Genomic DNA, 55,355 nt, shown 5'->3' on the forward strand with positions numbered 1-55,355 from the left:
GCGTGATTCGGGCCGAGGTGCCCTTGAACTTCTTCTTGTCGACGACGACGTTGGTGATCGTGCCCGGCCGCGGATCGACTTCGATCTGGCCCGAGACCGGGAAGCTGATGGTTCCGGAAGCGGCTCATCGGCCGCGGCGGTCGCCATGGGGGCGACCGCCGCTCCGACAGCGAGTGCGGCCAGCGCCGCGCCCTTGACGAGCATTCGGTACATCTGACGCACCGTTGTCAGAAGACTTTGGTGATGCCGTAGTACGCGACGATGTCGTCGGCGTCGGTCCCGGAGCTGGTCAGTACCGCGTACGAGCGCAGCGACGAAGCGCCGACACAGTTGTCGATCTTGATGTGGATGTCCTTGAGCGTGATTCGGGCCGAGGTGCCCTTGAACTTCTTCTTGTCGACGACGACGTTGGTGATCGTGCCCGGCCGCGGATCGACTTCGATCTGGCCCGAGACCGGGAAGCTGATGGTTCCGGGTAGCGAGAGACCACCGGTGCCGAGGCTGGCGTTGCCCAAGCTGGCGCCCACCGAGCCGATGAGCTTGACCTTGTCCATTTCGACGCCGCACCCGACCTGGTAGCCCGCCTCCAGCGTTCCGCCGGACACCGAACCGGTGGTGGTGCCGGTGAACGTCGCACCGACCACCCAGTCGCGAGACGACAGGGACGTCGTGAGCGGGGCAACCGGCACCTGCGTCTCATCCTTGGCGACCACCGTCAGCGTCCGGCCGTCGGGTGTCTTGGCGATACCGGGAACCGAGGAGGCGACCACGCCGGTGTCCGGTGGTGGTGGGGGAGCGCCTGCGTCGACGACGGGCGGCGCCGCCGGATCCGCCGGGTCCGCCAATGCGAGCGGGGTCGCTCCCATCGGGATCAGCATGCAAACTGCAGCCGCGGTGGCAAAGCGATGCAACATGTCCTGTCGGCGCCTTCCGTCTCAATACATTGGATTCTGAGGAATGATCGATTGGTGGTGTGTCCAATTGATGAACGGGGCACCAACGCTGCGCACCCGATGCTCATCCACTGGGCGTTCCCGCGGAGGTTTCCGGTGGTGCATTTCGGCTGCCCACCACCACGTCGATGACGGGCAGCCGAGTGCGGGAACGGCGATGTGAAGTTGTTAAACAGCTTTCGTGACGCCGAGGTAGGTCACCACGTCGTCGGTGTTGTCGGTGGAGCTGGTCAGCGTTGCGTACGACCGGATGAAGGACTGGCCAGCGCAACCGTCGATCTTGATGCGGAATCCGGTGATGGAGATTCGGGGGGCGGTGCCCTTGAATTCCTTCTTGCCGACCGGAACGATGTTCACCACGCCGGGCTTGAGGTCGATCTTCATCTGATACGACGCCGACAGGCCGAGCGTGACGGGCAGCAGCGAGCCGTTCACGAAGGGGATTCCCACGCCCGGGGTGATACCACCGGTGGCGATGGATTCGATGTCGTCCTGGATGATGCCGCAGCCGATCTGGTAGCCGGCCTCCAGGGTGCCGCCGGCCAGTTTGGTGTCGCCGCCGCCGGTCACCGAACCGTTAAAGGTCCCGTCGACGAGGTATTCCCGCGACCACGGCGAATTCGTCAGCGAGGCAACGGGTTCGATCGACTCGTCTTTGCCCGACACGCTGAGAGACCAGCCGTCGGGCGTCTTGAGAACTCCGGGCGCCGCGGAGGGTACCGGTCCTGCAGGGCCGCCGGGCACCGGTCCGGCGTTGGCGACAGGTGCCACGTTGGGATCGGCCGGCGGGTCGGCGAGCGCGAGCGGGGCCGCTCCGATCGGTGCCAGCAGGCATACTCCAGCCAGTGCGGCAAAGCGTTTCAACATGTCGTGTTGGCGCCTCTCGTAGTTGATAACCACTGTGTCGTTCGGAGGAATCATTGAGTTGGAGGGTGTCTCGCCGGTAAACACCACCCCAATAACTCTCGCCCGATTACCGTCTACCGAGCGTCATGCGCGCCCGCGGACCGTCATCCGGGCGGTTTTCGGTCTCAAGGCGGTATCAACTGGGCGCGAAGCCGGTGAAGGTGACACCCGATCGATCCTTGGACGGTGCCCGGCGTTCGTTGCTTGTTAACCATTGAGTCAGCTATCCCACCCATGATCACTTCGTCCTGACCCTGCGCAACCCTGACGTCACGGGTGCGGGTTGGGCTGGTTTGGACCATCCAGCCGGGACGGTTCGGGGGAGCCCACGATCCAGGAGGACGCGATGAGATCACCGCTGAGACAAGGCAAGACACTGACTGCAGCGTTGGTGGTGTCCGGGTTGGCCCTGTTTGCTGCGCCTGTCGCCGCGGCCGACCCCGACGAGCAGACCGAACAACCAGCCCCCGCGCCGGGCCCTGTGCCCGTCATGGTGGCCGCGGCCCCGCCGGATGCGCCAGAGGCTTCTGCGGTGCCCGACGCCTGTAAGCAATTCGGGGCGGCGCTGGACCACGCGGCGACGTATTACGAGGACTTCGCCTACGATTCCGCCGGCAACGGAAACAGCGTCAACTACGACGACCCGAACGTCGCGAATGCGAATGTCTACGGCCGAACCGCGCTGCGCGAGTCCGCCGCTGCCGCCATGTCGGCGGCGTCGACGCCGGGGCTTCCCGGCGATATTGCAGCGCCGATGCGGTCCTGGTCACTGCGGGCGGCAAAGCTGTTGCTGATCATGGGGATTCGTGGTGGTGGTGACTCGCTGAACGCGACGGCCGACGATATGAACACCGATGCCAACAATGCGCAGATGGCGTGTGCGCTCAACGGCGCACGTGCCTGACCTCTAACTGCCAACTGCCCCAACGAAATCGGCCCCCTCCTTTCGGAGGGGGCCGATTCGATTGTTGAGGAAGGGATTACCCGCCGGCGCCGCCGGTACCGCCCTTGCCCGGGTTGCCGCCGATCGAGCCCGAGCCGCCCTGGCCGGCGCTGCCTGCGGTGGCGCCACCCTTGCCGCCGGTGCCGCCGTTGCCACCCTTGCCGCCGCTGATGACGCTGCCGCCGCCGGTGCCACCGTTACCGCCCTTGCCGCCGGTGCCGGTCGTGGCGCCGTCGCCGCCGGTGCCTCCGCCCGCGCCCGCACCACCGCTGAAGCCGCCGAAGCCGCCGGTGCCGCCGTTGCCGCCAACACCGCCGGTGGCACCCTTGCCGCCCTTGCCGCCAGCTGCGCCTGCGCCACCGTTGTTGCCGCCCAGGCCGCCGGTGCCGCCGGTGCCGCCGTTGCCCCCGGCGCCGGTCGTGCTCGTGCCGCCATCGCCACCGGCCGCTCCCGCGCCACCGTTACCGGTCGCGCCGCCGGCGCCGCCACTACCGCCGGTGCCGCCGTTGCCGCCGGCCCCGGTGCCGCCGGTTCCGCCGACACCACCGACACCACCGGCGCCACCGTTACCGGATACCAGACCGCCGGTTCCGCCGGTGCCGCCCGAGCCGCCGTTGCCACCGGTCGCCGTGCCCGCACCGCCGGCACCGCCGGCGCCACCGGCACCGCCCGCCGCGTTGCCGTAGAAGCCGCCCTTGCCGCCATTGCCGCCGGCGCCGCCGTCGGTGCCAGTAGCACCGCCGCCGTAGCCGGCCCCGCCCGCGCCCCCGGCACCGGCGCTGCCGCTACCTGCGATGGGCGCGCTGGCGGCGTTGCCGCCGTTACCGCCCGCGCCGCCGGCCACACCGGCCGTCGTGCTGGCGCCACCCGCACCACCGGTGCCACCGCTACCGGACAGGGCACCGGCGTTGCCGCCATTGCCGCCGGCGCCGCCGGCGATACCCTTGCCGCCGTTGCCGCCGCCGCCGCCGAAGAGCGCGCCGGACGAGGAACTGCCGGCGAGCAGCCCGCCGTTGCCGCCGTTGCCGCCCTTGCCGCCGTTGACGGAGGCACTCAGGGCGTCGCCGCCGTTACCGCCGTTCCCGTACAGCCCGGCGCTGCCGCCGTTGCCGCCGTTGTAGCCGTTGCCGCCGTTGCCCATCAGCAGGCCGCCGCGGCCACCGTTGCACGCGCTGGTGCACTGCGCGGCGTCGGCTGCGCTGTAGCTGTAGCCGTTGCCGATGAGCAAGCCGCCGTTGGGGTTTTCGGCGGTGCCGTTGCCGATGAACATGGAGACGAGGTCACCAGCGGCATTGGCCGAGGCGGCACCCGTGACGGTCTTCAGGCTGACGGGGCCGCAACCGGCCTCCCCGATCGTGCAGTCGACCGACGTCAGCGTGTAAGCCGGCGCTGCTGCGGGGACAGGAGCATCGGTGGTCGCGAACAGAACACCCGCGCCCACCATCGCCGCACCGGCGATACCCGTGGTCATGAAGGCTGGGGTCACCACACGGGGCGATTTCTTGCGGTGTTTGGACAAGATCGGAATTCCCTTCGGAGAAGAAGATCAACCGGCAAAGGCGCCGAGTGGTTCACTGCCAGGGAAATCCAAGGAGACGCCCATTGCTGCGGGCTGGCCCCCACTTGGCGCACTGCCGAACTTCGTGCAAACGCCAGCTGAACCCAACCTGTAAAACTCGCCGTAGTGGCTATTTACAGAGTTCGGCGATCCGGGTGTTGAGCGACTCGGCGTTGCGCAGGCGGTCCGCCTGTGCCGTGTCGGTGTTGGGCACCCCGGCTAACGCGTTCATCGAAATATCCTGCAACCCGGCCGCGAAGGTGCGAATCGCATCGGCGAGGTCCGCCGGCGTGCCGGGATTCAGGTGGGCCAACAGGTAGGTCGCGCCGCCGGACATCGCCAGCCGGGCGTTCGCCGCCACGCCCTGCACCTCGGCTCCCGGGTCGGCGTGGCTCTGCAGCGAAATCGCCGTACTCACGGTGCGGTGGGCGGTGCAGGCGTTGGTCTTGGGGTCGCCGCTCTGCGATGCGACGGTGGGCGACGGGGTCTTGGGCGTCGGCCGCAGGAGCGCCCAGCCGGCCAGGCCTGCCGCGATCAGCGCGACCACCAACGCCGCGACGGCGATCCAATTCGTCGATCGGGATGGGCGGGCGGAACGGTGAGACGAGGGCGATTCGTAGGCTGCGGTCGTCTCTTCGGTCGGCTCCGACATGACGACGATACTAATCACGAGCTCTGGCAATGCTTCAAGAGCGTAGTCTGGCTGCGGAAAGGCAAACTGTGGTTGCGATATTGACGCGCACGAGTGTGGTGCTTGCGTGCGCAGTCCTGGCGACGGGGATCGTCGCGTCGCCCCATGCGACAGCGCAGGGATGTCCGCCGGGCCACATCAACAACCAGTACACCGGGCAGTGCTATCTGCAGGGAAGTGCCCCCACGATCAACGGCATTCCGTGCGTGGCCAGCAATACCGGCCTGTGCCAATCATTTCGGCAGAATCAACAGCCGCCGAGGAAGCCCTACACCGCTATCGGCTGATGTCGGCCGCGAAACTACGTCCGCGCCAACATCTTTGTGAGCAACCGCTGCATCCAGTTCGGGGTCACCTGCGACATCGCCGCCAGCACGCTGGTCTGGCGGCCGACGGGATAGTGCACCCTGGGCAGCCGGCGCCGACCGCGACGGGTTGCCGAAAAGACGGCCTTGGCCACATCGTCGGGCCCGAGGTTGATCCCGAGCGACTTCGTACTGCCGGTTTCGACGCCGTCGGTCATGGCAGTGTTGACGAACAGCGGCCACATCGCCAGCACACGGATGTCATAACGCCGCCACTCCAACTCGAGTGCCTCGGTCAGCGCACGCAGCGCGAACTTGGTGGCCGAATACGTGGCGAGTTCGGGTTGGCCGTAGAGTGCCGACGCCGAGCACATGTTGACCACCTGGGCGTCTGCGGTATCGCGCAGGTAGGGGAACGCGGCGTGCAGACCGGCGAGCGCGCCATAGACGTTGATATCGATCATCTGGCGGTGCGCGGTCAGCGGGACGTCCTGGAACGCGCCGGCGGTCAGCACCCCGGCGTTGTTCACCAGGATGTCGAGTTTTCCTGCCGCGCCGGCGAATTCGGCCAGACACGCCGACCAAGCGCTGGCGTCGGTGACATCGAGTTCACCGATCACGATCTCACCGCCGCGTGCGGCGATCTCGTCGCGCAGCGAGGCCAGCCCGCCGAGGTCGACGTCGTAGGCGCCGACGCGGTAGCCGTTCGCGGCGAACCTCAGCGCGGTCGCCCGGCCGATGCCCGCTGCGGCTCCGGTGATGAAGACGCCGGGGGCGCTCATACGACTTTCAGATGCGGCGCCCCGACCGCCGGCTCCGAGGCGATGCGGTCGTTGGCCGCGGCCATCGCGGTGTCGACCCGCACGGCAGCGGTCTGGCAGGCCGCGGTGGCCTTGCGGCCCAGCCCGTCGAGGTCGTCGGCGGCGTTGCGCAGGTATGACGTGAGCGTGATGCGCAGCCGTTCACCGGCGCGAGCCAGACGGTTGCGAACCCGGTCGTCGATCGTCACGGTGACGTAGGGCAGTTCGAGTGAGATCATGTGCGCGCCTCCAGAGCCGTTCAGTCGAATGTAGACGAACCGCTCAGGATGCGGAGACGCGTACGGCGGCCGGGCCGCGGACGGCGTAGTTGGTGCCGAAGTCGATCGGAGCGTGGACCTGCCAGTCCGGCAGGGCATCGATGAGTTCGTCGAGGAAGACCTGAGCTTCCAACCGAGCGAGGTTCATGCCAAGGCAGCTGTGCAACCCGAACGCGTAGCCGAGGTGGGACAGCTTGGGCCGGCGCACGTCGAACTGATCGGGCCGCTCCCACCGCAGCGGATCGCGGTTGGCCGCACCGAGCAGCAGCGTGATGCGTGCACCGGCCGGGATGGCGACCCCGGCCACCGTGACGTCGTCGGCGATCACGTCGCGGAACACCGAGTGCGTGATTGTCTCGTACCGGTGCACCTCCTCGACCGCAGCGGGGATCAACGACCGGTCCGCCCGCACGGCGCGACGCTGGGCGGGGTGCTCGGCGAACGTCGCGACGATCTGGGCGAGCAGCTTGGCGGTCGTCTCGTTACCGGCGAAGACCAGTTGAGTATTGCCCGCGACCACTTCCTGCTCGGTCATGTGACTGCGCGCGTAGGAATGCCGGACCATCGTGGCGATCAGCCCCGGCTCGAAGCCCGGTGAATCCCGCAGCCTGGCGATCTCGTCGCGCAGGTAGGCGTTGAGCTCCGCGGTCGCTTTCCGGCCCGCGGCGATCAGTTCCGCACCGCGCTTTCCGGGATTCGTATATCCCTCGGCCGAGGCGCCCATCGCGTCGCTCCACGCCGAGAACTGGTCGACCATGGCCGACTCGATGCCCAGCATCCGCGCGATCACTTCGGTGGGGATGCCGCGGGTCAGTTCGGTGACGATCTCGACCGTCTCGCCGGCCCGCAACCGGGCCAGCACCGGCTCCAGGCGGCGACGGACGATGTCGGTGACCATCGGGCGCAGTGCGGCCAGGTCCTTCGCACGGAAGTCGTGCGACCAGATCGATCGGATCCGGTCGTGATGCGGGCCGTCGTAGAACTCCATCGTCGGGCCACCGAACACACCGGCCTGTTCGGCCTGCCCCTTTTCCGAGCCGAACCGTTCGGTGTCGGTGAGGATCATCTTGGCGGGGCCGAAATCGCTGACCATCCACCGGTTCACCCGCTCATTGAAGATCACCCCGCCGCTGGCGCGGATCTCTTCGTAGCGCGCCCACGGAAGCCGCACGAATTCCGGGTCCGCGGTGTCGAATGCGAGCCGAGGAGGGCTGGCTGCGGTCATCGGCCAGATCGTTCCAGAATTTACAACCTTGTGCAATTGTGTAACGCGTGACTGCTGACTTCAAGGACCTCGGCGCCGAACTCTCCAACTGGGGCCGGTGGGGTCCCGAGGACCAGCTCGGCACCCTGAATCTGGTCGGTCCGCAGCACGTCCGCTCCGCCGCCGCCGAGGTCAGCGCCGGTAAGGTCTTCCAGCTGAGCATCGCCGTCGGCAAGGACGGCCCACAGAGCGGAATGGGCGGTCGGCTCAATCCCGTACACCTGATGTCCATGCAGCCGCAGGATTGGGATCCGCACGGGCTGCAAGTGTCCGACGACTGGATCATCATGCCGCTACAGTCGGGCACCCAGTGGGATGGCTTGTCGCACATCGGCTATGACGGCAAGCTCTACAACGGCTATTCCGCCGACGACGTCAGCACCCGGTTCGGGGCGCGCCGACTGGCCGTCGACGCGATGACCGACAGGATCGCCGGTCGCGGTGTGCTGCTGGACATCGCCCGGCTGCACGGCGTCGATTGGCTCGAATCCGGGACTGCCATCACCCCGGCCGATCTCGAGGCCGCCGAACGTGCGCAGGGCGTCACAGTGGGGGAGGCGGACTTCCTTCTGGTCCGGACCGGCTGGCGGACACGCTTTGTGGCGCAGGGGCGGGACGGCTGGATGAGCGGTGAACCCGGCCTGGGGCTGGACTGCGCCGGCTGGCTTCATCAGCGCGCGGTGGCAGCGGTCGGTTCGGACAACTGGGGTATCGAGGTCATGCCCAGCGGGATCGACGGCGCGATCATGCCGTTGCACTGTGTGTTGATCCGCGACATGGGCATGCCGCTGGCCGAGATCTTGGACCTGGAGGCGCTCGCCGACGACTGTGCGGCCGATGGACGCTGGAGCTTTCTGTTCGTCGCGCCGCCGCTGCACATCAGTAATGCGGTCGGGTCGCCGACCACGCCGATCGCCATCAAATGAGTCCGGCATTCCAATATCGGTTGCGGACCTCGCGGCCGCTGGTCTGCGTCGAGGACTATCGGCGCGCGGCGCTGCGTGCGCTGCCCACGATGGTGTGGGCCTACCTCGACGGCGGCGCCGAGGATGAGCGGACCCTGCGGGCCAACCGGGACGCATTCTCGAGATGGCTTTTGCGGCAACGGGTTCTGGTCGGCAATGCAGGAGTCGACATGTCGGTGACGCTGGGCGGGGAACGCCTGGGGCTACCGGTGGTACTGGCGCCCACCGGACTGGCGGGCTTGGCGCATTGGTCGGGGGAACTCGGCGCCGCCCGCGCCGCCGAGCGCGCAGGTACCCGGTCGATCCTGAGCACGGCGTCGTCGTATTCGATCGAAGAGGTGGCCGCCGGCACACAGGCCAGCCATTGGTTCCAGCTGTACCCGTGGGGTGACCGCGCGGTGCCGGGGTCGTCGTTCATGGACTCGATGCTCGACCGCGCCCGCGACTGCGGGTACCGGACCGCGGTTGTCACCGTGGATGTTCCGGTGCAGGGCAACCGAATCGGGGAGCGGCGCACCGGAATGGGGCATCCGCCGATTCTCACGCCGCGCCGGATTGCCGACGCCGCGATCCGGCCACGGTGGTGGTACGGCCTGTTGCGATATCGCCGGATGACGATGCGCAGCATCACCGACGTGCCGGGTGCGGCCGGAGCCGTCCAATCAGTGGCGCTGCACAACCGTCAGATCCGCCCGGACATCAACTGGGGTGACGTGGCCTCGTTGCGTGACAGGTGGGACGGACCATTTGTGGTCAAGGGCATCCTGGATCCCCACGACGCGGTTCGCGCGGTCGACGAGGTCGGCGCCACCGGCGTGGTGGTGTCCAATCACGGTGGGCGCCAACTCAATGCGGCCGCCGCATCGCTGGACGCGCTGCCCGCCGTCGCCGACGCGGTCGGCGACCGGGCGACGGTCCTGCTCGACGGCGGAATCCGCTGCGGCACCGATGTGGTGACCGCACTGGCGCTGGGCGCCGACGCGGTGCTGATCGGGCGGCCGTTCCTCTACGGTCTCGCCGTCGCCGGTGAAGCGGGCGTCGATGCCGTGCTGGACATCCTCGCTGCCGAGATCAGGCAGACGCTGCTGCTGATGGGTGTCGCAGCCGTGGGGGATCTGGGCCGCGAGCACGTGTCGCGGCAGAACCCTTAGGGCCGCACGCCGATGGTCTTGGAGTTCAGGTACTCCCGGTAGCCCTCGTCGCCGTTGCGATGCCCCAGGCCGCTCTGCTTGGTACCGCCGAACGGGCTGGTGATGCCGAAGAACGAGTGGCCGTTGGTGGTGACGCTGCCGGTTCGCAGCCGCAGCGCGATGTTCAACGCGCGTTCGTCGTCACCGCTGGTGACATCGCCGGAAAGACCGTAGATGGTGTTGTTCGAGATCGCCACGGCCTCGTCGTCGGTGTCGTACGGGGTCACCGTGATCACCGGCCCGAAGATCTCGGTCTGGGCGATCTCGGAGGTGGGGTCGACGTCGGCGAGCAGGGTCGGCTGCACGTAGTAGCCGGTTGGCAGGTTCTCCGGGATGCCGCCCCCGGTGATCAGCCGGGCGCCGTCGGCGATACCGGAGGCGATCAGGCCCAGCGTCTTCTCGCGTTGCATTCCACTGATCTGCGGGCCCTGCATGATGCCCGGCGTCCACGGATCACCGACCGGAAAGTTCTCCATCATGGTCTTGAGGATCTCCAGACCCTCGTCATAACGGCTGCGGGGCAACAGGACTCGGCTGCTCAAAATGCAGCTCTGACCGGACATCACGCAGGCGAACATCGCCGCCATCGGCAGGCAGGCGTTGAAATCGGCGTCATCGCAGACGATGTGGGTCGACTTGCCGCCGAGTTCGAGCAGGGTTTTCTTGACGGTCGAGGCGCCGGCGGCCAGGATCGCCCGACCGGTGGCCGTCGAGCCGGTGAATGTGATCATGTCCACCCGCGGATCGGCGGACAGCGCCGCACCGACCTCGTTGGCGTTGGAGGTGACGACGTTGAACACCCCGGCCGGGATGTCGGTCTTCTCGGCGATGATCCGGCCGAGCTCGGTGCCCGACCAGGGCGTCAGCTGGGCCGGCTTGAGCACCACCGTGTTGCCTGCCATCAGCGCCGGGACCGTCTCGGCGATGTTGAGGTAGAACGGCACGTTCCACGGGGTGATCGCGCCGACGACGCCGACCGCGTCGTACTGGATCTTGCGCCGCGCGGGGCCGAGCTGGGTTTCGTGGATCCCCGTGTCCACCAGGTAGTCGAATTCGCGACCGTGGTCGGCCCAGTGCTTCACCTCGGCGATCGGGCTTTCGATCTGCGAGCCACTGACCGAAACCGGACAACCGACTTCGGTGATCACGATGCGCCGCAGCCGTTCCTGCTCGGCGGTCAACGCCTCGTGCAGTTGATTCAGGCAGTGGTAGCGGAACTCCAGATCACGTGACCAGTCGGTCGTGTCGAACGCCCGGCGCGCGGCGGTGGTGGCCCGCTCGACGTCGGTGACGGTGCCGTCGGTGGCCTGACCGACAACCTCCTCGGAGGCCGGGTGGACGACGTCGAACGTCGCCCCGGAGTCGGTGAGCCGAAGTTCCCCGTCGATGAGCATCCGCTGCTCGCCTGCCAGCACACCCGTGTCAGCGTCGACATTGGTCATTGCAATTACCCCTAGTTGCGTGGAAATCTGTCACTCGAAATTCGAGAACCTGATTCTCGCATGAGAGGAGCGCCATGCCCAAGGGATATGTCATCTTGACCGAGGACATCAAAGACCCGGACGGGATGAAGGCCTACGGCAAAGCTGCCGGCGCGGCGATGGGTGGCGTCAAGGTGCTCGCCGTCGAGACCAAACCGCAAGTGCTCGAAGGCAACTGGCACGGCCATCAGACGGTGGTACTGGAGTTCGAATCGGTCGAGGCCGCCCGGGCGTGGTACGACTCGGACGCCTACCGCGCCGCGCGTGAACTGCGGCAGGCCGCCGCCGACACCAACGCGGTGATCCTGTCTGGCTTCTGATCTCCTAGCCGGAGAGCTCGACCGTCAGCTCGGGCTCGGTCGCCGCGATGATGTCGTCCGCCGCGACGCCGGGAGCCAGCTCGCGCAGCACCAGGGTGCCGTCACCGACGACGTCGATGATGCCCAGGTTGGTGATGATCCGGTCGACGACGCCAACGCCCGTCAGCGGCAGCGAGCACTGCTTGACGATTTTGGGGTTGCCGGCGCGGTCGGTGTGTTCCATCAGCACGATGACGCGCGCCGCGCCGTGCACGAGGTCCATCGCGCCGCCCATACCCTTGACCATTTTTCCGGGGACCATCCAGTTGGCGAGGTCGCCCGTCTGGGACACCTCCATACCGCCGAGCACCGCGGTGTCGATGTGGCCGCCGCGGATCATCCCGAACGACAGCGCGGAATCGAAGAATGCCGCCCCGGGCAGAACCGTCACGGTCTCCTTGCCCGCGTTGATGAGATCGGCGTCGACCGCGTCTTCGGTGGGGTAGGGGCCGGTGCCCAGGATGCCGTTCTCGGAGTGCAGGGTCACCCGCACATCGGACCGGAGATAGTTCGGGATGAGCGTGGGCAACCCGATCCCGAGGTTCACGTACTCGCCGTCGATCATCTCCGCGGCCGCACGGGCGGCCATCTGATCGCGGTTCCACCCTGCCGGGGCTGCTGCGTCAGTCATCAGTTCGCTTCCTGTGCCGAGCGGACGGTTCGCTTCTCGATGCGTTTGTCCTGCGTTCCGGTGTGCACGATGCGGTTGATGAACACCCCGGGCAGATGCACCGTCGCGGGATCGATGTCGCCAGGTTCGACCAGGTCCTCGACCTGGGCGATCGCAATGCGGCCTGCCATCGCGCACAACGGGTTGAAGTTCATCGCTGACCTGTTGAAGACCAGGTTGCCGTTGGTGTCGCCGCGCAGGGCGTGCACGAGGGCGAAGTCGGCGTTGATCGACTCTTCCAGGACGTAGCGTTTGTCGCCGAACACGCGGGTTTCCTTGGGCGGCGAGGCGATCGTCACCGAGCCGTCCCCGGCGTAGCGCCAGGGCAGCCCCCCGTCGGAGACGACGCTGCCGACGCCGGCGGGTGTGTAGAAGGCGGGGATCCCGGCGCCGCCGGCACGCAGTCGTTCGGCCAGGGTGCCCTGCGGGGTCAGCTCGACTTCGAGTTCACCGGCCAGATATTGCCGGGCGAACTCCTTGTTCTCCCCGACATACGAGGCGGTGATGCGACGGATACGCTTGTCGGACAAAAGGATTCCCAGCCCGTAGTCGTCGACGCCGCAGTTGTTGGAGAACACCTCCAGGTCGGTCACTCCCGCATCGAGGAGTGCTCGGATCAGCATGTCGGGGATCCCGCACAGGCCGAACCCGCCGACGGCCAGCGTCGCGCCGCTGGTGATATCGGCCACCGCGCTGGCAGCCGATTCATACACCTTCGATGTCATCGTCCCTTCCCAAAGCCAGCAGGCGTTCACTCTGTAAACGCAAACTTTTGGTGGGTATCCACTCAACAAGTACCACCCTGAGCAGTCAACCGTTCGCGGCGATCCACCACGAAGGTGTTCGCAGTGCGATAGCCGTTCGCAAAGGCGTTCATTGAATGAACGCCTAGGATCTTCTCTCGTGCCCGCCCGCCCGGACCGCTCGCCCGTTGTCGCGCGGGTCGCCGCGCTACTGAGCGCGGTCAGTGCCGCCGAACCCGCGGGCGCGTCCACGACCGAGCTCGGAAAGGTCGCCGGCCTCGCCCGTCCTACCGCCCACCGGCTCCTCGCCTCGCTGACCGAGGTGGGGCTGATCGACCGCGATACCAAGTCCGGCCGGTGGACCCTGGGGCCGGAGATGTATCTGCTGGGCGCCGTCGCCGCCAACCGGTATGACGTCAGCGGCCATGCCCGCGACGTGGTCAACCGGCTCGCGGCGGAAACCGGGGAGAGCGCCTTTCTGTCCGCCCGCCGCGGCGATGAAACCGTGTGCATCTTGAGCGTGGAGGGCAGCTTTCCGCTGCGCTCGCACGTCCTGCGGGAGGGCATTCGATTCCCGCTCGGCGTGGCATCGGCCGGGCTGGCCATCCTGAGTCACCTGCCCCCAGGCGAGGTCGACGACTACTTCTCCCGGGCCCGGCCGGCGGCGGACTGGGGCCCCGACCACAGCGAAGAATCGATCCGGGCCAGGATCGAGGCAACCCGGATCACCGGCTATGCCGTGAACCCGGCGTTGATCGTGGAGGGCAGCTGGGGCATCGGTGCCGCGGTGTTCAATCAGAACGGCCGGCCATCATGGGCGTTGAGCCTCACCGGTGTCGAGACCCGCTTCAAGCCCAATCGCCGCCACGAATTGGGGACGCTGTTGCTCGAGGCGGCGCACCAGCTGTCCGGACGTCTCCGCTCCTAGGGCTCGGGCTCGCCACCAGCACTTTCCACCGAAACTGCACACGACTTGCCCAAAGCGGTATTGGCATTCTCCTAAACTGCAAGTACGGTATCCAGCGATGGACCACCAATCCCAAACGTCGTCGGGGATCCCACTGGAGCCGGTATACGGACCGGCCGACCGCAGTGGCGATCCTCCCGCTCCCGGCGAATTCCCGTTCACCCGGGGCAACTTCTCCAGCGGTTACCGCGGACGGCTGTGGACCTTCCGCCAGTATTCCGGGTTCGGCACCGCCGAGGAGTCGAACGAACGCTACCGCTACCTGCTCGAACAGGGCGGCACCGGACTGTCGGTGGCCCTGGACCTGCCGACGCAGTGCGGCTATGACTCCGATGACCCCGAGTACGGCGAAGAAGTCGGCCGGGTCGGCGTCGCGGTCGACACGCTGGCCGATGCCGAGATCCTGTTCGATGCCATCCCGCTGGACAAGATCAGCACCAGCTTCACGATCAACGGCACCGCGGCGATCCTGCTGGCCTTTTACGTCGCGGCTGCCGAGAAGAAGGGGGTGCCGCGCGAGAAGCTGACCGGCACCATCCAGAACGACATCCTCAAGGAGTACGCATCGCGCGGCACCTGGATCTGGCCGCCGACGCCGTCACTGCGGCTGATCGCCGACACGATCGAGTTCTGCGCCGCCGAAGTGCCGCGCTTCAACGCGATTTCGGTGGCGGGCGCCCACTTCCGTGATGCCGGAGCCAACGCCGTTCAGGAGATGGCCTTCACCCTCGCCGACGGTGTGACCTACTGCGACACCGTTGTCGAGCGCGGCCGGATGACCATCGACAAGTTCGCCCCGCAGATCTCGTTCTTCTTCTACACCCACGGCGACTTCTTCGAGGAGATCGCCAAATACCGTGCCGGACGGCGTCGTTGGGCCACCATCGTTCGGGAGCGCTACGGCGCGCAGACCGACAAGGCTTCGATGTTCCGCTTCGGGTGTGTGTCCGGTGGTGCGTCGCTGTATGCCCCGCAGGCGCAGAACAACCTGGTCCGGGTGGCCTACGAGGCGCTGGCCTCGGTGCTCGGCGGCGTGCAGTCGATGTTCACCGCGGCCTGGGACGAACCGTTCGCCCTGCCCAGTGAGGAGTCCGCGACGCTGGCGCTGCGCACCCAGCAGATCCTGGCCTACGAGACCGGTGTTGCGCGGGTGGCTGATCCGCTCGGCGGCTCGTATTTCGTGGAGGCGCTGACCGACGCGACCGAGGAACGCATCATCGAGATCATGGCCGACCTCGAAGCCCACGGCGGCATGGTGCAGTCCATCGAAGACGGCTACCTGCAGGGTCTGATCGCTGACGAGGCGTACAAGATCCACCAGGAGGTCGAATCCGGCGAGCGGCCGGTGGTCGGTGTGAACAAGTTCGTCGTCGACGAGCCCGCGCCGGACCTGGCCACCTACGAGCTGGACGCTGACGGCCGTGACAAACAACTCAAGCGGCTGGCGAAGGTCAAGGCGGAACGCGATGGTGTCGCCGTGAAAGAAGCTCTTGCCGCACTGGCCCGTTCGGCGGAGGGTGACGACAACCTGATGCACAAGCTGATCGACTGTGCGAATGCCTACTGCACGGTGGGGGAGATGGTGTCCACGCTGAAGTCGGTGTGGGGCGAGTTCCAGCAGCCGGTGGTGTTCTAGTGGACGGGTTGCGCCGCGATGAGCGCTTGCGCGAAGAGTCATCTATGAAGAACGGGGGCTTGAGTTGAGCGCACGTGTACTGGTCGCCAAGCCCGGCCTCGACGGGCATGACCGCGGTGCGAAGATCGTGGCCCGCGCGCTTCGCGACGCCGGATTCGAAGTGATCTTCACCGGCATCCGACAGCGGATCGAGGACATTGTTTCGATCGCTCTGCAGGAAGATGTTGCCGTCGTTGGGCTTTCGATCCTGTCGGGTGCGCACTTGGCGCTGACCCAGCGCACAGTCGACGCGCTGCGGGCTGCCGATGCGGGTGACATCGCGGTCATCGTCGGCGGCACCATTCCCTTGAGCGACGTACCGAAACTCTTGGAAGTCGGTGCGGCCGCGGTATTTCCGACTGGAACTTCGTTGGAAACTCTCGTCCGCGACGTCCGGGCGCTGACGTCAGAACAGGTGGGGTGAGTAATGCGTCTTGGTGTGATGATCGGTGCCGAGCGCGGCGACATGGCCCGCAAGGTGAAGAAGTTGATCGCCGATATCGAATGGGCCGATTCGGCGGGCCTGGCCACCGCGTGGATGCCGCAGGTGCCCGACGATTTCGACCTGCTGACCATGGTTGCGTTGATGGCGTCGCACAGCACCCGCATCGAACTCGGCACCGCGGTGGTCCCGCTGCAGGCGCAACACCCCATTGCGCTGGCGCGCCAAGCGCTCTCGGTCCACGCCATCTCCAGCGGACGGCTGGCGCTCGGCGTCGGACCGTCGCATCACTGGATCATCCGCGACATGCTCGGCCTGCCGTACGACAAACCCGCCGCCTATACCCGCGACTATCTCGAGGTGTTCAACGCGGCGATCTCTGGGCCCGGCCCGGTGGACGTGGAGAACGACAACTTCACGGTCCATAACCCGACCGCGCTGGGCGCCGAGAGCAAAATGCCTGTGCTAGTGGCGGCCCTGGGACCGGTGATGCTGCAGATCGCCGGTGAACATGCCGACGGCACCACGCTCTGGATGGCCGACGAGAAGGCCATTGGCGAGCACATCGCTCCCAAGATCAACAAGGCCGCGGCCGAGGCCGGCAGGCCCTCACCCCGAATCGTCGCCGGCATCCCGGTCACCCTGTGTGCGAACTCCAAGATCGAAGCGGCGAAGGACCGGGCCAACCGCATCCTGGCCGAGGCCGAAACCTCGCCCAACTATCAGAAGCTGCTCGACCGCGGAGATGCCAAGACCGTCGGCGACCTCTGTGCGGCCGGGGATGAAGAGTCAATCCTGAAGCGATTCAAGCAATTCGCCGACGCGGGCGTGACCGACCTGTCGGTGCGGTTGCTGCCGATCGGGGAGACCCGCGACGAGCTGGTGGCGTCGAAATACCGCACCCGCGAGGTGATTTCCCAGCTCGCCGCCGAAGTTCAATGAAGGCTTCTTCTGATCCCCGGGTCGCTTCGCTCCTGCCCGCCGCTCCCCTGGCTGGCGTCCGGATCCTTGAGGTCGGCACGATGCTGGCCGGCCCGTACGCCACCATGCTGCTCGCCGACCTCGGTGCGGAGGTCATCAAGATCGAACCGCCCGGCGGGGAGATCTCGCGTCAGGTCGGCGATAGCTATTTCGCCAGCCTCAACCGCAACAAGCGCAGCGTCTGCCTGGACCTGGGTTCTGCGGCCGGACAGCAACGGCTCGGTGAGCTGGCCGCGGAATCCGATGCGCTACTGGTGAATATGAAGCCGTCGGTGATCAAGCGTTTCGGGCTCACCTACGACGCGCTGCGAGTGCACAACGACAAGATCGTGTGCGTCGCACTGACCGGCTATGGGCTCGACGGCGGCGACGATCCGGCATTCGACTACGTCATCCAGGCCGCGACCGGAGTGGCTGCCATGACCGGCGACCCCGACGCTCCGCCTACCCTGCCGGGTTATTCGTCGGCCGACAATTCCACCGGATTGACCGCTGCGCTGGGGCTTCTCGCGATGATCGTCTCCGGCGAGGGCGGGCAGGTCGACGTGTCGTTGCGTGATGTGATGTTTTCGCAGCTGAACTACCGGGCCGCGGCGTATCTCAACGACGGTGTGCACCCTCGCAGGCATCCGTTCGGCGCGCACTCGTTCTACGTTCCCGCGCAGCTGTTTCCGACCTCGGAGGGCTACCTGGCGCTGTTCGTCACCCATGACGGCTTCTGGAAGACGTTCGCCGCCGAGGCCGGGATCGAGGGCTTTCCGACGATGGCGCAGCGATCAGCCAATCGCGACGAGGTGCTCGCGATCGTGACCGCCGCGCTGGCTGCCGACTCGGCGGTCGGCTGGGAGGCCCGGCTGCGCCCGCTGGGCATTCCGGCCGCGGCGGTCCGATCGCTGCCCGATGCCCTCGAGGCGACCCCGGAGGTCACCGTGAGGGCGGGGGATTACCGACTGGTCGGAAGTCCGGTGCGGGTGGTGGGGTATCAGCCCGACTATCGGCCACCGCCGGCCCTCGACGAATTTCAGTCGTCGTAGCTCAGCGTCACGTCGGTCTCGGGCACGCCCTGGCAGGTGAGCACGAGCCCGTCGTCGATCTCGCTGTCGTCGAGCACCTCGTTGACGCGCATCTTGACGTTGCCCTCGGTGACCGTCGCGATGCAGGTGCCGCAATTTCCGGCCTCGCAGCTGTAGGGCGGGGTCAGGCCGGCCCGGCGGGCGGTCTCCAGGATCGTGTCGCCGTCGTTGACGGGCACCGTCACCGTCTTGCCGTCCAGCGTGATGGTGGCCATCCAGGACAAGCCGGCCATGTACTTCTCTCCTCGGGTTTAGAGCACTATCATTCTACCCAGATGAGAATACAATTCTCTACTGGCGATAGTATGTTCTCGGCTTACCGACCTGTCGATGGGATTGTCACTGACCATGTGCGAGCGGACCGCGCCGTGAGCGACGTGCGAGTGCTTGCTTTTGAGGACCGCATCTACACACGATCCCAGGTCGATGCGCTGTCCGCCGGGTTGGCCGACACACTGGCGCACCGCGGGGTGCAGGCCGGCCAGCGGGTCGCGGTGATGTCCACGAACCGGCCCGAGTTCGTCTTCGCGGTGCAGGCCATCTGGCGTCTGGGCGCATCGGCGGTGCTGATCAGTCCCAGCTGGAAGTCCGCCGACGTCGGTCACGCGCTGGAGGTGGCGGGGGCCGACCACGCGGTCGGGGACAGCCCGGTGCTGGCCGGCGTGATGCCGATGCTGAGTCTCGACGAGCCGATCACTCCGGCCGACCCGGCACCCTATGAGCCTGAGCCGGATGCCGATGCGGTGCTGGTCTTCAGTTCGGGCACGACGGGAATGCCCAAGGCGGTGCGGCACACTCACCGCTCGCTGGCCGCTGGGGTGCGGCACTGGCGTCAGGCTCTTGGCCTGACCGCGGTTGATCGCATGCAGATCGTCACACCTCCCTCGCACATCCTCGGTCTGCTCAACATGCTCACCGTGCTCGACGCCGGTGCCTGGATGCGGCTGCACCGCAGATTCGACATCGACACCATGCTGCACGCCATCCGGGACGACCGCATCACCGTCGAAATGGCCGTCGCCCCAATCGCACTGGCGATCGCATCACACCCGGAACTGGAGACGTTCGACCTGTCCTCACTGCGTTACATCATGTGGTGTGCCACGCCGGTCACCGCAAGTGTGGCCGACGAGGTGACGCAGCGGACCGGCGTCGGGTGGATCTCGGCCTATGGCACCAGCGAGGTACCGGTCATCGCGTGCTGCCCGCGCGACGAGGCACGGCTCGACACCGTCGGCCGGCCGATTCCGAACGTACGCATCGTGTCCACCGAAACCGGTGAGCCGGTCGTGGCGGGCGAAACAGGCGAGATCCAGGTGTCGTCGGAGTCGGCTATGGCGGGTTATCTGCCGGAGGAAGCGACCGCCGGCGCATTCAGCGACGGCTGGTACCGCACCGGCGACATCGGCTACCTCGACGACGGTTGGCTGCGAATCACCGACCGGCTCAAGGAGATGATCAAGGTCCGCGGCTTCCAGGTCGCACCGGTCGAGATCGAGTCGGTACTACACGGCCACCCGGCGGTGGCGGACTGCGCGGTGTTCGGGGTACCCGACGCGAACGACGGCGAGGCGGTCGTCGCGGCGGTGGCCACCGCCGAGCCGGTCAGCGCCGAGGAATTGGACGCGCTGATCGCCGGGAAGCTGGCCTCCTACAAGCGACCCCGTGAGATCGTGTTCGTGCCCGAAATCCCGCGCCTGCCATCGGGTAAGGCGTTGCGGCGAGTTCTCAAGGAGCAGTATGGACGTACGTCTGACCAGTGAGCAGCAGCAGCTGCGCGACGCCGCGGCCAAGCTGGCCGATGACTTCGGCCCCGGGTCCGTTGCCGACCTGGACGACGAATCCCGGCGGGCGCGGTTGGCCAAGACCGTCGACGCGACCGGCTGGCGGTCGCTGCGCTCCGACGGTGCCAGCGGCGTCGAAGTAGCCCTGGTTGCAGAGGAATTCGCCCGCGGTCTGGTCGACGTCCCATTCCTGGGGCCGGTGCTCGCCGACGATCTGTACCGTCTGCTCGGCACCGACCCGCAGCCGGCGACCATCGCGGTGGGTGACGTGGTGATCGACGCCGACGGTGCGGGCGCTGCGTTGCGAATTGCCGGAACCACCGTCGAATCGGTCGGAGTCGGCGACGCCCGTGACGCCGCCGATCTGACCCGGATCACCGCCGCGGCTTCCGGAAACCCGGATGCCCTGGGGGAGCTGACCGCCGAGGAGGCCCAGCGCTGGTATGCGCTGGCGTTGGCGGTCACGACAGCCGAACTGGTGGGGGCCGCGCGCGGCACCCTCGCGCTGGCAACCGAATACGCGAAGGTGCGTGAGCAATACGGGTCGGCCATCGGGTCATATCAGGCCGTCGCCCACATGCTGGCAGAGGGGCTGGCCCTCATCGAGGGATCAGTCAGCGTCCTGCGCCATGCGGCCTGGGCGGTCGACGAGCTGCCCGCAGAACAAGCTGTGGAGGCGGGCCGGGTTGCCAAGATCTATTGCGCGCGAGCCGCTCTGGCGGTCAGTGAGATCTCGATCCAGGTACACGGCGGAATCGGCAACACCTGGGAGTGCCTCGCGCACATCTATCTGCGTCGGGTGCTGGCGGCCACCGAGGCCTGGCCAGTCAAGTTGGAGGAGTTGACCATTGGACTTTCGTGACTCGCCAGACGAGGCCGCCTTCCGGGAGCGGCTCAGTGGCTGGCTGAAAGAACAGAAGGGCAAGTTCCCGACGTCGGGTGACGCCTACTGGGCCAAGGCCGGGGAGTGGCACCAGGCGCTGTATGCGGCGGGCTTCTTCGGCACGTCGTGGCCTGTGGAGTACGGCGGGCAGGGCAAGACGGCGGTGTTCGACGTGATCGTCGACGAGGAGATCGCCAAGGCCGGTGCCCCCGCGCGGCCGAGTCTGGGCTATCTGGTGGTCGGCCTGAGCCACCACGGCAGCCAGGAACTGGCCCAGCGTTTCCTGCCCGGGATGATCAACGGCACCGAGCGTTGGTGCCAGGGCTTTTCGGAGCCCGGCGCGGGTTCGGACCTGGCCTCGTTGACCACGACCGCGACTCGCGACGGCGACGAGTACATCATCAACGGCCATAAGATCTGGACCAGCTACTCCGATTGCGCCGACTGGTGCCTGGTGCTGGCGCGCACCAACAAGGACGTACCCAAGCACAAGGGCATCTCCGCGTTCATCATCTCGATGCACCAGGACGGAATCGTCCAGCGGCCGCTGAAGATGATCAGCGGTGTCACCAAGGAATTCGGCCAGGTCGAGTTCGACGGTGCCCGGGTCCCCGCCGCAAACATGGTCGGCGCGCCGGGTGATGGCTGGAAGCTGGCCATGACCGTTGTGAGCCACGAGCGTGAGCCCTCGACGCTGGGCTTCTCGGCACGCTATGGAAAGCTGGTACGCCAGATGGCTTCTCGCGTGGACGGCCCGGCTCCCGACGAACTGTCGTGGGCCTGGGTGCAGACCGAGATGTTGCGCCTGCATGTGCGGCGGCGTCTGTCCGAGCAACTCGACGGCATCAAGCACGGCCCGGACGGATCCCTGGACAAGCTGCTGATGACCTGGACCGAGCAATCGGTCGGCCATGCCGCGCTGGCCACCGTCGGCACCGACGACGAGGAGCTCTTCGGCGCTTACCTTTACAGCCGTGCCCAAAGCGTCATGGGCGGAACATCACAGATTCAGAAGAACATCATTGCCGGCCGAATCCTTGGACTAGGAGTCTGACTATGTACGACATGCCTGACGAGATCCTCGTCGAAGCCGACGGCCCGCTGCGGATCATCACGCTCAATCGACCCGACGACCTCAATGCCGTCAACGACAACTTGCACGTCGGGCTCGCCAAGATCTGGGAGGCGCTCAACGAGGATGCCTCCGCGCGGGCGGCCGTCATCACCGGCGCCGGGCGGGCGTTCTCGGCCGGTGGCGACTTCAACTACCTCGACGAGCTACGCAACGATGAAGCGTTACGGCAGAAGACCATCAAGCACGGGCGCGATCTGGTGATCGGGATGGTCCGCTGCCGCATCCCGGTGATCGCGGCCGTCAACGGGCCTGCGGTCGGGCTCGGCTGCAGCCTGGCCGCGCTGTCCGACGTCGTCTACATCGCCGAGAACGCGTTCTTCGCCGACCCGCACGTGTCCATCGGCCTGGTCGCCGCAGACGGCGGCCCCCTGGTCTGGGGATCGCAGATCTCTCTGCTGCAGGCCAAGGAGTTCGCTCTGACCGGTGTGCGGATCAAGGCGCAGCGTGCGGTGGAGCTCGGCTTGGCCAATCATGTTGTCGCCGATCCGCTGTCGGAGGCGATCGCGTGTGCGAAGAAGATCATCGAACTGCCGCAGCAGGCGGTCGAGGCCACCAAACGGTTGATGAACATCCAGCTGGAGAACTCGGTGATGGCCTCGCTGGACTATGCGAACCTCGCCGAGTACGTCTCGTTCGGCACCGCCGACTTCAACAAGATCGTCGACGGGCTCGTGGAAAAATCCGCCAAGAAGTAGCGGACTTCTCCCGCGAGCAGACGCGAAACCCCCTTAATTGCGCCCATTTTAGGGGTTTTCGCGTCTGCTCGCGCGAAGAAGTCGAACTTACTTCGGCGGGAATCGCAGCGCGCCGTCCAGGCGGATGGTTTCGCCGTTGAGGTAATCGTTTTCGGCGATCGACAGCGCCAACGCGCCGTACTCGACCGAGCGGCCCATCCGCTTGGGGAACGGCACCTGGGGGCCCCAGTAGGCCTCCAGCTGGTCGGCAGCCTTGCCGTACGCGGGGGTGTTGATGGTGCCCGGCGCGATCGACATCACCCGGATGCCCAGCGGCGAAAGATCGCGTGCGGCAACCAGTGTCATCGCGACGACGCCACCCTTGGCGGCCGAGTAGGGCAGCTGGCCGATCTGGCCTTCGAATGCCGCGATCGAGGCGGTGTTGATGATCACGCCGCGGGCGCCGTTCTCGTCGGGCTCTTGGCGCGCCAACGCGGCGGCGACGTGCCGCATGACGTTGAACACAGCGGTCAGGTAGAAGGTGATGGTCTTGGTGAACGCCTCCATCTCCATGGGAGAGCCGTCCTTGCCGACCAAGCGGCCACCGCCGGCCGGGCCGCCGTGGGTGTCTACCGAGATACGCAGCGGCCCGAGTGCTTCGGCGGCGGCGATGGCGGCCAGCACGTCGTCGTCGTTGGTGACGTCGGTGCGCACATAGGGAACACCGAGCTCGCCGGCGAGCGCTTCACCCTTCTCGTCGGACAGGTCGGCGATCACCACCTTGACACCGGCGCCGTGCAGCTTGCGCACCGTCGCCTCGCCCAGGCCGCCCGCGCCTCCGAAGACGACGGCTGAAGTCCCACTGATCTGCATAGCGTTACCCTTCTTGCAACTGACGCTCTCTACTTGAGAGAATAGTATTCTCACACCGACCGGAATTGGTCAATCAGGTAGGGACGTAGCGTTGCCCTCTATGGATGTCGCCGAACTGATCACCGCGGCCCGCGGCGGGAACACCCGCGCGGTCGGGCGGCTGCTCAGCCTCGTCGAAAGTGCCCGCCGCGACGAGGTTCTCGCCTTGGTCGGCCGCCCCGTGGTGCCGGTGGTCGGTGTGACGGGTCCCCCCGGTGCAGGTAAGTCGACGACGATCGCGGTGCTGGCCGCGGCGTACCGCGAACGCGGACAACGGGTCGCGGTGCTCGCGGTGGATCCGTCGTCGCCTTACAGCGGCGGAGCGCTACTGGGTGACCGGATCCGGATGGCTCAGCACATCAATGATCCCGACGTGCTGATCCGGTCGGTGGCCACCCGAGGACATCTCGGCGGTCTGGCCGCCGCGGTGCCTGCCGCGATTCGTCTGCTCGGGGCGCTGGCCTACGACGTCGTTCTGCTGGAGAGCGTCGGCGTCGGTCAATCCGAGATCGAGATCGCCGCGGTCGCTGATCCCACGATCGTCATCCTCAATCCCGGTGCCGGCGACGCCGTCCAGGCGGCCAAGGCGGGTCTGCTCGAGGTCGCAGATCTGGTGGTGGTGAACAAAGCCGACCGCGAGGGTGCCGCGCAGACCGTGCGCGACCTCAAGTTCGAGACGCATGTTCCGGTGCTGACGCTGGTCGCCGCACAGGCCGAAGGTGTGGGGGAGCTGATCGAGGCGATCGAAGCGCACCGGCGTGCCGACACTGCGGCCAGGCGCGCGGCGCGGGCACGGGCGCAGGTGCTCTCACTGGCGCAGAGCCGGTTACACAATCACCCGAATCTCGATGCGCTGGCGCAAGCCGTCGCCGACGGCGAGTGCGATCCCTACAGCGCGGCGGAAGCCCTCATTGCACACCGAATTTCGCCGGCGGGTGAGTCGCAGTGAGCGCGCGGCCTACTTGCGGGCGAAACCCTGTGAGCAGAACGTCCACACCTCGTCGCCGCTGATCGGTGTGTGGATGTTCTCCTCGTCCTCCACCGAACTCGACTGGGCGATGAACATGATGGTCTGCATGGTCATGGCCGCGATGCGGCGGGGGTTGGCGTCCTCGCGCAGTTCACCTGCGGCCGACGCCTCGATCATCAGCTCGGAGAACAGCGCGACCAGCGGTGCGTGGGCGACCTTGACCTCGTTGGGGTGCGAGATCAGCAGCTGCGGGGCGAAATCGGTGAACAGCGGTCGTCGTGCCGTGGGGTCCGGCCGGGACAGCTCGAACAACAGCGTGACGGCGACCTTCAGGCGATCCAGCGGGTCCTTCTGGGCCGATGTCGCGGCTCGGATCTGATCGGCGGCCCGGCTCAGGGCATCCTCGAAGAGCGCCAGCAGCAGCTCGTGCTTACCGTCGAACTGCAGGTAGAAGCTGCGCAACGACTGGCGTGACCGGTCCACCACTTCCTGCACGGTGAAGTCGGTGCTGCCCTTTTCGGTGATGATGGCCTGCGCGGCATCCAAGAATCGCTGCACACGCTGCCCGGCACGCACCTTGGCGGTCCGGATGGACCGCTCGACAGCGCGCTGCTTCCAGGCAGGTTCTTCGCTCGGGCTGTTCACTGCAGGGCTCGAGACGAGCGCATGTCAGCGGTTCGGATGTAGCTCACGCTAAGAGAGTACTACTCTCGGCGACGAGAATTACGTTCTCAATCCAATACGAACCGAAATTTTTGTTCCGCTCAGTCTAAAGGGTGACCAGCGCATTCGGCGCCATGGCGTGCGTCACAGATTCACCAGCCGTGGGGCCGACCCCCGCGCCCGCAATCCTGCTCCGGCCTTGCGGGTCAGTTCCCGCGAGCTGCCGAGCAGGCCGTCGAGCACCAGAACGCGCTTCAGATGGTGATGGAACTCGTGTTCGGCGGTGAAGCCGATGCCGCCCAGCACCTGCTGACAGTGTTTGGCCGCGGTCAGCGCGGCCTTGCCGGCGGCGGCCTTGGCCAGTAGCGCAGTCAGGTCCGGATTGTCCGCCCCGGGCGTGCTCAACGTCGCCTCGGCACCCTCGATGGCGACCAGCGTCTCGGCCAGCCGGTGTCGAACCGCTTGGAATCCGGCGACCGGTCGCCCGAACTGCACGCGGTCCAGGGCGTGCCGGCGGGCAACGGTGAGCATCGCGCGTGCCGAGCCGACCAGCCACCAGCCGACCGCCAGCCGCGCTTCGGCGACGCGGATCGGATAGCCTTCGTCCTCCCGGCGCAGCGGCAACCCGCCGAGAGTGGTGTCACTGCTCTCGGTGGTCGTCCGGTCCCACACCACCCAGGTGTTGCCGGCATACGGCAACGGCAGCTCCACGGTGTCACCGATGGTGTTTCCGGTGGCATGCAGCACCACGTCGACGAGAACCGAAGCATGCGAGCCTGTTTCACCGAGCAGTCGGAATACCAGCGGCACCGCCACCTCGGGGATGTCGGACAGCATGTCCGCCCAGCCCAACTCGGTCAGTGCTGCGTCGAGGTCCGGCCCCGACGACGACAGCATGGTCTTGCGCAGGCCGCTTTCCAGAAGTTCAACCGATTCGGGATCCACGATCACTCCTTCCCGAGATCAAGCAGCCGGCGGGCGATGATGTTGCGCTGCACTTCCGCGGTGCCGCCGTAGATCGTCGCCGCGCGCGAGTACAGGTACTCGGTGCGCCAGTCGTTGTCATCGAGCTCGATGGTGCCGGGCAATAGATCGTGGACGGTGTCATAGAGCCGCTGTTCGGCACTGGCCAGCAGCACCTTGTCGATCGAGGTGTCCGGGCCTAGCTTCTGCCCGTCGGCCAGTCGATGCTGGGTCGCCCTGGACCGGCAGCGCAGCGTGTGCAGCGCGAGGAACGCTTCGCCCATATCCCCGTCGATGGCCTCGCCCTGGGCCGAGACCGCGCCGACGAGCGCGTCGAATCGCGAGTACAGATAGGCGATTCGCTGCCAGAAACAGGTCGAACGCTCATAGGGCAGCAGGTCCATCGCCAATCGCCAGCCGTCGCCGGGCCGGCCGAGCATCCGGCTGGCGTCGACGGGGACGTTGTCGAAGTACACCTCGCAGAACTCGTCGACCCCGTGCATGGTGTGCAATGGCCGAATCGTGATGCCCGGGGTGTCGGTGTCGACGAAGAACGCGGTGATGGCCTGATGGTTGGGCGTGTCCGCGTCGCCGGTACGGGTCAGCAGGATGCAGCGGTGCGAGTACTGCGCGAAGCTCGTCCACACCTTCTGGCCATTGATGATGTAGCGATCCGCGCCTTCCTGCTTGACCGCGCGCGTGGTCAGCGACGCCAGATCGCTGCCCGAGCCCGGCTCGGAGAAGCCTTGGCACCACTGCTCTTCGCCCGACAGCAGCTTGGGCACCATCTCGGCGGCCAATTCGGGTGTGGCGTAATCGATCATCGTCGGGGCCAGCACTTCGAGCATCGAATACGGTCCCGGCTCGGCGAGCCGGCGACCGACCACCTCTTCACCGACGATGGCCCGCAACATATCTGAGCCGCCAAGGCCGCCCGCGTGTTCGGGCCAGCCGTAGCGGCTCCAGCCGGCGTCGTAGAGCGCCTTCTGGACCCGGGCGAATTGGCGGATGTGGCCCTCGAGGGTGTGATCGGAAGGTGGTGTCAGATCGTTTTCGGCCAGCCACGCCTGTAGTGCCGTGCGGAATACGGCTGGGTCGTGGAGCTCGTCGGTCATCCGGCTTCGGGCCTGCCGATCGCGTGCGGGCGGCCGGAATCATGTTCACCGCTGCGCCGAATGAAGGTCATGGCGCGGGTTTTCAGCCGCCAGCCGTCTTCGGTGCGCAGGTAATTGTCCTTGTAGTACCCGATGCGCATGTCGTGCTTCGAGTGCTCGATGAAGCACAACGGCTGCGTCCCGGTCGCTGAATCCGGGACATCGGCGTCAAACTCGACCAGCGATGTGCCGGTCATGAACAAGCCCTTGGGGGCGGCGTCGACGAGTTCGGGGAACCGGTTCAGTGTGTAGGTGGAACCAAATGCGCTGTAGGTGCCGTCCGGTGTGAACACCGAAACCAGGCCGTCGATATCACCCTGGGTGATCGTGACGGCGTACTTCGCGAGCAGTTGCTGGATCTCGACCAGATCCTCAGTTCGTGACGGTGTCATTCTTGAAGACCTTACCTGCTTTCATTACAAAGTTGACACGTTGTGTAACGGTGATGTCCTGCAGCGGATCGCCCGGCACGGCGATGATGTCGGCGAGCAGGCCTTCGGCTATCCGGCCGCGGTCGGTGACGTTGATCAGGTCGGCGCCGACGACGGTGGCCGCCCGCAGTACCGCCGCCGGCGGCATGCCCCATTCCACCAGGGTGACCAGCTCGTCGGCGTTCCTGCCGTGCGGGATGGCGGGCGCGTCGGTGCCGACGGCGATCTTGACACCGGCCTCGTAGGCGGCCTTGATCGACGTTTCGGCCTTGGGGAACATCTCGGCAGCCTTGTCCTGCAACACCTTCGGCGCGTGCGAGACGTCCATCGCCTGGGCCAGCCGGCGGGTGGTCACCAGGAACCGGTCGTTGTCGACGAGCATCTGGATGGCTTCGTCGTCCATCAGGAAGCCATGCTCGATGCAGTCGATGCCGCAGGCCACCGCATGCTTGACGGCCTCGGCGCCGTGGGTATGTGCGGCCACCCGCAGACCCCGCCGGTGTGCCTCGTCGACGATCACGCGCAGCTCTTCGTCCGAATAATGTTGCGCGCCAGCCTCACCGGTCAGCGACATGACCCCGCCGGAACAGCACACCTTGATCAGCTGGGCGCCGTGCTTGATCTGGTAGCGCACCGCCTTGCGGATCTCGTCGACCCCGTTGGCGATGCCCTCCTCGATCGTCAGCTCGAGCACGCCGGGCATGAACGCGGCGAACATCGTCGGGTCCAGGTGCCCACCGGTCGGGGTGATGGCATGGCCGGCCGGGATGATGCGCGGGCCTTCGATCCAGCCTGCGTCGATGGCCTTGCCCAGTGCGACGTCGAGCAGGTAGCCGCCGGTCTTCACGAACAGTCCGAGGTTGCGCACCGTGGTGAAACCGGCACGCAGCGTGCGGCGGGCGTTGCCGACCGCACGCAGGACCCGGGTCGGCGGGTCGTCCTGAACCTGGGAAAGGCCGGGGTTTTCGCCCCGGCCACCCATCAGGAGGTTGACCTCCATGTCCATCAGGCCTGGTAGCAGGATGGCGTCCCCGAGATCGACAACCTCGCCCTCGGGGGTGCCGCCGACAGACACGATTCGGTCGCCCTCGACCTTCACGATGGCGGGGCGGACGATTTCGCCCGCGTCGACGTCGACGTACCCGGCAGCCTTCAGGGTCAGCACGCTCAGACCACCGGCTCCTTGATCAGTCGGATATACGCGGCACCGCTGTCGAGCACGCGGGGCTGCTTCCACACCTCGACCGGAAAGCTCACCTGGACGATCGATTGTCCTAGGTGTACCAGAGCCTTGGCGTCTTCCGGCATGCCTTGGAGCGGAAAGCGGGCGTCGACGTAGACCATGATGTCTTCCAGCCGCGCCATGCCGGCGTCGTACAGCTCCTGCATCTCGTCCATCGTCGAGTTCAGCCGCTTCTGGTAACGCTCTTCCTCGGTCGGCAGGCACCAGTCGCTGAAGCGCTCCAGGTCGGCGAATTCCGTTGGCAACTTAGACATTTGCGTTTTCCTTCGCAGGCTTGACGGCGGCCGAGCCGTTTCCGTTGGCCAAAGACTCTTTGTACCGGTCCACGTACTTGTGAGCGGTGTGGTGCAGGTGGCGCAACAAGATCTCCTGATCGCACAGCGGGAAGTCGAGTACGGCGCGGGTGCCGATCTGGGTCTGCGTTGCTTCCAGGGTATTGGCGTCCTGGAACGCGTACTCCTTGAAGGTCACCGCGGCCAGTTCCTGGGAGAGTCGTTCGCGCAGGTTCTTCGGCGGCACGAAGTACAGGTCGGCCTCGAAGATGTGGGAGTCCACTCCCGTCGGCCAGTAGTTGTAGGTCAGGTACCAGCCCGGCGCCCAGAACAGCAACGTGAAGTTCGGGAAGAACTCGAAGGAGTCCTGGCCCCACGTCGAGTGCCGGCCGGGGTTGATCGCGGGCGGCAGTTCGTCGGGCAGGATGCCCTTGATGTCGGGGCGGTCCCACGGCCCGAACAAGCCGCTGTGCAGGATCCGCTCAATCGGCTTGACCATCTTCAGGTCCTTCGGCGGACTCATGCCGCCCCAGGACGAGATCATCGAGTGGTCGCCCTTGATGTCGTAGTGCAGCGCCTCGAAGCCGAACTTGGCGAGCTTCTCGGCTTCCTCCTTCTCCGCCTGCTTCATATGCAGGATCGGAGCGTGGTAGAACTCCACGAAGGCGTCGATGAACAGCTTCCAGTTGGACCCGACCGTCGCGCGGTAGCTGTAGTGCTCGGTCATCTCGTGGAAGGGATAGCCCTTCAGGCCCTGGCCGAATTCGCCGAGGTACTCCTCGAGCGAGACCGCGTCGTCGTCGAAGTTGACGAAGATGAAGCCCTCCCACACCTCGCAGCGCACCGGCTTGAGCGGGTAGTCGGCCTTGTCGACGTCGAAGAACTCCTGCTCCTGCTGGATGAAGGTGAGATCGCCCTTCAGCGAGTAGCGCCAGGCGTGGTACTTGCAGACGAACTGCCGGCAGCTGCCGGAAACCTCTTCGCCGGGGTAGTCGTTCCACACCAGCTTGTTTCCGCGATGGCGGCACAGGTTGTAGAAGGCACGGACCTCGTCACCGTCGTTGACGATGATGATCGACGTTCCCGCGCCGACCGACGGCAGCTCGCGGGTGATGTAGTTGCCCTTCTTGGGAATCAGCTCCACGCGGCCCATTTGCAGCCAGGTCTTGCGGAAGATGGCCTGCTGCTCCAGCTTCCAGTGCTCGGGATCAATCGAGTCCTCATAGTTGACCGGAGCAGTGCCGAGTTCTGGCCAGTTCTCGGTCCAGCTGCCGACATCCGGCTTCTTGAAAAATGCCACGTACTTACCTTTCGTTCTCGAGCTGTACGCCAAAGGTGTTGAACGCCATGGCCAACATGCCGTAGGCGCCGACGGTGAAGACGAAATCCATGCGTTGACGCTCGCTGAGGTGCTCGCCGAGCGCGGCCCAGGTCTCGTCGGTGAGATTCGACGTGTCCTCGAGCTCGTCGGTGGCCCGGACGACCAGTCGGTCGAGCTCGTCATTGGCCCCGCCGTTACGGATGGCCTCCACGTCGGCGTCGGTCAGACCCTCGGCCTCGGCCATCTCCACGTGGTGCTCCCACTCGTAGGCGCACTCGCGTCGATGCGCGACCCGCAACACGGCGACCTCTCGCAGCCGGGCGGGCAGCGTGGAACGGAACAGCAGGTAGACGTTGAAGCCGAGGTAAGCCTTGGTGAGGTCGGGATGCCGGACGAGAGTGGACAGCGCCGTCCCGGCTCCTTCGGGGTTCTGCCGGTCGCGCGGCAGCATGCCCTTCAGGGCCAGCTGCACGTCGTCGTCCCACTGTTCCGCAGGTAGCGGCGTCAGGCGCACCGGTAGCCCCCTCTCAAGGTGGAGAATCTCATTCTCATATCCGGATAACAGATTTCCACGATCTTGCCGGAAGGTCAATCCCCGGGTGTGAGCAGGGCGGAAAATCCGAGGTCGGCTGGGCGTGTCAGGGTGCCAGCCTACGGCTGCGGCGCTCCGGTAAGGCGATTACCGGATGTTGATTCTCGTGGAATGAGAAGCTAGTTTCCAGTAGAGAGGGCCACGACGGAAGGAGCCGCTATGCGCAAAGAGGACATGATCCTGATCAGCGTGGACGATCACATTGTCGAGCCGCCCGACATGTTCAAGAACCATCTGCCGAAGAAGTATGTCGATGATGCGCCGCGGTTGGTGCACAATCCGGATGGCTCGGATATGTGGCGTTTCCGCGACATCGTCATCCCGAATGTGGCGTTGAATGCGGTGGCGGGCCGGCCCAAGGAGGAGTACGGGTTGGAGCCGCAGGGGCTCGATGAGATCCGGCCGGGGTGTTACAACGTCGACGAGCGCGTGAAGGACATGAATGCCGGGGGGATCCTGGGCTCGATGTGTTTCCCGTCGTTCCCGGGTTTCGCGGGCCGGTTGTTCGCCACCGAGGATGCCGAGTTCTCGTTGGCGTTGGTGCAGGCCTACAACGACTGGCATGTCGAGGAGTGGTGTGGGGCTTATCCGGCGCGGTTCATCCCGATGACGTTGCCGGTGATCTGGGATCCGGTGGCCTGTGCTGCCGAGATCCGCCGTAACGCCGCCCGTGGGGTGCATTCGCTGACGTTCAGCGAGAACCCGGCCGCGATGGGCTATCCCAGTTTCCACGACTTCGATCACTGGAAGCCGATGTGGGACGCGCTGGTCGATACCGACACCGTGCTCAACGTGCACATCGGGTCCTCGGGCCGGCTGGCGATCACCGCCCCCGATGCGCCGATGGACGTGATGATCACCCTGCAGCCGATGAACATCGTGCAGGCTGCCGCCGATCTGTTGTGGTCCCGCCCGGTCAAGGAGTACCCCGATCTGAAGATCGCGTTGAGTGAGGGCGGCACCGGCTGGATTCCGTATTTCCTGGAGCGGGCTGATCGCACCTATGAGATGCACTCGACGTGGACCGGGCAGGACTTCAAGGGCAAGAAGCCCAGCGAGGTGTTCCGGGATCACTTCCTGACCTGTTTCATCTCCGATCACGTGGGTGTGCAACTGCGTAACGATGTCGGGATCGACAACATCTGCTGGGAAGCCGACTACCCGCACTCGGATTCGATGTGGCCCGGCGCCCCTGAGCAACTCGACGAGGTGTTGCGCGAACACAACGTCCCCGACGACGACATCAACAAGATGACCTACCAGAACGCCATGCGCTGGTACCACTGGGACCCCTTCACCCACATCACCAAAGAACAGGCCACCATCGGCGCACTACGCAAAGCCGCCGAAGGACACGACGTGTCCATCCAGGCGCTGTCGAAGAAGGAGAAGACCGGCGCCAACTTCGCCGACTTCGCGGCGAATGCCAAGGAGATGTCCGGCAACACGGACTGAAGGGTCCGCGGAACGACGGGCGCCGGTGCGCACAAGGGCGATCGCACCGGCGCGCTCGACTGCGTGCCGATATTGAGTAGAGGAGTGTTGGTGTGTCTTCAGGGATGAGCTTCGAGCTGACCGAAGATCAGGAACTGATCCGAAAGTCGGTGCGCGAGCTGGCATCACGCTTCGATGACCAGTACTGGATGGACAAGGACCAAGCGCACGAGTTCCCGCAGGAATTCTACGACGCCATCGCCAAGGGTGGCTGGCTCGGCATGACCATCCCGGAGGAGTACGGCGGCCACGGTCTGGGCATCACCGAGGCCACCATCCTCGCCGAGGAGGTCGCCCGGTCCGGCGGTGCCATGAACGCCGCGAGTTCCATCCACATGTCGATCTTCGGCATGCAGCCCGTGGTGGTGTTCGGCTCCGACGAGATGAAGGCGGCGACGCTGCCCCGTATTGTCAACGGAGACCTGCACGTCTGCTTCGGCGTCACCGAACCCGGTGCGGGACTGGACACTTCCCGCATCACGACGTTCGCCAAGCGTGACGGCGACCACTATGTGGTCAACGGCCGCAAGGTGTGGATCTCCAAGGCGCTGGAATCCGAGAAGATCCTGCTGCTGACGCGGACCGAGAGCCGCGAGGACGTTGAAAAGCGCGGAGGCAGGCCGACCGAAGGTCTGTCCTTGTTCCTCACCGATATCGACCGCGACCACGTCGATATCCGGCCCATCAAAAAGATGGGGCGCAATGCCGTCAGCTCCAACGAGGTGTTCATCGACGACCTGCGGATCCCGGTCTCCGACCGGATCGGCGACGAGGGCAAGGGTTTCTCCTACATCCTGCACGGGCTGAACCCCGAGCGGATGCTGATCGCCGCCGAGGCGCTGGGCATCGGGCGGGTGGCGCTGGACCGGGCGGTGAAGTACGCCAATGAGCGCATCGTGTTCGACCGGCCGATCGGGATGAATCAGGGCATCCAGTTCCCCCTGGCGGACTCGCTGGCGCGCCTGGACGCCGCCGAGCTGATCCTGCGCAAGGCGACCTGGCTTTACGACAACGGCAAGTCGTGCGGCCGGGAAGCCAATATGGCCAAATACCTGTGCGCGGATGCCGGGTTCGCGGCGGCCGACCGCGCATTGCAGACGCACGGCGGCATGGGCTACTCCGAGGAGTACAACATCTCCCGGTTCTTCCGCGAATCACGCCTGATGAAGATCGCTCCCGTCAGCCAGGAGATGATCCTGAACTTCCTCAGCTCCAACGTGCTCGGCCTGCCCAAGAGCTATTAGCGGCCGACCGTATGGTGATCTGATGACTTCTGCACAAGGACCGGCAGCCCCGCTGGCCGGTATCACCGTCGTGGCCCTGGAACAGGCGGTGGCGGCGCCGATGTGCTCGCGCGTCCTCGCCGACTTCGGCGCCCGGGTGATCAAGGTCGAGAACCCGGCCGGTGGCGATTTCGCCCGGCACTACGACGACGTCGTCAACGGTCCCGGTGGGCTCGCCGCCCATTTTGTGTGGGCCAACCGCAACAAAGAATCCATCGCGCTGGACCTCAAGTCGGACGAGGGTCTTCAGATCCTGCACCGCTTGCTGGACCGCGCCGACGCGCTGGTGTCGAATCTGGCGCCGGGATCCACTGCCAGGCTTGGCATCTCGCCCGAACAGCTACGTGAGCGCCACCCCGACGTGATTGCTGTCGAGATCGACGGCTACGGGGCGGGCGGCCCGCTGTCGAACAAGCGGGCCTATGATCTGCTGGCGCAGGCAGAGTCCGGATCATGCTCTGTCACAGGCTATCCCGGGATGCCGGCCAAGCCCGGACCGCCGATCGCCGACATCTCCACCGGGTTGTACTCGGCGCTGTCGATCATGGCGCTGCTGATCTCCCGGGACGGCCGCGAGTGCCGGGGCGCGGCGGTCAACGTAAGCCTGTTCGACACCATGATGGACCTGATGGGCTATCCGCTGACCTACACCCAACATTCCGGAATCGACCAGCAGCCGTTGGGGATGAACTCCCCGGCGGTGGCGCCCTACGGCTCCTTTACGACGGCAGACGACCAGACGGTGGTGCTGGGCACCACCAACGACCGCGAGTGGCAACGGCTGGCTCGCGAGATCATCGAGCGACCCGACCTGGCCGACGACCCTCGGTACGCCACCAACTCCGATCGGTGCGCCCACCGCGGAGTCCTCAACGAGGCGATCCAAACCTGGTGTGCCCAGCACGATCTCGCGCACATCCAGAAGACCGCCGACACCGCGGGCATCGGCAACGCCCGCTACAATCTGCCAAGCGATGTGCTGGCGCACCCGCAACTGTCCGATCGCGATCGCTGGCGGACGGTGCAAACCACAGCTGGGCCGATCGAGGCGATCCTGCCGCCACCGATCATCGCCGGATATGAGCAGCCGATGGGTCCGGTACCAGGTCTCGGAGAGCACACCGATGTTCTGCTGGCCGAACTGGGCTTGTCCGCCAATGAGATCGACCGCCTGCGCGCGCAGGGCGTTGTCGCCTGAAGCGCCGTGAGAATCAGAAAGTGGAGAAAGCATGCGTGAAACGGTGATTGTCGAGGCGGTGCGCACGCCGGTCGGCAAGCGGAACGGCGGATTGTCCGGGATGCATGCCGCCGACCTGTCGGGGTTGGTGCTGAACGCGCTCGCCGAGCGTACCGGTCTGGACCCGGTGACGGTCGACGACGTGGTGTGGGGCTGTGTGTCGCAGGTCGGCGACCAGTCCAGCAATATCGGCCGGTTTTCCGTGCTCGCCGCCGGCTGGCCGGAATCGATTCCGGGAACGACCGTCAACCGGGCCTGCGGATCCAGCCAGCAGGCACTGGATTTCGCGGCGCAGGCCGTGATGTCCGGGCAGCAGGACGTGGTCGTCGCCGGCGGCGTCGAGGTGATGAGCCGGGTACCGCTCGGCTCCGCGCGTGCCACCGGCATGCCGTATGGCCCCAAGGTCCTCGAGCGCTACGACGACTTCTCGTTCAATCAAGGCATCTCGGCGGAGATGATCGCCGAGAAGTGGGGCTTCTCACGCACCGATGTCGACGAATTTGCGGCGCGCAGCCACGAACTGGCCGCGGCCGCACAGGATCGCGGCGCTTTCGACGACCAGATTGTCCCGGTGGCCACCGATGGCGGTGTGGTCACCGCCGACGAAGGTATCCGGCGGGGGACCACCGCCGAGAAACTGGCCGGGCTCAAGCCCGCTTTCACCGAGGACGGCATCATCCACGCCGGTAACTCCTCACAGATCTCCGACGGCGCGGCCGCGTTGCTGGTAACGACGGCCGAATATGCTGCCGCACAGGGCTGGACACCGCTGGCGCGCTACGTGGCCGGGGCGGTGGCCGGCGCCAATCCGGTGATGATGCTTACCGGCCCGATCCCTGCGACGCAGAAGGTGTTGCGCAAAACCGGCCTCGATGTCGACGACATCGGCGTGTTCGAGGTCAACGAGGCGTTCGCGCCGGTGCCAATGGCCTGGCAGGCCGACCTCGGTGCGAAGTCCGACTTGGTCAATCCGCTGGGCGGGGCCATCGCACTGGGCCATCCGCTGGGCGGATCGGGTGCGGTCCTGATGACACGGATGCTGCACCACATGCGGGACAACGGAATTCGCTACGGACTGCAGACGATGTGCGAAGGCGGCGGCACCGCCAACGCAACCGTCGTCGAGCTGATCAGCTGAGGGATCTGATGCGCCGCGATCTGTTCACCGAAGACCACGAGGCATTCCGCGAACTCGCTCGAGACTTCATCGAGAAGGAGGTCGTGCCGGCGTACCCGCAGTGGGAGAAGGCGGGCCGGATGCCGCGTGAGACGTTCGCCAAACTCGGCGAGACCGGGATCATGGGCATCACCCTGCCCGAGGAGTATGGCGGTGGCGGACAGGACGACTACCGCTACCACGTCGTGCTGCAGGAGGAAGCCGCTCGCGCCCTGGTGACGCTGTCGACGGTGCGCACCCAGCTCGAGGTCATCCTGCCGTACTTCCTGCACTACGCGAACGGCGAACAGCGGGCGCGGTGGTTCCCGGGGCTGGCCGCGGGCACGCTGCTGACCGCGGTCGCGATGACCGAGCCGGGCACCGGATCGGACCTGGCCGGGGTGCGCACGACGGCGGTGCGCGACGGGGACGATTACATCGTCAACGGCGCCAAGACGTTCATCACCGGCGGCATGCAGGCCGACCTGGTGGTTGTGGTGGCGCGAACCTCCACCGATCCGGACAACCGTCGCGCGGGGCTGACCCTGCTGGTCGTCGAGGACGGTATGCCGGGCTTCACCCGCGGGCGCGAGCTGGAGAAGATGGGCTGCAAGGTGCAGGACACCGCGGAGCTGTCGTTCGTCGATGTTCGCGTGCCGGCGACCAACGTGCTGGGGGAGGAGGGCCAGGCCTTCAGCTACCTGGGGCACAACCTGGCGCAGGAGCGGCTCACCGTTGCGGTCGGCTCGGTGGCCCAAGCCCGCTCGGCGATCGCCGCCGCCATCGAATACACGCAGAGCCGCAAGGCATTCGGCACGCCCGTCGCGTCGTTTCAGAACACCAAGTTCGAACTCGCTGCCTGCTCGACAGAGGTGGAGGCGGCCCAGGCCATGCTTGACCGGGCGGTGTCCCTGCACGTCGAAGGTGAGCTCAGCGGTGCCGACGCGGCCCGGGTCAAGTTGTTCTGCACCGAGATGCAGCAGCGGGTGATCGATCGCTGTCTGCAGCTGTTCGGCGGCTACGGCTACATGATGGAGTATCCGATCGCCCGCCTCTACACCGATGCGCGGGTGGCCCGGATCTATGCCGGCACCAGCGAGGTCATGAAGGTGATCATCGCCAAGTCCCTGGGGTTATAGCGGCTCGTCACGGCCCCGATCGAGGCGTCGCGAGTAAGCGATTCGCTCACTTCGAAGTTTTTCCGCTGAGACCCTTGTCACACCGGACCAAACCAACCTACTGTGTGTTCACTAGGTTGGTCTGTGGAAGGGAGTGCAATGACGGCGACCCGCCCCTACGCCACCCTTCTGGCCAAGGGTGAGGACCGCAAGCAGCGCATTCTCGACGTCGCACAGCGTCTGCTGGCGCGCAACGGCTGGCGCAACACCACCCTGGCCCAGATCGCCAGGGAGGCTGGGGTCACCGCCGCCGGGCTGCTGCACCACTTCGAATCGAAGGAACAACTGCTGCACGCAGTGCTCGACGCTCGCGATGCCGACGACAGCGAGCACGCCGACTACCTGTTCGGTGACCTCGTCGAAGGCATCGCCAACGCGGCCGACCGGTTCGACCGGTCGCCCCAACTCGTGGGCACCTTCGCGGTGCTGATGGTCGAGAACATCGCGCCCGACGCCCCGCTGCACGACCGTCTGGTGGACCGCTACCGGCAGGCGGTCGAGATCATCGCCGAGCGCATCCGCAGCGGCCAGGCCGACGGCCGCTACCGACCCGACGTCAACGCGGCCCGCAAGGCCATCGAAATCCTGGCATTTGTGAACGGAATGGAGACCTCATGGCTACTCGACCCGTCGATACCGCTGACCGACGTGTTTCGGGAGTACTCCAGGTCGCTGGCGAGCCAGCTGGCACCGCCCGCCGGATCATGAGATACCGGCTCGACATCGTCGCGCCGACGGTCGCCGAGGCGGTGCAGCATGCCGGTGGCTGGATCTTCGATCGCGTGATGGCCGGCTGGGACGTCAACGTTCTCCTCGCCGAACCCGGTGACACCCGTCCGTTGTCGATCCTGGGTGCCCAGACCGTCGATTTCGAATCTGTGCTCGAAGCCGGCGACGACCAGCCGCACCCACAGGCGCTGGCGGTTGCCGCCGGCCTCGTCGACACCGACATCCGGGTCCGTGAGGGTGTGCGGCGGGCGCTGGACTACGGCATGACCGAGGTGGCGCTGTGGGGTGAGGTGCAGCCGACCGAACTCGACCGCAACGTGGATTCGGTTGAGCACCGGCTCAGTTCGGCCGCGCGCGTGTTCAAGGCGCAGGCACTGGCTGCCGCGGCGGTCAGCGATATCACGGTGGCGCCGACCGAGACCTTCCGAAGCGGTGCGATGAGCTGTCCGCCAATCGGCGCCGACCTGGTTCCCGCTAGCTGACCTCGACCTGGGCCCGGGCGGCCCTGCGGGTCAAGTGATCGATCTGCAGATGGATCGAGTACAGCACCAGCGGCGGTAGCACGATGAATGGCACGTTCTCGCCGATGAACTTGAACCACAGGCCGAATGCGCCCTGCCCGATGTCGGCGAATCCGGCACCCAGCTCGGCCAGGAAATACACGGCGGTGCTGCTCATCAGAATCGCGCAACCGGCGAACGCCAGCCACAGACAACGGATTCGGGATTCCAGCGCGAGGTCCGACCGGATCAGCCGGGTCCAGACCGCGAACACCGTCACACCGGTCAGGACACCGACGATCTCCAGGGCGAAGATCCACGGGTTGCCGCTGACGTATCGGGTGTCGGCCAGGCCGTACTGCCACCACAGCCACTTCCAGCCGGGATCTGTTGTCGGCGCCCACAATCCGAGCGGATGGCCGATGAGGAACACCAACTCGTAGCCGATCTGGCTACCTGCGGTGTAGGGGAGGTAGAACAGTGTCAGCTCGGCGGCCTTGTCGAGCCGGGTTCGCTTCTCGCCCGGCGCATCCCACAGGATGACAAACGGGAGCACCATCACCGGGATGCCGAAGACCAGGTTCGCGATCACGTCGACGGTGAACGTCGGAGCGATGATGCCGGTGCTGACACAGATTGTCAGCGCTACGAACATGAGCGCGGTGAACAGCGCTGTGCCGGTGTAGATCCGCAGCCGGTGCGGCGCCCACGGGCGCGCGAAGTCCGGTTCGTGTTCCTGCACTGTCGTCATCGGCCGGGCCGCGCTTTGCGGGCGTTATTCCTTGATCGAGATGGCTTGCCGCGGGCACTGGCGCACCGCGTCACGGACCTGCGCCTCGTTTTCCGGGGTCACCTCGTCGGTGAGGACATGCAGGTAATCCTGGTCGTCGACCTGGAACACCTCAGGGATGATTCCCATACAGATCGCGTTGGCCTCACAGAGGCCGAAGTCTACTTCGATCTTCATCGCAGCACCTTAACCGGGACATGGGAGAAGCCCGCCACATTCTGCATCTGGACGCGCCGCAAGCCGTCCCATTGCACTTCGTAGCGCGGCATGAAGTCGAGCAGCTTCTCCAGTGCGATGGCACTTTCCATCCGGGCCAGCGCAGCGCCGAGGCAGCTGTGGATGCCGTAGCCGAGGCCGAGGTTCTGCGCCTCGGTGCGGTCGCGGTCGATGTCGAATGTGTCAGCGTCGGTGAAGGCGGCCGAATCGCGGTTGGCCGAGGCCATCAGGAGGAACACCGGTTTGCCTGCCGGGATCTTGCCGCTGGGCACCTCCGTATCCCGCAGCGTGAAGCGCACGTTGTACTGCACCGGTCCCTCGTAGCGCAGCAGCTCTTCGACCGCGGCGGGGATCTTGTCCCGGTCGTCGAGCAGCTTCTGCCACTGTTCGGGGAATCGGGCGAAGTTGACGGCCGCGGTGCCCATCAGCTTGGTGACGGTCTCGGCGCCAGCGCCACCGAGAAGCGTTGCGAAACCACAGATCTCGATGTCGTCGAGGCGACGCAGGTTGCCGTCGTCGTCGGGGATCTCGGCGGCGATCAGGCGGCTGATCATGTCGTCCTGCGGGTTTTCCCGCCGCTCCTGCACCAGGCCGTAGTAATAGATCGCGGTGTCGACGTTGGCCTGCATGCCGGCTTCGCTGTAGCCCACCTGACCGGGCTCACGGCTCAGGCTCGTGTCGATCCAGTGCCGGACCTGCTGACGGTATTCCTCGGGCACGCCGGCCATCCTGGTGATGACCTCGACGGGGAAGGGGCCGGAGAAATCCTGGACGACGTCGAACGCGTCCGGATTGGCGGCAGCCAGGTAGCGGTCGACAAGTTCGATGACCACTTCTTTTTGCGATTGCACCGCGCGTGGGGTGAACGCCTTGTTCAACAGGCTGCGCATGTGGCGGTGCTCGGGCGGGTCCATGAAGATGATCGACTTCTGCGGCGGCTCGTCGCCCTTCACCATCGCCAGATCGCAGCCGCGCGACGACGAGAAGCTGTCGTGGTCCTTCAGCGCCGCCGAGACATCCTCATGGCGCGAGAGCGCGTAGAAGTCCTCTCCTGCGTCGTAGTACAGCGGCGCCTCGTCGCGCATCCGCCGGTAGATGTCGAACGGATTGGCGAAGTACTCCTGTGAGAACGGATCGAAGACGAGTTCGGCCTGGGTCATTGCGATCTCCTCCGAGGCGAGAGCGGGGCTATGAGCGTTACGGAAGGCTGGTTGATTGTAACGCTAACAGTAGGGCGTACGGGAGAGCTGAAAATGGCTAAATCACCTAACGTTCTCGGGGGGAAGTGCGGCGTCGACCACGTCGTCGAGCAGGCCGAGGTCACTGCCGAGATCGGTGACCGTCGCCCGTGCGACGGCCACGTCCTTGCCGATGAATTCACCGACGGCGCCGATGAATCCGGCGGCCGAGCCGACTCGGGCGATCGAGTCCAGGGCCCGGCTGGTGCCGCTGCCGTGGGGAAGGGCAGTCAGGAGCGTGGACTCGTCGACACCGAGGCGTCCGGCCAGTCGCACGGCCTCGGCCACGATTCCGATCTGGGCGGCGAACAACGTGTTGTTGATCAGCTTGATCCGCTGCCCGAAGCCGAGCGGCCCGACGTGTAACACCGGGTCGCCATAGCTGGACAGCAGCGGCTGCACCCGCTGCACGGCGTCGTCGTCCCCGCCGACGAAGAGTGTCACCGTCCCGGCGGCGATGTCATGCGGTCCGCCGCTGACCGGCGCGTCGAGCACGTCGACACCATGCGCGCCTGCCCGCTCGGCGATGGCGTGGGCGGTGCGCGGGCTGCCTGTCGTGTGCAGGATCAGAATCGAGCCCGGGCGCATGGCGCCCAGCAGGTCGTCGGCCAGGCAGATCTGACGCACCTGCTCGTCGGTGAACACGCACACCACCACGGCGTCGGCGTCGCGGGCCAGCTCGGCCAGGCTCCTGGCCGGGGTGGCACCCAACTCCTCTGCGGCAGAGAGCTTTTCGGGCGTGCGGCCCAGTACCGTTACAACATGGCCTGCGTCGGAGAGCCGGCGCACCATGGGTGCGCCCATCCGGCCCGCGCCGACGAAGCCGACTTTCACCGCGGGTTGTCCATCAATCTCAATGCGGCGTCGGCGGCATCGAGCACGGCACCGGGCGCTGCGCCGGCCTTTTCGGCGATCCCCGCGATCAGGCTGACGTCCTTGTGCAGCAGTCCCGCCGCCACCTGCTTGAGGATGTCGAGGTTGCCTCCGAAGCGGGCCACGCTGCCCAGCGCGAAGCTGTTGGCCGAGCCGCGGGTGATCACCTCGGACAGGTTCTCCGGCGCCACGCCCAGTGCGGCGCCCAGGTCCAATGCGGTCTTGGCGGTCGCGATGTTGGCGGTGAACAGCAGGTTGTTCAGCAGCTTGGTGACCTGGCCCGCGCCGACGCCACCGAGGTGGACGATGGGGTCGGCGTAGGTGGCGAACACCGGGCGAACCTTCTCGACGGGCTCGTCGTCACCGCCGATCATCACCAGCAGCTTTCCCTCTTCGGCCGCCGGGCCGCCGCCGCTGACCGGCGCATCGATCACGGCCACGCCCTGGGCGGCCGCCGTCTCGGCCAACTGTCGGCACGTGTCCGGGTGCACGGTGGCGTGCACCGCGATGATGCCGCCGGGCTTCAGCCCGGACAGCACCCCGCCGTCGCCGGCGGCGACCTCGAGGACGTCGGCGTCGCCAACTACACACAGGCACACCAGGTCGCTGCCCTCCGCAAGCTCGGCCGGTGTGGCCGCAACCGTCGCCGCGGTGTCGGTGAACGGTTCCACCGACGCGGCCCGCCGGGCCCACAGCGTGGTCGGGTAGCCACCCTCGACGATCCGGCGTGCCATGGGTGCGCCCTGGCTGCCCAGCCCGATGAATCCGACGCGCATTTAGCCAGCCTCCTGGTTCGCATCAGCATTGATGCATTGGTCCACGAACGAGAAAACGCTCGAATGATAGTGCCCCGCAGTGACACCCAGACTCAGGTTGTGGCCTGCGCCGTCCTGATGGTGGATCTCGACGTGCGGCGACCTGGTGAATACCGCGGCGATGTCGGCCAGCGCCTCGGGGGTGGAGTCCCATACCTTCTCGTGCTCGGCTGCGGTGAACCGGACCGGTGCGACGACATGGGCGGCCAGCGCCGGAAAGTCGCGGCCGGCCCAATGGGTCGACACCTCGGCCTCCTGCGGTGGCGCGCCGGCGGATCCGACGGCGTTGACGACGTCGGCGGGATAGAGCTCGTCGGATGCCCAGATCAACTCGCGGATGCCCGCGGGCCGGTGAGTGGGAGTGGCCTGCTTGAGAATTGCTCTGGCGGCGGGGTATTGGCGCAGCCCGGTGCCGGCCAGTTCGAGGCCCAGCAGGTCGTGCCCGCGCTCGGCGACGGCCATGCGCAGCGCGAGTTCGCAGCCGTTGGAATGGGCCAGGATGAACAGGCCCGCGCCGCGGTCCCGCGTGCCGAGCATCGCATCGGCGGCCCCGTAGGCCAGCTCGACCCGGCGCTGCGGCTCCCACATGGCATCGGAGTACGGCGCCGATGCGCCATAGCCCGGGCGATCGAGGGCCACCACGCTGAAACCCGCTGCGGCAGCAGACCGTAACAGCGACAGATCTGGATGCCCTGGGCAGTCGAAGTAGGCCGCCGAGGACGCCCCGCCGTGCAGTGCGATGATGACCGCGCGCGGATCAGCCGCCTCGGCGAACAGGCCCGACATCGGGATCCCGCCCACAGGGACCATCCGGCGGGTCGGGGTCGCCGAATCGGTTGTCACTCGTCGACTCGCATCAGCAGCACACCGCTCGGCGTCAGGCCGCCGCTACTGGCCACGGCGACCTTGGCGCCCTCGACCTGACGATCACCGGCCTCACCGCGCAGCTGGCTGACGGCCTCGTGGATCAGGCCCATGCCGTGGGTGCGGCCGTGGGAGAGCTGGCCGCCGTGGGTGTTCAGCGGAAGAACCCCGTCACGGGCGATGTTGGTGCCGCCGTCGAGAAAGTCCTTCGCCTCGCCGATTCCGCAGAAGCCGAGCGCCTCGATCCACGACAGGCAGTTGAAGGAGAATCCGTCGTAGAGCTCGGCGACGTCGACATCGCTGGGACGCAGCGATGTTCGGGTCCACATGTGTGCGGACTGGCCGAGCACCTGCGGTTCGTGGGTCAGCGTCGTCTGGTCCCAGTCAGTGCGTTCGATGATCTGGGTGCCGACGGCCTCGAACAGCACCGGCTTCTTCGGCAGGTCGCGCGCGGTCTCCACCGCCGAGACGATCACGGCCACCGCGCCGTCGCACGGCACGTCACAGTCGTAGAGGCCGAACGGTGTGGTGATCGGCCGCGCCGACAGGTAGTCGTCCATCGTCATCGGCTCGCGGTAGATGGCGGTCGGGTTCAGTGCGGCGTTGGCACGCTGGTTGAGTGCGATCCAGCCCAGCGTCTCGCGGGTGGTGCCGTAGCGCGCAAAGTGGCGTTGGGCGTTGAGCGCCAACGTGTGTGCGGCCGAGGTAGCCCCGAACGGCATCTGCCAGCTGGTGGTGCGCAGCCCGCCGGGCGGGGCCATCTTGCCCTGCTTCAGCAGCTCCTGGAACGTCGACTCCCACAGCGTGCGAAAGCACAGCACATGCCGGGCCATCCCGGTGGCGACCGCCATCATGGCGGCGATGATCGACCCGCCGGGGCCGAACGTGTCCATGCCGCCGTTGATCCAGGTGGGGCGCAGCCCCAGCGCGCCCTCGAGCGCGGTTACCCCACCTTCGCCCATGCCCGCGACGTCGAGGCCGGGGTAGGTCGACAGGCCGTCGATGTCGGCGAACGTCAAACCCGCGTCGGCGACGGCTGCTTCGCACGCCTCGACCGTCAAAGCCAGCGGGTTGGCCATCAGCCGGCGCCCCAGCCGCGAAGCGCCGATACCCGTTATCGCAGAACGCTCCTCGAACTTTGTCGAGGTCAGCGGTGGCCGGACATGTTTGGCGAAGTCCTGCGGGGCGATCTCGTCGGCGGGTGTCTCGACGATTTGTCTGGGCGTCACCGGGCGGAACAGCGGGAGGTAGACGTCATCGTTCTGCTCGAAGACCACCTCGACGAGCTGGCCGAGCTCGAGATCTTCGGGGTCGGCGTCGATGATATTGGTGGTCAACCGAACTCGCGGATCCTCGGAGATCGCGACCTGGGCGACAACGTAGGGCGCGGGCAGCCCCGGGATACTGAACCGCTGGTTGACGGTGAACGCCGAGAGAACTGCTTGGCCACTGACCGGACGGGCCTTGAGGTCATGGCTGCCGCAGTACCGGCACACCGGCTGCGGCGGGTGGATCAGCGAGGTGCACCCCTGGCACTCCTGGATGCGCAGCGTGCCGTCGGCACCGGAGGTCCAGAAGAACTCGTTCTCGGTTGTGACCTGCGGCAGCGGCGCGCGGCTCACTGGGCGAAGCCCCAGCGGGCCTCGAACACCGGAGCTTCGTCGGTCGCCGGCACCGTTGCGTCCGGCGGCTTCTCGCCGTCGAACTCGTTGTCGCTGATCTCGATGATCGCGTGCACCGGGCAGTCGAACAACGCGCGCAGGACGTCGTCGCGATCGGCGTCGGCGACGGTACCGTCACCGATCAGCGACGCGTAGCCCCAGTCGTCGAGTGAGAAGTGTTTCGGCGCGTGCTTGGCGCAGACACCGAAGCCGTCGCAGATCGTCCGGTCCAGTCGGATTCGCATGTTCGGACTCATCGCTGGGTCGCCGCCTCCACCTCGTAGGGTCGCTGAGCGCTGAAGGCCGCCGAGCCGCAGGGATCGCACGCACCGGCCAGATGTTGTTCGACAAGCTGGGGGAAGTGCTTCAGCAAGCTGGCGGCGACGTTGGCCGCACCGTCGAGGGTGGCGCAGGCGCCCCGGCCGCGAAGCACGACCGACCAGCGCTCCAGTCGCGCGACATCCTGCGCCGTCGCCGCGCCGTCGCGCAGAGCTCCGGCGGCCGCAGCCATCGCCGCCGTTCCGTTGAAGCACGACCCGCACTGCCCGGCGTTCTCGCGATCGAAGTAGGCCAGTACCGACGCGGCCACCGCCACCGGGCAGTCGTCGGTCAGGATCGCGATCGCGCCACAACCGAGGCCGCAGCCCAGTGCACGGAACGTCTCGTGGTCCAGCGTGGTGCCGAGCACGTCGCGGTTGAGCAATCCCGCGAAGTAGCCGCCCATCAGCGCACCTTGGACGGCGTCCGGCGAAACACCATGTAGCGCAAGTAGATCGGTGAACGGCATACCGTGCGGAACCTCATAGAGGGCCGGCGGCCGGCCCGCGCCGGTGATCGTCATCAGGAAGGTCCCCGGTGACGCCGCTGTACCGGCGGACCGGAACGCCGCCGCGCCCTCACGCTGTACGTAGGGCAGATTCGCGAGGGTTTCGACATTGCTGACCAGAGTCGGATGCCCGGAGACACCATGCTGGAACGGCCGCGGCGGCTTGTCGGTGGGTTTGGCCGGTCCGCCGTTGACCGCCCGCACGGCCGCGGTTTCCTCACCCGCCACGTAGCCGGGCTCCACGGTGACGATCGAAATCTCGAGGCCGCCAAAGGTATCGAAGCCGACCTCGTCCAGTGCGCTGTCGATGGCCCGTGCCGCCTCGAAGTCGGACACGTACACATACGCCCGTTGCGCGCCGACCATCCTGGCGGCCAACCGCACGCCGTCGAGCACGAGGTGCGGGCGGTGACGAAGCAGCCAGCGGTCTTTCACCGAGGCGGGCTCACCCTCCTCGCCGTTGGCGAGGACCACCGTCTCGTGGCCCCGGTTGTGGGCGGCGCGTACGGTGCGCAGCTTGACCGCCAGCGGGAACGCGGCGCCGCCGCGGCCCAGCACGCCGGAGGTCTCCACCTCGGCGAGCAGCGCTTCGATATTCTCGAGCAGCGCGTACCCGCCGGCGGCGACGTAGGCACTCATGCTCTCCACGGTCGCAGGCAGCCGCAGCAATCGGGGCGCACAGCCGGGTGCGGCGGCAATGGTCAAGGCCGTGCTCGCGGGTGCTGTCGCGTTCATCGGTCACCTCTTCTGGTTCGGGCGCTCGGCACACGGTCGCTAGGCTGAGGCACATGAGAACGGCTGTGGTTCGTGTCGACGTCGACCCGACCGGTGAACTGACGCCGGCGCAGCTTGCCGAGGGTGTTGCGGCGCTGGGGACGCTTGCCGAGCAGGGTGGCGTGACGCTGGTCGACAACAACCTGGCCGCGATGCCGCGTGGCCGCCGCGAAGCCGAGATGCTGGTCGGCAACATCGCGCCCGAGGACATCGAGGAAGTCAAGCGCGACGCGATCGCCAGGTGTGCCAAGGCATTCGGCACCGAGCCGGCCATCGGCGTGGTGACCTACGTCAGCCGCGGCACCGACGATGATGCCCACGGGGTGCTGGCCGGGTTCGGCTTGCGCGGGGAGATCGACCGGACCGCGGGCGACGACGGCTGGGACGTCATCGTCGTCACGCTGAGCAAGACCGACATGGCTCGGATCCCGGAGAGCCGGGTGCACACCGCGCTGGAGGCCTCGACCAATTGCGAGGTCCACATCCGCATGGTGTGAGTGGAACCTGGTGCTCATTTGCCGAGGAAATCCAGAATGGCCGGGGCAGCCTGCACCCAGGTGTCGAACATGTTGAACCGCTTGACCTTCCCGGATGCCCGATCCTCGCCCGCACGCTCCCAGGCATCCTCGGGCCACGGCGGGTCGATCAGCGTCGAACCCTTGATGAGGCAGTTGACCTCCAGTGAGGTGCGCTTGGGGTGGTCCCAGTCGTTCTCGCCGCCGCGGATGATCAGGGTGGGCACCTTGATGTCACCGAAGAATTCGTCGTCGACGCCCGGGATCGCCTGGCCGGGCTTCGGGACGAACGCGTTGAGCCAGCGCAACATGACCCGGAGGAACTCGTCGGCGTCCAGCGCCAGAATCCGGTCCTTGTTCACCGCGTTCTCGGCGATGCGTTCTTTCCACTCATCGACGTGCAGAAGGCCTTTGATGCCCAGGCCGCGAACCGCGAGGATGCTCGGCACCAGGTAGTACGAGCCCAGCACGAAGCTGCCGTAGACGCCGCCGACGATGTTCCAGGTCACCAGCTTGGTGACGATCTCGGGGTAGAGGATCGTCGTCAGGATGGAATCCCTGGCGCCGCCCGAGCCGCCGGCGATCACGCATGGGCCGATACCCAGGCCGGTGATCAACCCGTGCAACGTCTCGGCGCGCATGTGGGATTCGCTCTGGCCGTAGAACTGCAGATCGGATTTGCCGCAGTTGGGGCGGTCCCACAGCAGCACGCGATAGCCGCCGTTGACCAGTGCCTCGGCCAGCGGGCGCAGGCCCTCGATGTCCTTGCTGTACCGGCCACCTGGCGTCAAGGCGATGAAATCGCCTTTATCGCCGAGGATTTCGTAGACGACATTGCCGCCGTTGATCTCCATCACCTGTTCGCCGTCGCGCAGTTGCAGACCGGCGGTCGTTGCCGTGCTCATGCCTCGGCTCCTGCTCGCTCCGGTCCTCGCTGCGCTGCGATCCTCACTCGCACTCGCCTTCGGGTGCTCATGCCGTCACGAGGACGTCGTCGCCCACGACGCGTACCGGGTAGGTGCGGATGCTCCACTCGGGCTTGACCGCCGTGGTGCCTGTTGCCAACTCGAACCCCCATTGGTGCCACGGGCAGTAGATGAATTCCATATCGCGCACCATCACCGCGTCGCCGGGGACGTTCTCGTCGACGATGTTGCGGCCACGCGGGCGCCCCGAGCACAACGGTCCGCCCTCGTGCGGGCAGTAGTTCGCGATGGCGTAGAACGTTCCGTTGACGTTGTACACGCCCACCCCGTGCCGGCCGATCGGCACCAGTTTGTGTGTGCCAGGCGGGATTTCGTCAACGGTCGCGACCACGTGCTCTCGGCCCTGCGCCAGGCGGGGCTGCTTGTCTGCTGTTGTCATATCCCGGGTCGCTCCGCTCCAGCCCTCCGAAAGGTCATCTCCACTCAGAACACCCGCGTCTGGCCCTCGAGGGCCGGCACGGTATCCGGCAGGCCGTACGTCTCGATCCCGTTGCGGAACATCACCGCTTCCCGCGCGTGCTCGGGAAGGTGCTTGACCAGCCAGCGTGGATCGTCATAGGTCCAGTGCGGGTAGTCGGAGGAGAACAGCAGGATCTTTTCGCATTCCATCCACTCGAAGGCCCGCAGCAGTTCGGTCTTGTCTTCGGGGTAGTCCAGCGGCTGGGTGGTGAACTTGATGTGGTCCTTGACGTATTCACTCGGCTTGCGCTTGATGTCCAGCCAGGACTTGCGGGCTTCGTAGATCGTGTCCATCCGCCACATCAGCGGCAGAATCCAACTGAAGGCGTGCTCCACGAACACGATCCGCAGGGTGGGGAACCGGTCGAAGAGACCGTCGAAGATCATGCTCATCACCTGGTTCGCCGCGAGCAGCGAGTAGCTGACCATGAAGTCGTGGTTGTAGCTGGGCAGGCCCACCGGTGGGATCGGCAGCGTCTCGTAGAAGCCGCGCGACAGATGGCAGCTCACCGGCTTGTTGATCTTGGTGGCGGCCGCCCAGATCGGGTCGTACTTCGGGTCACCCCACGACGGCCGTGGCTCGGCCTTGATCATGACCTGGGCCATATACGGGTGCTCGGCCCACTTCTCGATCTCGCGCGCCCCGCCCTCGGGGTCTTCGATGGCCACGCAGATCGAGCCGCGCCAGCGTTCGTGCCAGTTGGTCTTGCTGTCCAGCCAGTGGTCGGCCTGCCAGGCGTTGTGCGCGTAGGACAATGCCGCCGTGGCTTCGGGGATCCGGCAGGGGGCGTGGGCGGGCTCGAGGATGCAGATGTCGGCGCCGGCCTCCATCACGGCCTGCTTGAGTGCGAGGTCGGGGTCGCTGCAGGCGAACTCGCCGTCGTCGGGGAAAGTGTCGACCCGCATGGCGTAGGCGTGCGCGTAGTCCGGCGCGTCGTAGTAGATGGTCTCGCCGACCCGGTGGTTCCTGAAGTACTTGGAGCGAAGCGGCTCGGGGATGTATTCCTGCAGCGCGCCGCGCTTGGGCACCGGGTGGACATCGGAGTCGACGCACCGGATCGCAACGCGTTCGGCCGGAGCGACTCGCTCCTGGCTATGGGTCAGAGTCATCGTGGTCTCCTTAGCTCACTGCGTCTCAGTGTGTTCCGATGCCGGCCGGGATGTCTATGCCGTAGAGCTGCGCGGCATTGCGCCAGCAGACTTTCTCGCGCTGTTCGGCCGTCCACGCCGCGGGCAGCGTGCGGATGTCGGTGCAATGCCAATGCGGATAGCTTGACCCGAACATCACCATGTCCTCTTTGCCGGTGAACGACAGCCATTGGTCGGCGAAGTCGGCGTCGCCCGGCCCGTCGAGGCTGTTGTGGATGAAATGGACGTGCCCGGGCAGGTAGTCGCTGGGCATCTTCGGTGCCCATGGCGTCTGCTCGAGGTGCGGTCGTCCGAAGCAGTCCATCCGCCACATGAACGGCGTCATGAGATCGCCCGCGCCGTCAGCGAACACGAACTTGAGGTCCGGCCACCGCTCGAACACGCCCTCTGCGATCAGGTTCATCAGGTGATAGATGTAATTGAGCGACATGAAGCCCAGGTACTGCTCGAAGGTCCTGGTGTGTCCGGACGGGGTCGGCGGGAATGCGATGCCCTCCCCGGTCTCGATGTGGGTGGCCACCGGTAGGCCGGCATCGACGGCCGCCTCCCACAGGTCCCAGAACTGGGGCTTTCCGTACAGCTCCCGGGACTGCAGCGGGATGCCGATCTGTACGACGCGGGGATGGTCCTTGTACTTGTCGATCTCGCGCAGCGCGCCGCGGATGTCGTCGGGGTTGACCCGGATCGTGCCGCGGAATCGCTCACCCAGTTCGGGGTGATCGAGCCAGCGCGAGACCAGCATCTCGTTGTGGGCGGCCAGGATCGCGGTGCCGAGGTGACGGTCGGGCATGATGCCCCGGCCCATCGGGTGCAGGACCGCGACGTCGACGCCACGATCGGTGAACAGGTGCGCAGCGACGACGGCCGGGTCGGATCCGGGGTACTGACCCTCCGGCCCGCGAGCCTCTTTGAGATATTCACCGCCCGGAGCGCCGTACCAGTCCATCTCGTAGTCCGGGAAGCCGCGACTCTTGAACGGCTCGCGCATCACCCCGCGCAACTCGGGAGTGGACCCGAAGAAGATGTGCACGCTCGCGTCGATCACGGGAGTCGTCGTCCCGTCGCGGTGCTCTATCACCAAACCCACCTTCCGGGTGCTCCAACTCGACGTAAATCCAAGTTCTTCAACGACAAGAATACTGTTCTCGTGATTGAGAGTAGAACCTCATTACCACTTTGCCTCAACCGGCCGTAGGCAGCAAGCAAATCAGCCGGTAGAGTGCGATACCGTCTAGGGAGAACCGATGGCGCATGAATGGAGAATTGGATTTCCATTCGCATCGGTCCAGTCCGCGCAGGAGGCAACGGGTGCTACTGGAATTCGACGCTGATCAGCGGTTGTGGCAGGACACCGTGCGCGACGCGGTGGCCAAGCAGTGCCCGTCCTCGCTGATCCGCGGGATTGCCGAGGACGGCATCGACCCGGGACCGCTATGGGAGTCCTACGTCGAAGCGGGCTGGACCGAGTTGGCCGAGCCCGAGAACGCCGTCGAGCTGGCGATCGTGCTCGAAGAGTTCGGCCGCGCGACGGACCCGACGCCGTTCCTGGCCACCCTCACCCAGTTCGCGCCGCTGGCCGGCGATCGCTACGACCCGCAGCAGGCGGGTGCGGCGGTGTTCGACGGTGTCACCGCGCACCGCGATGTCGACGGATGGGTGCTGTCGGGGACCGCCCGCTATGTCCTCGACGCCGACCGGGCGCAGAAGCTGGCGGTGGTGACCGACGGTGGGGTGTTCCTCGTCGAGGCCGCGACCGCGACGATCACGCGCATCCCGGTGTTCGACCCGGTGCTGCACGTGGCCGACGTGACGTTCCCCGGGGTGCACGTCGCAGATGAGGACCGGGTGCACTCCGACGGCGAGCGAGCCCGCCACGTCGCGCTGACCGGACTGGCGATCACGACGGTCGGCGCGTGCCAACGCATTCTCGACCTCGCTTTGCAGCACGTGAAAGACCGCCATCAGTTCGGGGTGCCGATCGGGTCCTTCCAGGCCGTGCAGCACAAGGCGGTCGACATGCACGTCGCGATCGAACGGGCCCGCGCCCTGGCGTATTTCGCCGCCCTGACCATCAGCGCCGACGACCCCCGCCGGCGGCTGGCCGCCGCGATGGCAAAGGCGGCGGCGGGCGATTGCCAGTCGGTGGTGTTCCGCCACGGCCTGCAGTTGTTCGGAGCCATGGGCTTCACGTGGGAAAACGATGTCCAGTTCGCGCTCAAGCGCGCCAAGTCCGGCGAGCTGATGCTGGGCGGTGCCGCTGAACACCGCGCCGTCATCGCCGAGGAGTACAGGGAACTGTAGATGCAACTTTCATTCGATCCCGAGGTCGAGTCCTTCCGCGACGAGTTCAGTGCGTTCCTCGATGCCAACCTGCCCACCGAGGCCGAGACGCTGGAGCGGCCACGCTCGGTGTCGCACATGCCCGACTGGGCGCGCCGCTGGCAGCGTCTGCTGTTCGACAACGGGTGGCTGCTGCCCGCGCAGCCGCCGGAGTTCGGCGGCCGCAACGCGTCGATCCTGCAGCAGTTCGTCCACCTCGAGGAATTGTGCAACCGGCGGATCTACCACAGCTTCAACCCTCAGGGTGTGAATATCATTGCGGCGTCGCTGATCTCGTTCGGATCCGATGAGCAGAAGCACCGTTGGGCGGTGCCGGTTCTCAAGGGCGAGAAGACCGCGTCGCTGGGGATGAGCGAGCCGAGTGCAGGCTCGGATCTGGCCTCACTTCGGACCCGCGCCGTGCGCGACGGCGACTACTTCGTGGTGAACGGTCAGAAAGTGTGGACGTCCGGTGCGCACGACGCCGACTTCCTGCTGACGTTCGTCCGGACCGATCCGGATGCGCCCAAGCACAAGGGCATCAGCGTGCTGATCATCCCGACCGACCTGCCCGGTGTCGTGTGCCGGCCGTTCGCCTCGATCTGCGGGGTCGAGGACAAGGACTTCAACGAGGTCTTCTTCACCGATGTGCGGGTGCCTGCCGAGAACCTGGTCGGGCCGCTCAACGGTGGCTGGGGAGTGGCCAACGGATCGCTGGGCCACGAGCGCACGATGATGTGGCTGGGATTCGCCGACCGCATCGCCAACATGATCGGTGACTTCGAGCCGCATACTCCGCTGGAGAAGGACCAGTATGCCGCGATGATCATGGACTACCAGGCGTTGCGCCTCATGGGCTCCTCCGGGCTGGCCAAGGCGGCGCGCGGGGAGTCGGACGTGGCATCGGTGTCGGTGGTCAAACTCTTCGGCTCCGAAGCAGAGTTGCGCGCGTCCGAATACGCACTCACCGCAGCGGGTTCCGACGGTCTGGTACATCCGTCCAGCACGGGACCGTACGCGCACATGAATCTGGACCATTACTTCGCCAGCTGGTTCGAGCGTCACGCGCGAAGCTTCTCGGGCACGATCGCCGGGGGCACCTCGGAGATTCAACGCAACATCATCGCCCAGCAGGTGCTGGGTCTGCCGCGCGCGAAGTAGACCGCGCCCGCGTCAGCGCGGCCAGTCGTCCTTCCGCATCTTCGCCGCTGTCGCCGGACGTGCTCGTGCACGCCTGGTAGCGGCTCTTTCTGCCGAGCGGTTAATTGCGCTGCGCGCCGGGTATCAGAGGTACCTCCCCTGGGAGCGAGACGCTGGGCGACTGTCGGCGCGGCGTTCGCCAATGTTTGCTGAATGGAAATCGGCACCGGCAGTCGGCTCTCAGGAATTTCTAGGGTAGAGCGCAGGCCTGTGCATAGGTGAACCGCTGCAGTTAATTATCTAAAGAAGAATGATTGGGTATTGACAACTCACACAGCGAATATCCATCGCCGCGTTAACAGGGAATAGCGACTGGGGTCGCCGTCCTGGCGACGCTATGTGCTTGCGCCGTCTGCGTGATGACGTCGGGAAACACGTTGGTCACACTGTTCCCACCCGCCGCCTGGTTCAAACCACGTTCTGCAAACCTGTCGCAGGTCCGGAGCGCAGGCGCTCTCGCGGCTCCGCAACCGGATGGCGGGGCCGGCCGGTCCCGGCGTGTCGCGCATGCGAATCACCATGAATTTTTCCTGAACGCGATCGCCTCGTGCGGCGGCGACGGCGAACGCAAGTGTGGAGGGCCAACGTTTTCGGGTCACTTGCTATCCCGGGGTCGAGCGCATGGCTTATGTCCAACCGAGGCCGTCCTTGTCAGGTCGCCGGCGATCTCGGCCGGCTGGGCCGGCGGACATGGCTGACCATGCCGATTGGTGGCGAAGACCGCTTCGCGTGCGGCCCGGCTCGGCACAGCTGACCGAAGGTGGCCAGCAGACGCGTGATTCTTTGCTGTTTATTTGTATGCATGGGCGTCAAATAATTGTGGTTAATGTTGAATCAGCAAATGGCAATGATATGGGCCACAGAATTGACGCAGCTACCTAAAAAAACTGAGAGCAATCGCTTGGCTACTTAGGTTCTTCTCAGGTAGGTTCGCGCCTATCGGGGCACAGCCATTTTGAAGGGATAGTCATGGACGTTGCTGTTCGGTCATATCTGACCGCGGGGGTGGCAGTCTTCGGTGCGAGCGCAATTGCGCTGGCGCCCATTCAGGTGACACCGCCAAACCTGCACCTGGCGCAAGATCGGGCACTCTCGGCCCTGGCCGATGTATCCCTGTCCTCGCTCTCCGACGTGATCCAGGCGATCAACGATGGCTGGAACGGGCTGCGCGGCGGACTCAATGCCCTCAACGGTGCGGCCGACACCGCGATCACTCAACTCGGTGACGCGCTTCAAGCCGCTCTCATCTCCGGCATCGGTTCGGGCAACACCGCAGTGCAGTCCATCGTCGACGGCCTGCTCAACGGTGGTAGCGCTCTCGCTCAAGCGGTCGACAACGCGGTGGCGGCGTTCGGCGATCCGCAGGTGTTCATCAACGCACTGGTCGAGGCGTTCAGCAATGTGAACGTCAACCTCGGCCTGGCTCTGCAAGCCGTGCTCAACCTCAACATCCAAGGGGCGGCCGATCTGGCCGCCGCCATCCAGGCCGGCGGTGCCGCACTGGCTGCCGCGTTCAACGCCGCCGTGGCGGCATTCCCGAGCCCCGCGGAATTCGCCGCGGCGCTGACGAGTGCGTTGTCCGCGATCAACCCAACCCTGGGCATCCTCGCCAATGCGCTGACGACGTTCACGGGCCAGCTCAACGAGACGCTCCAGGCCGGAATCGCCGCTGGGCTCACCGGTTTCCAGGCGCTGCTCAATGCGCTGGGTAATCCGGCCAGTGCGCTGTATGCGGCGTTCCAGGCAGCCTTGGCGGCGTTCCCGAACCCGCAGGCGTTCTTCAAGGCCCTGGTTCAGGCGTTCGGCAATATCGATGTCAACTTGGGGCTGGCCCTGCAGGCTGTCATCAACG

Annotated in this window: 60 protein-coding genes (1 of these 60 running past the window's edge); 26 read left to right on the forward strand and 34 right to left on the reverse strand. The window is 66.2% G+C overall.

All coding sequences use genetic code 11. The features are described from left to right. From HPC46_RS35985 to HPC46_RS24690, 3 genes are all read right to left on the reverse strand, one after another. Positions 1–109 (reverse strand): MspA family porin (locus tag HPC46_RS35985; protein ID WP_407665560.1); only part of this gene is annotated, 109 nt, incomplete at its 3' end. A gap of 118 nt (positions 110–227) precedes the next feature. Further along, positions 228–914: an MspA family porin gene (locus tag HPC46_RS24685; RefSeq protein ID WP_179474824.1), complete on the reverse strand. Its 687-nt coding sequence runs from the start codon at positions 912–914 to the stop codon at positions 228–230. Between the two features lie 207 nt (positions 915–1,121). Then, on the reverse strand, positions 1,122–1,820 hold the full coding sequence (locus tag HPC46_RS24690) for an MspA family porin (protein ID WP_179474825.1): 699 nt from the start codon (positions 1,818–1,820) through the stop codon (positions 1,122–1,124). Positions 1,821–2,205: 385 nt separating this feature from the next. On the opposite strand from HPC46_RS24690, the gene HPC46_RS24695 reads away from it, so the two are divergent. After that, entirely contained in the window at positions 2,206–2,763 is a 558-nt protein-coding gene (locus tag HPC46_RS24695) for an Rv2240c family protein (protein WP_179474826.1), read from the forward strand. Positions 2,764–2,839: 76 nt separating this feature from the next. On the opposite strand, the gene HPC46_RS24700 is transcribed toward HPC46_RS24695, so the two are convergent. The 5 genes from HPC46_RS24700 to HPC46_RS24720 all read right to left on the reverse strand — a co-directional run bounded on the left by HPC46_RS24700 (position 2,840) and on the right by HPC46_RS24720 (position 7,659). Continuing rightward, positions 2,840–4,273, reverse strand: a complete 1,434-nt coding sequence (locus tag HPC46_RS24700; protein WP_179474827.1) for a hypothetical protein — start codon at positions 4,271–4,273, stop codon at positions 2,840–2,842. A gap of 217 nt (positions 4,274–4,490) precedes the next feature. Next, positions 4,491–5,012 (reverse strand): hypothetical protein, encoded by a 522-nt coding sequence (locus HPC46_RS24705; RefSeq protein WP_179474828.1) that lies wholly within the window; start codon positions 5,010–5,012, stop codon positions 4,491–4,493. Positions 5,013–5,352: 340 nt separating this feature from the next. After that, complete coding sequence (locus HPC46_RS24710; RefSeq protein WP_179474829.1) at positions 5,353–6,138, reverse strand: SDR family oxidoreductase; 786 nt, start codon at positions 6,136–6,138, stop codon at positions 5,353–5,355. Then, positions 6,135–6,395, reverse strand: coding sequence for a hypothetical protein (locus HPC46_RS24715; RefSeq protein WP_179474830.1), 261 nt, complete (start codon positions 6,393–6,395; stop codon positions 6,135–6,137). Before HPC46_RS24715 ends, HPC46_RS24710 begins: the two co-directional genes overlap by 4 nt. A gap of 43 nt (positions 6,396–6,438) precedes the next feature. Continuing rightward, positions 6,439–7,659 (reverse strand): cytochrome P450, encoded by a 1,221-nt coding sequence (locus HPC46_RS24720; protein WP_179474831.1) that lies wholly within the window; start codon positions 7,657–7,659, stop codon positions 6,439–6,441. A 47-nt stretch (positions 7,660–7,706) separates the two neighbouring features. On the opposite strand from HPC46_RS24720, the gene HPC46_RS24725 reads away from it, so the two are divergent. Together HPC46_RS24725 and HPC46_RS24730 are read left to right on the forward strand one after the other, a co-directional pair. Then, positions 7,707–8,624, forward strand: a complete 918-nt coding sequence (locus HPC46_RS24725) for a cyclase family protein (RefSeq protein ID WP_179474832.1) — start codon at positions 7,707–7,709, stop codon at positions 8,622–8,624. Further along, on the forward strand, positions 8,621–9,814 hold the full coding sequence (locus HPC46_RS24730; RefSeq protein ID WP_179474833.1) for an alpha-hydroxy acid oxidase: 1,194 nt from the start codon (positions 8,621–8,623) through the stop codon (positions 9,812–9,814). Before HPC46_RS24725 ends, HPC46_RS24730 begins: the two co-directional genes overlap by 4 nt. Here HPC46_RS24730 and HPC46_RS24735 read toward each other — a convergent pair. Continuing rightward, positions 9,811–11,295, reverse strand: a complete 1,485-nt coding sequence (locus tag HPC46_RS24735) for an aldehyde dehydrogenase family protein (protein ID WP_179474834.1) — start codon at positions 11,293–11,295, stop codon at positions 9,811–9,813. The two genes, HPC46_RS24730 and HPC46_RS24735, sit on opposite strands and share 4 nt — an antisense overlap. A 74-nt stretch (positions 11,296–11,369) precedes the next feature. On the opposite strand from HPC46_RS24735, the gene HPC46_RS24740 reads away from it, so the two are divergent. Then, positions 11,370–11,654 carry a DUF1330 domain-containing protein gene (locus tag HPC46_RS24740; RefSeq protein WP_179474835.1) on the forward strand — a complete coding sequence of 95 codons (285 nt, stop codon included), beginning with the start codon at positions 11,370–11,372 and terminating at the stop codon, positions 11,652–11,654. A 4-nt stretch (positions 11,655–11,658) separates the two neighbouring features. Here HPC46_RS24740 and HPC46_RS24745 read toward each other — a convergent pair whose 3' ends face one another. After that, entirely contained in the window at positions 11,659–12,324 is a 666-nt protein-coding gene (locus HPC46_RS24745; RefSeq protein WP_179474836.1) for a CoA transferase subunit B, read from the reverse strand. Then, complete coding sequence (locus HPC46_RS24750; protein WP_179474837.1) at positions 12,324–13,088, reverse strand: CoA transferase subunit A; 765 nt, start codon at positions 13,086–13,088, stop codon at positions 12,324–12,326. The genes HPC46_RS24745 and HPC46_RS24750 overlap by 1 nt, the downstream gene beginning before the upstream one ends. 178 nt (positions 13,089–13,266) lie before the next feature. Here HPC46_RS24750 and HPC46_RS24755 point away from each other — a divergent pair, with 178 nt between their 5' ends. The 5 genes from HPC46_RS24755 (at position 13,267) to HPC46_RS24775 (ending at position 18,205) form a co-directional block, all read left to right on the forward strand. Then, entirely contained in the window at positions 13,267–14,034 is a 768-nt protein-coding gene (locus HPC46_RS24755; protein ID WP_179474838.1) for an IclR family transcriptional regulator, read from the forward strand. Between the two features lie 97 nt (positions 14,035–14,131). Further along, positions 14,132–15,709: a methylmalonyl-CoA mutase family protein gene (locus HPC46_RS24760; protein ID WP_179474839.1), complete on the forward strand. Its 1,578-nt coding sequence runs from the start codon at positions 14,132–14,134 to the stop codon at positions 15,707–15,709. Positions 15,710–15,773: 64 nt separating this feature from the next. Beyond that, the gene (locus tag HPC46_RS24765) at positions 15,774–16,172 is read left to right on the forward strand and encodes a cobalamin B12-binding domain-containing protein (protein ID WP_179474840.1); all 399 of its coding nucleotides are present in this window, start codon (positions 15,774–15,776) and stop codon (positions 16,170–16,172) included. 3 nt (positions 16,173–16,175) lie between these two features. Next, positions 16,176–17,132 (forward strand): LLM class F420-dependent oxidoreductase, encoded by a 957-nt coding sequence (locus tag HPC46_RS24770; RefSeq protein WP_179474841.1) that lies wholly within the window; start codon positions 16,176–16,178, stop codon positions 17,130–17,132. Continuing rightward, positions 17,129–18,205: a CaiB/BaiF CoA transferase family protein gene (locus tag HPC46_RS24775; protein ID WP_179474842.1), complete on the forward strand. Its 1,077-nt coding sequence runs from the start codon at positions 17,129–17,131 to the stop codon at positions 18,203–18,205. The genes HPC46_RS24770 and HPC46_RS24775 overlap by 4 nt, the downstream gene beginning before the upstream one ends. Here HPC46_RS24775 and HPC46_RS24780 read toward each other — a convergent pair. Continuing rightward, the gene (locus tag HPC46_RS24780; RefSeq protein WP_179474843.1) at positions 18,193–18,477 is read right to left on the reverse strand and encodes a 2Fe-2S iron-sulfur cluster-binding protein; all 285 of its coding nucleotides are present in this window, start codon (positions 18,475–18,477) and stop codon (positions 18,193–18,195) included. The two genes, HPC46_RS24775 and HPC46_RS24780, sit on opposite strands and share 13 nt — an antisense overlap. 135 nt (positions 18,478–18,612) lie before the next feature. Here HPC46_RS24780 and HPC46_RS24785 point away from each other — a divergent pair, with 135 nt between their 5' ends. From HPC46_RS24785 to HPC46_RS24800, 4 genes are read left to right on the forward strand one after another with little or no spacing between them, the layout of a single operon-like run. Further along, positions 18,613–20,007 carry a class I adenylate-forming enzyme family protein gene (locus HPC46_RS24785; protein WP_325096761.1) on the forward strand — a complete coding sequence of 465 codons (1,395 nt, stop codon included), beginning with the start codon at positions 18,613–18,615 and terminating at the stop codon, positions 20,005–20,007. Next, complete coding sequence (locus tag HPC46_RS24790) at positions 19,985–20,890, forward strand: acyl-CoA dehydrogenase family protein (protein WP_179474845.1); 906 nt, start codon at positions 19,985–19,987, stop codon at positions 20,888–20,890. The genes HPC46_RS24785 and HPC46_RS24790 overlap by 23 nt, the downstream gene beginning before the upstream one ends. Beyond that, positions 20,877–21,965, forward strand: coding sequence for an acyl-CoA dehydrogenase family protein (locus tag HPC46_RS24795; RefSeq protein ID WP_179474846.1), 1,089 nt, complete (start codon positions 20,877–20,879; stop codon positions 21,963–21,965). The genes HPC46_RS24790 and HPC46_RS24795 overlap by 14 nt, the downstream gene beginning before the upstream one ends. A gap of 2 nt (positions 21,966–21,967) precedes the next feature. Continuing rightward, positions 21,968–22,741, forward strand: a complete 774-nt coding sequence (locus HPC46_RS24800) for an enoyl-CoA hydratase/isomerase family protein (protein ID WP_179474847.1) — start codon at positions 21,968–21,970, stop codon at positions 22,739–22,741. Positions 22,742–22,828: 87 nt separating this feature from the next. Here the strand turns inward: HPC46_RS24800 and HPC46_RS24805 are convergent, their stop codons facing one another. Continuing rightward, positions 22,829–23,593 carry an SDR family NAD(P)-dependent oxidoreductase gene (locus HPC46_RS24805; protein WP_179474848.1) on the reverse strand — a complete coding sequence of 255 codons (765 nt, stop codon included), beginning with the start codon at positions 23,591–23,593 and terminating at the stop codon, positions 22,829–22,831. Between the two features lie 100 nt (positions 23,594–23,693). Between HPC46_RS24805 and meaB the strand changes: the two genes are divergently transcribed. Further along, the gene (meaB, locus tag HPC46_RS24810) at positions 23,694–24,581 is read left to right on the forward strand and encodes a methylmalonyl Co-A mutase-associated GTPase MeaB (protein ID WP_179474849.1); all 888 of its coding nucleotides are present in this window, start codon (positions 23,694–23,696) and stop codon (positions 24,579–24,581) included. 9 nt (positions 24,582–24,590) lie between these two features. Here the strand turns inward: meaB and HPC46_RS24815 are convergent, their stop codons facing one another. The 8 genes from HPC46_RS24815 to HPC46_RS24850 all read right to left on the reverse strand — a co-directional run bounded on the left by HPC46_RS24815 (position 24,591) and on the right by HPC46_RS24850 (position 31,163). Continuing rightward, positions 24,591–25,247 carry a TetR/AcrR family transcriptional regulator gene (locus tag HPC46_RS24815; RefSeq protein ID WP_179474850.1) on the reverse strand — a complete coding sequence of 219 codons (657 nt, stop codon included), beginning with the start codon at positions 25,245–25,247 and terminating at the stop codon, positions 24,591–24,593. 162 nt (positions 25,248–25,409) lie between these two features. Then, positions 25,410–26,162, reverse strand: a complete 753-nt coding sequence (locus HPC46_RS24820; protein WP_218894633.1) for an acyl-CoA dehydrogenase family protein — start codon at positions 26,160–26,162, stop codon at positions 25,410–25,412. 50 nt (positions 26,163–26,212) lie between these two features. After that, positions 26,213–27,343 (reverse strand): acyl-CoA dehydrogenase family protein, encoded by a 1,131-nt coding sequence (locus HPC46_RS24825; RefSeq protein ID WP_179474852.1) that lies wholly within the window; start codon positions 27,341–27,343, stop codon positions 26,213–26,215. Then, a complete protein-coding gene (locus HPC46_RS24830) occupies positions 27,340–27,774 on the reverse strand; it encodes a nuclear transport factor 2 family protein (RefSeq protein WP_179474853.1) in 435 nt (144 codons plus the stop codon). The genes HPC46_RS24825 and HPC46_RS24830 overlap by 4 nt, the downstream gene beginning before the upstream one ends. Further along, positions 27,755–28,978 (reverse strand): metal-dependent hydrolase family protein, encoded by a 1,224-nt coding sequence (locus tag HPC46_RS24835; RefSeq protein ID WP_179474854.1) that lies wholly within the window; start codon positions 28,976–28,978, stop codon positions 27,755–27,757. Before HPC46_RS24835 ends, HPC46_RS24830 begins: the two co-directional genes overlap by 20 nt. Positions 28,979–28,980: 2 nt before the next feature. Continuing rightward, positions 28,981–29,310, reverse strand: coding sequence for a hypothetical protein (locus HPC46_RS24840; protein ID WP_179474855.1), 330 nt, complete (start codon positions 29,308–29,310; stop codon positions 28,981–28,983). Next, positions 29,303–30,628, reverse strand: a complete 1,326-nt coding sequence (locus HPC46_RS24845) for an aromatic ring-hydroxylating oxygenase subunit alpha (RefSeq protein WP_179474856.1) — start codon at positions 30,626–30,628, stop codon at positions 29,303–29,305. The genes HPC46_RS24840 and HPC46_RS24845 overlap by 8 nt, the downstream gene beginning before the upstream one ends. Before the next feature lie 4 nt (positions 30,629–30,632). Continuing rightward, entirely contained in the window at positions 30,633–31,163 is a 531-nt protein-coding gene (locus HPC46_RS24850) for a carboxymuconolactone decarboxylase family protein (RefSeq protein ID WP_179474857.1), read from the reverse strand. A gap of 237 nt (positions 31,164–31,400) precedes the next feature. On the opposite strand from HPC46_RS24850, the gene HPC46_RS24855 reads away from it, so the two are divergent. The 7 genes from HPC46_RS24855 (at position 31,401) to HPC46_RS24885 (ending at position 38,800) form a co-directional block, all read left to right on the forward strand. Continuing rightward, positions 31,401–32,696, forward strand: coding sequence for an amidohydrolase family protein (locus HPC46_RS24855; protein ID WP_179474858.1), 1,296 nt, complete (start codon positions 31,401–31,403; stop codon positions 32,694–32,696). Positions 32,697–32,800: 104 nt separating this feature from the next. Then, positions 32,801–33,979, forward strand: coding sequence for an acyl-CoA dehydrogenase family protein (locus HPC46_RS24860; protein WP_179474880.1), 1,179 nt, complete (start codon positions 32,801–32,803; stop codon positions 33,977–33,979). Positions 33,980–34,001: 22 nt separating this feature from the next. Then, positions 34,002–35,216, forward strand: coding sequence for a CaiB/BaiF CoA transferase family protein (locus HPC46_RS24865; protein ID WP_179474859.1), 1,215 nt, complete (start codon positions 34,002–34,004; stop codon positions 35,214–35,216). A 31-nt stretch (positions 35,217–35,247) separates the two neighbouring features. Further along, on the forward strand, positions 35,248–36,393 hold the full coding sequence (locus HPC46_RS24870) for a thiolase family protein (protein WP_179474860.1): 1,146 nt from the start codon (positions 35,248–35,250) through the stop codon (positions 36,391–36,393). An 8-nt stretch (positions 36,394–36,401) separates the two neighbouring features. After that, positions 36,402–37,550: an acyl-CoA dehydrogenase family protein gene (locus HPC46_RS24875; RefSeq protein ID WP_179474861.1), complete on the forward strand. Its 1,149-nt coding sequence runs from the start codon at positions 36,402–36,404 to the stop codon at positions 37,548–37,550. A 138-nt stretch (positions 37,551–37,688) separates the two neighbouring features. Then, positions 37,689–38,297, forward strand: a complete 609-nt coding sequence (locus HPC46_RS24880) for a TetR/AcrR family transcriptional regulator (protein ID WP_179474862.1) — start codon at positions 37,689–37,691, stop codon at positions 38,295–38,297. Then, positions 38,294–38,800, forward strand: a complete 507-nt coding sequence (locus HPC46_RS24885; RefSeq protein WP_179474863.1) for a hypothetical protein — start codon at positions 38,294–38,296, stop codon at positions 38,798–38,800. Before HPC46_RS24880 ends, HPC46_RS24885 begins: the two co-directional genes overlap by 4 nt. Here HPC46_RS24885 and HPC46_RS24890 read toward each other — a convergent pair. The 9 genes from HPC46_RS24890 to HPC46_RS24930 form a co-directional block, all read right to left on the reverse strand. Next, positions 38,793–39,569 carry an emopamil-binding protein gene (locus HPC46_RS24890; RefSeq protein WP_179474864.1) on the reverse strand — a complete coding sequence of 259 codons (777 nt, stop codon included), beginning with the start codon at positions 39,567–39,569 and terminating at the stop codon, positions 38,793–38,795. The genes HPC46_RS24885 and HPC46_RS24890 overlap by 8 nt on opposite strands. Before the next feature lie 24 nt (positions 39,570–39,593). After that, positions 39,594–39,785, reverse strand: coding sequence for a ferredoxin (locus HPC46_RS24895; protein WP_005145599.1), 192 nt, complete (start codon positions 39,783–39,785; stop codon positions 39,594–39,596). Next, on the reverse strand, positions 39,782–40,984 hold the full coding sequence (locus HPC46_RS24900; RefSeq protein WP_179474865.1) for a cytochrome P450: 1,203 nt from the start codon (positions 40,982–40,984) through the stop codon (positions 39,782–39,784). Before HPC46_RS24900 ends, HPC46_RS24895 begins: the two co-directional genes overlap by 4 nt. A 102-nt stretch (positions 40,985–41,086) precedes the next feature. Next, entirely contained in the window at positions 41,087–41,896 is an 810-nt protein-coding gene (locus HPC46_RS24905; protein ID WP_179474866.1) for an NAD(P)-dependent oxidoreductase, read from the reverse strand. Then, positions 41,893–42,711: an NAD(P)-dependent oxidoreductase gene (locus HPC46_RS24910; RefSeq protein ID WP_179474867.1), complete on the reverse strand. Its 819-nt coding sequence runs from the start codon at positions 42,709–42,711 to the stop codon at positions 41,893–41,895. The genes HPC46_RS24905 and HPC46_RS24910 overlap by 4 nt, the downstream gene beginning before the upstream one ends. Then, positions 42,712–43,593 (reverse strand): alpha/beta hydrolase, encoded by an 882-nt coding sequence (locus HPC46_RS24915; RefSeq protein WP_179474868.1) that lies wholly within the window; start codon positions 43,591–43,593, stop codon positions 42,712–42,714. Continuing rightward, positions 43,590–45,236: a thiolase C-terminal domain-containing protein gene (locus HPC46_RS24920; RefSeq protein ID WP_179474869.1), complete on the reverse strand. Its 1,647-nt coding sequence runs from the start codon at positions 45,234–45,236 to the stop codon at positions 43,590–43,592. The genes HPC46_RS24915 and HPC46_RS24920 overlap by 4 nt, the downstream gene beginning before the upstream one ends. Continuing rightward, positions 45,233–45,520 (reverse strand): ferredoxin, encoded by a 288-nt coding sequence (locus tag HPC46_RS24925; protein WP_233716649.1) that lies wholly within the window; start codon positions 45,518–45,520, stop codon positions 45,233–45,235. Before HPC46_RS24925 ends, HPC46_RS24920 begins: the two co-directional genes overlap by 4 nt. 8 nt (positions 45,521–45,528) lie before the next feature. Then, positions 45,529–46,806, reverse strand: a complete 1,278-nt coding sequence (locus HPC46_RS24930; RefSeq protein ID WP_325096762.1) for an NADH-ubiquinone oxidoreductase-F iron-sulfur binding region domain-containing protein — start codon at positions 46,804–46,806, stop codon at positions 45,529–45,531. Here HPC46_RS24930 and HPC46_RS35140 point away from each other — a divergent pair. Both HPC46_RS35140 and HPC46_RS24935 read left to right on the forward strand, forming a co-directional pair. Continuing rightward, a complete protein-coding gene (locus HPC46_RS35140) occupies positions 46,739–46,879 on the forward strand; it encodes a hypothetical protein (protein ID WP_233716652.1) in 141 nt (46 codons plus the stop codon). The two genes, HPC46_RS24930 and HPC46_RS35140, sit on opposite strands and share 68 nt — an antisense overlap. 10 nt (positions 46,880–46,889) lie before the next feature. Continuing rightward, positions 46,890–47,372 (forward strand): hypothetical protein, encoded by a 483-nt coding sequence (locus HPC46_RS24935; RefSeq protein WP_179474872.1) that lies wholly within the window; start codon positions 46,890–46,892, stop codon positions 47,370–47,372. Between the two features lie 14 nt (positions 47,373–47,386). On the opposite strand, the gene HPC46_RS24940 is transcribed toward HPC46_RS24935, so the two are convergent. From HPC46_RS24940 to HPC46_RS24955, 4 genes are all read right to left on the reverse strand, one after another. Then, entirely contained in the window at positions 47,387–48,295 is a 909-nt protein-coding gene (locus tag HPC46_RS24940; protein ID WP_179474873.1) for an alpha/beta fold hydrolase, read from the reverse strand. 67 nt (positions 48,296–48,362) lie between these two features. Further along, positions 48,363–48,755 carry a Rieske (2Fe-2S) protein gene (locus tag HPC46_RS24945; RefSeq protein WP_179474874.1) on the reverse strand — a complete coding sequence of 131 codons (393 nt, stop codon included), beginning with the start codon at positions 48,753–48,755 and terminating at the stop codon, positions 48,363–48,365. A 44-nt stretch (positions 48,756–48,799) separates the two neighbouring features. Then, positions 48,800–49,945 (reverse strand): amidohydrolase family protein, encoded by a 1,146-nt coding sequence (locus HPC46_RS24950; RefSeq protein WP_179474875.1) that lies wholly within the window; start codon positions 49,943–49,945, stop codon positions 48,800–48,802. A gap of 25 nt (positions 49,946–49,970) precedes the next feature. Then, entirely contained in the window at positions 49,971–51,062 is a 1,092-nt protein-coding gene (locus tag HPC46_RS24955) for an amidohydrolase family protein (protein WP_179474876.1), read from the reverse strand. A 230-nt stretch (positions 51,063–51,292) separates the two neighbouring features. On the opposite strand from HPC46_RS24955, the gene HPC46_RS24960 reads away from it, so the two are divergent. The 3 genes from HPC46_RS24960 to HPC46_RS24970 form a co-directional block, all read left to right on the forward strand. Then, a complete protein-coding gene (locus tag HPC46_RS24960; RefSeq protein ID WP_179474877.1) occupies positions 51,293–52,285 on the forward strand; it encodes an acyl-CoA dehydrogenase family protein in 993 nt (330 codons plus the stop codon). Further along, the gene (locus tag HPC46_RS24965; RefSeq protein ID WP_179474878.1) at positions 52,286–53,464 is read left to right on the forward strand and encodes an acyl-CoA dehydrogenase family protein; all 1,179 of its coding nucleotides are present in this window, start codon (positions 52,286–52,288) and stop codon (positions 53,462–53,464) included. It abuts the gene before it with no gap. A 1,008-nt stretch (positions 53,465–54,472) separates the two neighbouring features. Next, a protein-coding gene (locus HPC46_RS24970) for a hypothetical protein (protein WP_179474879.1) crosses the window boundary here: on the forward strand, positions 54,473–55,355 show its 5' portion. The gene runs 3,386 nt beyond the window's last position; the window shows 883 of its 4,269 coding nt (coding positions 1–883); its start codon is at positions 54,473–54,475; its stop codon lies beyond the right edge, outside the window.

Source organism: Mycolicibacterium vinylchloridicum (assembly GCF_013404075.1).
GTDB classification, from domain to species: Bacteria; Actinomycetota; Actinomycetes; order Mycobacteriales; family Mycobacteriaceae; genus Mycobacterium; species Mycobacterium vinylchloridicum.

Excerpts from the sequence above, each read along its gene's own strand:
- meaB (WP_179474849.1), top strand. The coding sequence starts at position 23,694 with ATGGATGTCGCCGAACTGATCACCGCGGCCCGCGGCGGGAACACCCGC.
- HPC46_RS24735 (WP_179474834.1), bottom strand. The coding sequence starts at position 11,295 with ATGACCAATGTCGACGCTGACACGGGTGTGCTGGCAGGCGAGCAGCGG.
- HPC46_RS24700 (WP_179474827.1), bottom strand. The coding sequence starts at position 4,273 with ATGACCACGGGTATCGCCGGTGCGGCGATGGTGGGCGCGGGTGTTCTG.
- HPC46_RS24790 (WP_179474845.1), top strand. The coding sequence starts at position 19,985 with ATGGACGTACGTCTGACCAGTGAGCAGCAGCAGCTGCGCGACGCCGCG.
- HPC46_RS24770 (WP_179474841.1), top strand. The coding sequence starts at position 16,176 with ATGCGTCTTGGTGTGATGATCGGTGCCGAGCGCGGCGACATGGCCCGC.
- HPC46_RS24925 (WP_233716649.1), bottom strand. The coding sequence starts at position 45,520 with ATGCGAATCCGACTGGACCGGACGATCTGCGACGGCTTCGGTGTCTGC.
- HPC46_RS24945 (WP_179474874.1), bottom strand. The coding sequence starts at position 48,755 with ATGACAACAGCAGACAAGCAGCCCCGCCTGGCGCAGGGCCGAGAGCAC.
- HPC46_RS24870 (WP_179474860.1), top strand. The coding sequence starts at position 35,248 with ATGCGTGAAACGGTGATTGTCGAGGCGGTGCGCACGCCGGTCGGCAAG.
- HPC46_RS24740 (WP_179474835.1), top strand. The coding sequence starts at position 11,370 with ATGCCCAAGGGATATGTCATCTTGACCGAGGACATCAAAGACCCGGAC.
- HPC46_RS24900 (WP_179474865.1), bottom strand. The coding sequence starts at position 40,984 with ATGACCCAGGCCGAACTCGTCTTCGATCCGTTCTCACAGGAGTACTTC.
- HPC46_RS24720 (WP_179474831.1), bottom strand. The coding sequence starts at position 7,659 with ATGACCGCAGCCAGCCCTCCTCGGCTCGCATTCGACACCGCGGACCCG.
- HPC46_RS24805 (WP_179474848.1), bottom strand. The coding sequence starts at position 23,593 with ATGCAGATCAGTGGGACTTCAGCCGTCGTCTTCGGAGGCGCGGGCGGC.
- HPC46_RS24825 (WP_179474852.1), bottom strand. The coding sequence starts at position 27,343 with ATGACCGACGAGCTCCACGACCCAGCCGTATTCCGCACGGCACTACAG.
- HPC46_RS24865 (WP_179474859.1), top strand. The coding sequence starts at position 34,002 with ATGACTTCTGCACAAGGACCGGCAGCCCCGCTGGCCGGTATCACCGTC.
- HPC46_RS24710 (WP_179474829.1), bottom strand. The coding sequence starts at position 6,138 with ATGAGCGCCCCCGGCGTCTTCATCACCGGAGCCGCAGCGGGCATCGGC.
- HPC46_RS24705 (WP_179474828.1), bottom strand. The coding sequence starts at position 5,012 with ATGTCGGAGCCGACCGAAGAGACGACCGCAGCCTACGAATCGCCCTCG.
- HPC46_RS24780 (WP_179474843.1), bottom strand. The coding sequence starts at position 18,477 with ATGGCCGGCTTGTCCTGGATGGCCACCATCACGCTGGACGGCAAGACG.
- HPC46_RS24890 (WP_179474864.1), bottom strand. The coding sequence starts at position 39,569 with ATGACGACAGTGCAGGAACACGAACCGGACTTCGCGCGCCCGTGGGCG.
- HPC46_RS24820 (WP_218894633.1), bottom strand. The coding sequence starts at position 26,162 with ATGCTGTCGTCGTCGGGGCCGGACCTCGACGCAGCACTGACCGAGTTG.
- HPC46_RS24840 (WP_179474855.1), bottom strand. The coding sequence starts at position 29,310 with ATGTCTAAGTTGCCAACGGAATTCGCCGACCTGGAGCGCTTCAGCGAC.
- HPC46_RS24940 (WP_179474873.1), bottom strand. The coding sequence starts at position 48,295 with ATGAGCACGGCAACGACCGCCGGTCTGCAACTGCGCGACGGCGAACAG.
- HPC46_RS24895 (WP_005145599.1), bottom strand. The coding sequence starts at position 39,785 with ATGAAGATCGAAGTAGACTTCGGCCTCTGTGAGGCCAACGCGATCTGT.
- HPC46_RS24690 (WP_179474825.1), bottom strand. The coding sequence starts at position 1,820 with ATGTTGAAACGCTTTGCCGCACTGGCTGGAGTATGCCTGCTGGCACCG.
- HPC46_RS24715 (WP_179474830.1), bottom strand. The coding sequence starts at position 6,395 with ATGATCTCACTCGAACTGCCCTACGTCACCGTGACGATCGACGACCGG.
- HPC46_RS24910 (WP_179474867.1), bottom strand. The coding sequence starts at position 42,711 with ATGCGCGTCGGATTCATCGGGCTGGGCAGCCAGGGCGCACCCATGGCA.
- HPC46_RS24935 (WP_179474872.1), top strand. The coding sequence starts at position 46,890 with ATGAGAACGGCTGTGGTTCGTGTCGACGTCGACCCGACCGGTGAACTG.
- HPC46_RS24745 (WP_179474836.1), bottom strand. The coding sequence starts at position 12,324 with ATGACTGACGCAGCAGCCCCGGCAGGGTGGAACCGCGATCAGATGGCC.
- HPC46_RS24775 (WP_179474842.1), top strand. The coding sequence starts at position 17,129 with ATGAAGGCTTCTTCTGATCCCCGGGTCGCTTCGCTCCTGCCCGCCGCT.
- HPC46_RS24950 (WP_179474875.1), bottom strand. The coding sequence starts at position 49,945 with ATGACTCTGACCCATAGCCAGGAGCGAGTCGCTCCGGCCGAACGCGTT.
- HPC46_RS24880 (WP_179474862.1), top strand. The coding sequence starts at position 37,689 with ATGACGGCGACCCGCCCCTACGCCACCCTTCTGGCCAAGGGTGAGGAC.
- HPC46_RS24875 (WP_179474861.1), top strand. The coding sequence starts at position 36,402 with ATGCGCCGCGATCTGTTCACCGAAGACCACGAGGCATTCCGCGAACTC.
- HPC46_RS24730 (WP_179474833.1), top strand. The coding sequence starts at position 8,621 with ATGAGTCCGGCATTCCAATATCGGTTGCGGACCTCGCGGCCGCTGGTC.
- HPC46_RS24800 (WP_179474847.1), top strand. The coding sequence starts at position 21,968 with ATGTACGACATGCCTGACGAGATCCTCGTCGAAGCCGACGGCCCGCTG.
- HPC46_RS24965 (WP_179474878.1), top strand. The coding sequence starts at position 52,286 with ATGCAACTTTCATTCGATCCCGAGGTCGAGTCCTTCCGCGACGAGTTC.
- HPC46_RS24855 (WP_179474858.1), top strand. The coding sequence starts at position 31,401 with ATGCGCAAAGAGGACATGATCCTGATCAGCGTGGACGATCACATTGTC.
- HPC46_RS24885 (WP_179474863.1), top strand. The coding sequence starts at position 38,294 with ATGAGATACCGGCTCGACATCGTCGCGCCGACGGTCGCCGAGGCGGTG.
- HPC46_RS35140 (WP_233716652.1), top strand. The coding sequence starts at position 46,739 with ATGCTCTCCACGGTCGCAGGCAGCCGCAGCAATCGGGGCGCACAGCCG.
- HPC46_RS24830 (WP_179474853.1), bottom strand. The coding sequence starts at position 27,774 with ATGACACCGTCACGAACTGAGGATCTGGTCGAGATCCAGCAACTGCTC.
- HPC46_RS24695 (WP_179474826.1), top strand. The coding sequence starts at position 2,206 with ATGAGATCACCGCTGAGACAAGGCAAGACACTGACTGCAGCGTTGGTG.
- HPC46_RS24750 (WP_179474837.1), bottom strand. The coding sequence starts at position 13,088 with ATGACATCGAAGGTGTATGAATCGGCTGCCAGCGCGGTGGCCGATATC.
- HPC46_RS24760 (WP_179474839.1), top strand. The coding sequence starts at position 14,132 with ATGGACCACCAATCCCAAACGTCGTCGGGGATCCCACTGGAGCCGGTA.
- HPC46_RS24685 (WP_179474824.1), bottom strand. The coding sequence starts at position 914 with ATGTTGCATCGCTTTGCCACCGCGGCTGCAGTTTGCATGCTGATCCCG.
- HPC46_RS24860 (WP_179474880.1), top strand. The coding sequence starts at position 32,801 with ATGAGCTTCGAGCTGACCGAAGATCAGGAACTGATCCGAAAGTCGGTG.